Origin of the sequence: Ruminococcus sp. RTP21359st1_H3_RTP21359_211015 (genome assembly GCF_040909065.1) — a bacterium.
Lineage (GTDB): Bacteria > Bacillota > Clostridia > Oscillospirales > Ruminococcaceae > Hominimerdicola > Hominimerdicola aceti.
Genome location: NZ_JBDGDD010000015.1, coordinates 1 through 57,671 on the forward strand (window position 1 = coordinate 1; position 57,671 = coordinate 57,671).

General features: G+C 44.0%; 53 protein-coding genes and 1 other annotated feature (1 of these 54 running past the window's edge). Of the genes, 30 read left to right on the forward strand and 23 right to left on the reverse strand.

Going from position 1 to position 57,671, the window contains the following annotated elements; genetic code table 11:
• Positions 1–90: 90 nt before the first annotated feature.
• On the reverse strand, positions 91–1,761 hold the full coding sequence (locus tag AB5Z01_RS07670) for a 2-isopropylmalate synthase (RefSeq protein WP_368365438.1): 1,671 nt from the start codon (positions 1,759–1,761) through the stop codon (positions 91–93).
• 88 nt (positions 1,762–1,849) lie between these two features.
• Positions 1,850–2,083 (reverse strand) — a binding site (T-box leader).
• Between the two features lie 286 nt (positions 2,084–2,369).
• Between AB5Z01_RS07670 and galT the strand changes: the two genes are divergently transcribed.
• From galT to AB5Z01_RS07685, 3 genes are all read left to right on the forward strand, one after another.
• Positions 2,370–3,875 (forward strand): UDP-glucose--hexose-1-phosphate uridylyltransferase, encoded by a 1,506-nt coding sequence (galT, locus tag AB5Z01_RS07675; protein ID WP_287215825.1) that lies wholly within the window; start codon positions 2,370–2,372, stop codon positions 3,873–3,875.
• A gap of 62 nt (positions 3,876–3,937) precedes the next feature.
• Positions 3,938–4,750 carry a PIG-L family deacetylase gene (locus AB5Z01_RS07680; protein WP_267300294.1) on the forward strand — a complete coding sequence of 271 codons (813 nt, stop codon included), beginning with the start codon at positions 3,938–3,940 and terminating at the stop codon, positions 4,748–4,750.
• Complete coding sequence (locus AB5Z01_RS07685; protein WP_287215821.1) at positions 4,737–7,256, forward strand: YfhO family protein; 2,520 nt, start codon at positions 4,737–4,739, stop codon at positions 7,254–7,256. The genes AB5Z01_RS07680 and AB5Z01_RS07685 overlap by 14 nt, the downstream gene beginning before the upstream one ends.
• 119 nt (positions 7,257–7,375) lie before the next feature.
• Here AB5Z01_RS07685 and AB5Z01_RS07690 read toward each other — a convergent pair whose 3' ends face one another.
• Complete coding sequence (locus tag AB5Z01_RS07690; protein ID WP_022288290.1) at positions 7,376–7,936, reverse strand: TetR/AcrR family transcriptional regulator C-terminal domain-containing protein; 561 nt, start codon at positions 7,934–7,936, stop codon at positions 7,376–7,378.
• Positions 7,937–8,123: 187 nt separating this feature from the next.
• On the opposite strand from AB5Z01_RS07690, the gene glgB reads away from it, so the two are divergent.
• From glgB to AB5Z01_RS07705, 3 genes are all read left to right on the forward strand, one after another.
• Entirely contained in the window at positions 8,124–9,908 is a 1,785-nt protein-coding gene (glgB, locus tag AB5Z01_RS07695) for a 1,4-alpha-glucan branching protein GlgB (RefSeq protein ID WP_287215819.1), read from the forward strand.
• Positions 9,909–10,027: 119 nt separating this feature from the next.
• Positions 10,028–10,720, forward strand: coding sequence for an iron-sulfur cluster assembly scaffold protein (locus AB5Z01_RS07700; protein WP_022288288.1), 693 nt, complete (start codon positions 10,028–10,030; stop codon positions 10,718–10,720).
• Between the two features lie 15 nt (positions 10,721–10,735).
• Positions 10,736–11,734 (forward strand): GGGtGRT protein, encoded by a 999-nt coding sequence (locus AB5Z01_RS07705; RefSeq protein WP_022288287.1) that lies wholly within the window; start codon positions 10,736–10,738, stop codon positions 11,732–11,734.
• A gap of 211 nt (positions 11,735–11,945) precedes the next feature.
• Here AB5Z01_RS07705 and AB5Z01_RS07710 read toward each other — a convergent pair whose 3' ends face one another.
• Positions 11,946–12,482, reverse strand: coding sequence for a nitroreductase family protein (locus AB5Z01_RS07710; protein WP_022288286.1), 537 nt, complete (start codon positions 12,480–12,482; stop codon positions 11,946–11,948).
• A gap of 149 nt (positions 12,483–12,631) precedes the next feature.
• Between AB5Z01_RS07710 and AB5Z01_RS07715 the strand changes: the two genes are divergently transcribed.
• The 10 genes from AB5Z01_RS07715 (at position 12,632) to AB5Z01_RS07760 (ending at position 22,961) form a co-directional block, all read left to right on the forward strand.
• Positions 12,632–13,333, forward strand: coding sequence for an ABC transporter ATP-binding protein (locus AB5Z01_RS07715; protein WP_178086268.1), 702 nt, complete (start codon positions 12,632–12,634; stop codon positions 13,331–13,333).
• 11 nt (positions 13,334–13,344) lie between these two features.
• Positions 13,345–15,597 (forward strand): sialidase family protein, encoded by a 2,253-nt coding sequence (locus AB5Z01_RS07720; RefSeq protein ID WP_287215816.1) that lies wholly within the window; start codon positions 13,345–13,347, stop codon positions 15,595–15,597.
• 45 nt (positions 15,598–15,642) lie between these two features.
• Positions 15,643–16,305: an orotate phosphoribosyltransferase gene (gene pyrE, locus AB5Z01_RS07725; RefSeq protein WP_041337243.1), complete on the forward strand. Its 663-nt coding sequence runs from the start codon at positions 15,643–15,645 to the stop codon at positions 16,303–16,305.
• Positions 16,306–16,729: 424 nt separating this feature from the next.
• Positions 16,730–16,930: a 50S ribosomal protein L31 gene (rpmE, locus tag AB5Z01_RS07730; protein ID WP_022288282.1), complete on the forward strand. Its 201-nt coding sequence runs from the start codon at positions 16,730–16,732 to the stop codon at positions 16,928–16,930.
• Between the two features lie 55 nt (positions 16,931–16,985).
• On the forward strand, positions 16,986–17,606 hold the full coding sequence (locus AB5Z01_RS07735) for a YigZ family protein (protein ID WP_041337241.1): 621 nt from the start codon (positions 16,986–16,988) through the stop codon (positions 17,604–17,606).
• Between the two features lie 119 nt (positions 17,607–17,725).
• Positions 17,726–18,721, forward strand: coding sequence for a deoxyguanosinetriphosphate triphosphohydrolase (locus AB5Z01_RS07740; protein WP_118123596.1), 996 nt, complete (start codon positions 17,726–17,728; stop codon positions 18,719–18,721).
• Between the two features lie 23 nt (positions 18,722–18,744).
• Positions 18,745–20,508: a DNA primase gene (gene dnaG, locus AB5Z01_RS07745; RefSeq protein WP_046440762.1), complete on the forward strand. Its 1,764-nt coding sequence runs from the start codon at positions 18,745–18,747 to the stop codon at positions 20,506–20,508.
• A gap of 42 nt (positions 20,509–20,550) precedes the next feature.
• Entirely contained in the window at positions 20,551–21,651 is a 1,101-nt protein-coding gene (gene rpoD, locus AB5Z01_RS07750) for an RNA polymerase sigma factor RpoD (RefSeq protein WP_287215812.1), read from the forward strand.
• 16 nt (positions 21,652–21,667) lie between these two features.
• Positions 21,668–22,126, forward strand: a complete 459-nt coding sequence (locus tag AB5Z01_RS07755) for an Rrf2 family transcriptional regulator (protein ID WP_287215810.1) — start codon at positions 21,668–21,670, stop codon at positions 22,124–22,126.
• On the forward strand, positions 22,098–22,961 hold the full coding sequence (locus AB5Z01_RS07760; RefSeq protein WP_287215808.1) for a glycoside hydrolase family 25 protein: 864 nt from the start codon (positions 22,098–22,100) through the stop codon (positions 22,959–22,961). Before AB5Z01_RS07755 ends, AB5Z01_RS07760 begins: the two co-directional genes overlap by 29 nt.
• A 113-nt stretch (positions 22,962–23,074) precedes the next feature.
• Here the strand turns inward: AB5Z01_RS07760 and AB5Z01_RS07765 are convergent, their stop codons facing one another.
• Positions 23,075–23,323, reverse strand: a complete 249-nt coding sequence (locus tag AB5Z01_RS07765; protein WP_117856511.1) for an AbrB/MazE/SpoVT family DNA-binding domain-containing protein — start codon at positions 23,321–23,323, stop codon at positions 23,075–23,077.
• Between the two features lie 254 nt (positions 23,324–23,577).
• On the opposite strand from AB5Z01_RS07765, the gene AB5Z01_RS07770 reads away from it, so the two are divergent.
• From AB5Z01_RS07770 to AB5Z01_RS07805, 8 genes are all read left to right on the forward strand, one after another.
• Positions 23,578–24,102, forward strand: a complete 525-nt coding sequence (locus AB5Z01_RS07770) for a nucleoside recognition domain-containing protein (RefSeq protein ID WP_117863266.1) — start codon at positions 23,578–23,580, stop codon at positions 24,100–24,102.
• The gene (locus AB5Z01_RS07775) at positions 24,089–24,607 is read left to right on the forward strand and encodes a spore maturation protein (protein ID WP_117923075.1); all 519 of its coding nucleotides are present in this window, start codon (positions 24,089–24,091) and stop codon (positions 24,605–24,607) included. The genes AB5Z01_RS07770 and AB5Z01_RS07775 overlap by 14 nt, the downstream gene beginning before the upstream one ends.
• A gap of 67 nt (positions 24,608–24,674) precedes the next feature.
• Entirely contained in the window at positions 24,675–26,237 is a 1,563-nt protein-coding gene (gene hcp / locus AB5Z01_RS07780; RefSeq protein ID WP_195220223.1) for a hydroxylamine reductase, read from the forward strand.
• A gap of 136 nt (positions 26,238–26,373) precedes the next feature.
• Positions 26,374–27,843, forward strand: coding sequence for a DUF2130 domain-containing protein (locus tag AB5Z01_RS07785; RefSeq protein WP_022288271.1), 1,470 nt, complete (start codon positions 26,374–26,376; stop codon positions 27,841–27,843).
• 30 nt (positions 27,844–27,873) lie between these two features.
• Positions 27,874–28,734: a YitT family protein gene (locus tag AB5Z01_RS07790; protein WP_117897071.1), complete on the forward strand. Its 861-nt coding sequence runs from the start codon at positions 27,874–27,876 to the stop codon at positions 28,732–28,734.
• A gap of 163 nt (positions 28,735–28,897) precedes the next feature.
• Entirely contained in the window at positions 28,898–29,779 is an 882-nt protein-coding gene (gene cdaA / locus AB5Z01_RS07795) for a diadenylate cyclase CdaA (RefSeq protein ID WP_117876473.1), read from the forward strand.
• Entirely contained in the window at positions 29,767–31,038 is a 1,272-nt protein-coding gene (locus tag AB5Z01_RS07800) for a YbbR-like domain-containing protein (RefSeq protein WP_138338805.1), read from the forward strand. The genes cdaA and AB5Z01_RS07800 overlap by 13 nt, the downstream gene beginning before the upstream one ends.
• 60 nt (positions 31,039–31,098) lie before the next feature.
• A complete protein-coding gene (locus AB5Z01_RS07805; protein ID WP_287215802.1) occupies positions 31,099–32,691 on the forward strand; it encodes an NAD(P)/FAD-dependent oxidoreductase in 1,593 nt (530 codons plus the stop codon).
• Positions 32,692–32,847: 156 nt separating this feature from the next.
• On the opposite strand, the gene AB5Z01_RS07810 is transcribed toward AB5Z01_RS07805, so the two are convergent.
• From AB5Z01_RS07810 to AB5Z01_RS07880, 15 genes are all read right to left on the reverse strand, one after another.
• Complete coding sequence (locus AB5Z01_RS07810) at positions 32,848–34,284, reverse strand: hypothetical protein (RefSeq protein WP_117863261.1); 1,437 nt, start codon at positions 34,282–34,284, stop codon at positions 32,848–32,850.
• Between the two features lie 467 nt (positions 34,285–34,751).
• Positions 34,752–35,633 (reverse strand): peptidylprolyl isomerase, encoded by an 882-nt coding sequence (locus AB5Z01_RS07815; RefSeq protein ID WP_022287052.1) that lies wholly within the window; start codon positions 35,631–35,633, stop codon positions 34,752–34,754.
• Between the two features lie 11 nt (positions 35,634–35,644).
• Complete coding sequence (cysS, locus tag AB5Z01_RS07820) at positions 35,645–37,060, reverse strand: cysteine--tRNA ligase (protein WP_287215405.1); 1,416 nt, start codon at positions 37,058–37,060, stop codon at positions 35,645–35,647.
• A gap of 25 nt (positions 37,061–37,085) precedes the next feature.
• Positions 37,086–37,733 (reverse strand): serine O-acetyltransferase, encoded by a 648-nt coding sequence (gene cysE / locus AB5Z01_RS07825; protein WP_041337681.1) that lies wholly within the window; start codon positions 37,731–37,733, stop codon positions 37,086–37,088.
• Between the two features lie 319 nt (positions 37,734–38,052).
• Positions 38,053–38,631 (reverse strand): CDP-diacylglycerol--glycerol-3-phosphate 3-phosphatidyltransferase, encoded by a 579-nt coding sequence (gene pgsA, locus AB5Z01_RS07830; RefSeq protein WP_117863260.1) that lies wholly within the window; start codon positions 38,629–38,631, stop codon positions 38,053–38,055.
• A 16-nt stretch (positions 38,632–38,647) separates the two neighbouring features.
• A complete protein-coding gene (rimO, locus tag AB5Z01_RS07835) occupies positions 38,648–39,976 on the reverse strand; it encodes a 30S ribosomal protein S12 methylthiotransferase RimO (RefSeq protein WP_117903626.1) in 1,329 nt (442 codons plus the stop codon).
• 486 nt (positions 39,977–40,462) lie between these two features.
• Positions 40,463–41,311 (reverse strand): hypothetical protein, encoded by an 849-nt coding sequence (locus tag AB5Z01_RS07840; RefSeq protein WP_278649267.1) that lies wholly within the window; start codon positions 41,309–41,311, stop codon positions 40,463–40,465.
• A gap of 11 nt (positions 41,312–41,322) precedes the next feature.
• On the reverse strand, positions 41,323–41,943 hold the full coding sequence (locus tag AB5Z01_RS07845) for a regulatory protein RecX (protein ID WP_117863259.1): 621 nt from the start codon (positions 41,941–41,943) through the stop codon (positions 41,323–41,325).
• 3 nt (positions 41,944–41,946) lie between these two features.
• Positions 41,947–43,197, reverse strand: a complete 1,251-nt coding sequence (gene recA / locus AB5Z01_RS07850) for a recombinase RecA (RefSeq protein WP_287215409.1) — start codon at positions 43,195–43,197, stop codon at positions 41,947–41,949.
• Between the two features lie 114 nt (positions 43,198–43,311).
• Entirely contained in the window at positions 43,312–44,133 is an 822-nt protein-coding gene (prmC, locus tag AB5Z01_RS07855; protein WP_287215411.1) for a peptide chain release factor N(5)-glutamine methyltransferase, read from the reverse strand.
• Positions 44,127–45,089 (reverse strand): DUF1385 domain-containing protein, encoded by a 963-nt coding sequence (locus tag AB5Z01_RS07860; RefSeq protein ID WP_265290924.1) that lies wholly within the window; start codon positions 45,087–45,089, stop codon positions 44,127–44,129. The genes prmC and AB5Z01_RS07860 overlap by 7 nt, the downstream gene beginning before the upstream one ends.
• A gap of 29 nt (positions 45,090–45,118) precedes the next feature.
• Entirely contained in the window at positions 45,119–46,624 is a 1,506-nt protein-coding gene (locus AB5Z01_RS07865; RefSeq protein ID WP_117863256.1) for a HAMP domain-containing sensor histidine kinase, read from the reverse strand.
• 34 nt (positions 46,625–46,658) lie between these two features.
• Complete coding sequence (locus AB5Z01_RS07870) at positions 46,659–47,363, reverse strand: response regulator transcription factor (protein WP_022287063.1); 705 nt, start codon at positions 47,361–47,363, stop codon at positions 46,659–46,661.
• A gap of 21 nt (positions 47,364–47,384) precedes the next feature.
• Positions 47,385–48,719, reverse strand: a complete 1,335-nt coding sequence (locus AB5Z01_RS07875) for a hypothetical protein (protein ID WP_022287064.1) — start codon at positions 48,717–48,719, stop codon at positions 47,385–47,387.
• A gap of 126 nt (positions 48,720–48,845) precedes the next feature.
• On the reverse strand, positions 48,846–50,192 hold the full coding sequence (locus AB5Z01_RS07880) for a citrate/2-methylcitrate synthase (protein WP_287215413.1): 1,347 nt from the start codon (positions 50,190–50,192) through the stop codon (positions 48,846–48,848).
• 212 nt (positions 50,193–50,404) lie between these two features.
• On the opposite strand from AB5Z01_RS07880, the gene spoIID reads away from it, so the two are divergent.
• The gene (gene spoIID, locus AB5Z01_RS07885; RefSeq protein WP_287215416.1) at positions 50,405–51,391 is read left to right on the forward strand and encodes a stage II sporulation protein D; all 987 of its coding nucleotides are present in this window, start codon (positions 50,405–50,407) and stop codon (positions 51,389–51,391) included.
• Here spoIID and AB5Z01_RS07890 read toward each other — a convergent pair.
• The 4 genes from AB5Z01_RS07890 to AB5Z01_RS07905 form a co-directional block, all read right to left on the reverse strand.
• A complete protein-coding gene (locus AB5Z01_RS07890; protein WP_195518051.1) occupies positions 51,366–51,695 on the reverse strand; it encodes a cupin domain-containing protein in 330 nt (109 codons plus the stop codon). The two genes, spoIID and AB5Z01_RS07890, sit on opposite strands and share 26 nt — an antisense overlap.
• 124 nt (positions 51,696–51,819) lie before the next feature.
• Positions 51,820–53,031, reverse strand: coding sequence for an NPXTG-anchored protein (locus AB5Z01_RS07895; protein ID WP_287215419.1), 1,212 nt, complete (start codon positions 53,029–53,031; stop codon positions 51,820–51,822).
• 239 nt (positions 53,032–53,270) lie between these two features.
• Positions 53,271–53,918 (reverse strand): epoxyqueuosine reductase QueH, encoded by a 648-nt coding sequence (locus AB5Z01_RS07900; RefSeq protein WP_287215422.1) that lies wholly within the window; start codon positions 53,916–53,918, stop codon positions 53,271–53,273.
• 150 nt (positions 53,919–54,068) lie between these two features.
• Positions 54,069–54,473, reverse strand: a complete 405-nt coding sequence (locus tag AB5Z01_RS07905) for a hypothetical protein (RefSeq protein ID WP_022287070.1) — start codon at positions 54,471–54,473, stop codon at positions 54,069–54,071.
• 196 nt (positions 54,474–54,669) lie between these two features.
• On the opposite strand from AB5Z01_RS07905, the gene AB5Z01_RS07910 reads away from it, so the two are divergent.
• The 5 genes from AB5Z01_RS07910 to AB5Z01_RS07930 all read left to right on the forward strand — a co-directional run.
• Complete coding sequence (locus AB5Z01_RS07910) at positions 54,670–54,894, forward strand: DUF3343 domain-containing protein (RefSeq protein WP_117903650.1); 225 nt, start codon at positions 54,670–54,672, stop codon at positions 54,892–54,894.
• Positions 54,891–56,045 carry an aminotransferase class V-fold PLP-dependent enzyme gene (locus tag AB5Z01_RS07915; protein ID WP_287215424.1) on the forward strand — a complete coding sequence of 385 codons (1,155 nt, stop codon included), beginning with the start codon at positions 54,891–54,893 and terminating at the stop codon, positions 56,043–56,045. The genes AB5Z01_RS07910 and AB5Z01_RS07915 overlap by 4 nt, the downstream gene beginning before the upstream one ends.
• A gap of 120 nt (positions 56,046–56,165) precedes the next feature.
• Positions 56,166–56,579 (forward strand): EamA family transporter, encoded by a 414-nt coding sequence (locus AB5Z01_RS07920; protein ID WP_046440818.1) that lies wholly within the window; start codon positions 56,166–56,168, stop codon positions 56,577–56,579.
• A gap of 10 nt (positions 56,580–56,589) precedes the next feature.
• Positions 56,590–57,177 (forward strand): N-acetyltransferase family protein, encoded by a 588-nt coding sequence (locus tag AB5Z01_RS07925; protein WP_368365440.1) that lies wholly within the window; start codon positions 56,590–56,592, stop codon positions 57,175–57,177.
• Positions 57,178–57,229: 52 nt separating this feature from the next.
• Positions 57,230–57,671, forward strand: the start of a protein-coding gene (locus AB5Z01_RS07930; protein ID WP_368365441.1) for a bifunctional chorismate mutase/prephenate dehydratase. It continues 671 nt past the right edge of the window; only the first 442 of its 1,113 coding nucleotides appear in the window; it begins with the start codon at positions 57,230–57,232; its stop codon lies off the right edge, out of view.

Consider the following 57,671-nt stretch of genomic DNA (forward strand, 5'->3'; position numbering starts at 1 on the left):
TGTGATATATTAAAGCCCGTGGGCTTCCATATCGAGGAAATCCACGGGCTTTGTTGCGCTTTTTTTTACAGCGCCTTAAATTTTTATTCATTACTTCTTATCTGCAAAAGCGTTGTTGATAGCTGAAACAAGACCCTTGATAGAAGATACGATGATATCTGAGTGTCTGCCGACGCCCCAATACATCTTATCACCGCAGGAAATTCCAACATACGAAACAGCCTCAGATGTTGACTTTCTTTCAAGAGCGTGTTCTGTGTATGTTTCTACGGTAAAATCAAAGTTCAAAGCCTGCTTGATAGCATTTGCCACAGCGTCAAGACGTCCGTTGCCCTCTGCTGTATGATCGTTTGTTACGCCGTTTACTGAAGCTGTGATAGCGGCACAGATAGTGCCGTTCTGCTTCTGAACATAGTGTGCTTCAGGAATGTCAACAGGTGCGCACTTGTTGAGGTACTCGTCCTTGAATATCTTGTAGACCTCATCAGGCATAAGCTCTTTGTGCTTGTGGTCTGAAACAGCCTTTACCTTGTAGCCAAAGTCCTCTCTCATCTTCTTTGGAAGATCGTAGCCGAACTGATTTTGGAGGATAAAGCCTATTCCGCCCTTGCCTGATTGCGAGTTTATTCTGATAACGTCACCGTCATACTCTCTGCCAACGTCATGCGGATCAATAGGAAGATAAGGAACTGTCCACTTGTCACAGCTCTTCTCTTTTCTCCAGTTCATGCCCTTTGCGATAGCGTCCTGATGTGAGCCTGAGAATGCAGCGAATACAAGTGCGCCTGAATATGGGCTTCTGTCATAAACCTTCATTCTTGTTACTCTCTCATAAAGCTCTACCAGTGCAGGCATATCTGAGAAGTCCAGCTTAGGGTCAACTCCGTGAGTGTACATATTAAGTGCGATAGTAACGATATCAGCATTGCCTGTTCTCTCACCATTGCCGAAGCAAGTACCCTCTATTCTGTCAGCGCCTGCAAGCAGACCCATTTCACAGTCTGCCACTGCACAGCCTCTGTCATTATGTGGGTGAAGTGAAACTATAACGTTCTCTCTGTTGTGGAGAGTGTCGCACATATACTCTACCTGCTGAGCATAAACATGAGGCATTGACATTTCAACTGTTACAGGCAGATTGATGATGACTTTGTTCTCAGGTGTAGGCTGCCAAATGTCGATAACAGCGTTGCAGATATCTCTTGCAAACTCAGGCTCTGTGCCTGTGAAGCTCTCAGGAGAATACTCGAAAACGATATGACCCTTTGCGTGCTTTTTATACTCGTTGCAGAGCTTTGCGCCGTCCGTAGCTATCTTGATTATCTCTTCCTTAGACTTGCGGAAAACCTGCTCTCTCTGTGCAACAGATGTTGAGTTGTAAAGATGAACAACAGCGTTCTTTGCGCCGTCGATAGCTTCAAATGTTTTCTTTATGATATGCTCTCTTGACTGTGTAAGTACCTGAATTGTAACGTCGTCAGGTATCATGTTCTTCTCGATAAGTGTGCGGCAGAACTCATACTCTGTTTCAGAAGCGGCAGGGAAACCTATCTCTATCTCCTTAAAGCCTATCTCAACAAGCTTTGTGAAAAACTCCAGCTTTTCTTCAAGGCTCATAGGAATGATAAGAGCCTGATTTCCATCTCTCAGGTCAACAGAACACCATGCAGGAGCGTGGTCAACATACTCTTTTTCAGCCCACTTCATGCACTTTACAGGAGGCATATAATAGCCTCTCTCATACTTTTCTACGTTTTTCATGTCAGATCCTCCTTATAAATATAAAGCCGATAATAATTTTGATAGTGATGTGGAAAAGGGCATAAAAAAATCGCCACTCCTACCAAAAAGGAGAGACGAGCTTTGCCGTGTTACCACTCTCATTCATATACGGCTCAAACCGCATATCTCAGCCGCATCTATCAATGCGTATCTCTATAACGGGAGAACCCGTGAGCGGCTAATAAGATTTCACCGTTCAGGCTCGGGGACGAGTTATCACAAATTTCGCATACCGTCTTGCACCCACCGACGGCTCTCTGTAATGTCAGAACTTTGCTTTTGTTCCTGTCAACGCCTTTGTCATATTGTTTTTATTATACCCATACTTCCCGCTTTTGTCAATAGGACAATTGCCAATTTAACAATTTGTTAATATTCGGTGCTAAATCGTTTTCCCTAACTTCAATGTAGGGGCTGGCGTCCCCTGCAAAATAATCTTAAAATATTCTTATTACGCTTTTCAAATGCTTAAAAGTATCTTAATTAGCCTGTCTGTCGGTTGACAAAGAATAAGCAATGGTCTATAATAATAGATGCTGGCTGAGGGGGTTCCTCCTCATACTTTTGTACAAAAGGGGATCTATAACATGATATTTGAAAGCATTAAAAAGCTTGTAACATATGGTCTGGAAAGCGGACTTATTGAGGAGAGCGACAGAGTTTATACCACAAACAGGCTTCTTGAAGCCCTTGACCTTGAGGAATATGACGAACCAGAGGAGGAGTTTTCTAACGTTGATCTTGAAAGCACTCTCAAAGAGCTTCTCGATTACGCTGTGGAAAAGGGCCTTACAGAAAATTCTATTGTATACAGAGATCTTTTCGACACAAAACTCATGGGGCTTCTTACTCCAAGACCGTCAGAGGTAGACACAAAGTTCTGGGGACTTTACAACCACCAGTCTGCAAAGGTCGCAACTGACTATTTCTACAAGCTTTCGCAGGACACGGACTACATAAGAAGATACAGAGTAAAGAAGGATATGCGCTGGATAGCTCCAACAGAGTACGGCGACCTTGATATAACTATCAATCTTTCCAAGCCTGAAAAAGACCCGAAAGCCATTGCGGCGGCAAAGCTTGCAAAGCAGTCGGGATATCCTAAGTGCCTGCTGTGCTATGAGAACGTGGGATATGCAGGACGAGTGAACTCCCCTGCAAGACAGAACCACCGTGTTATATCCCTTAAAATAAACGGCACAGACTGGGGACTTCAGTATTCCCCATATGTTTATTACAACGAGCATTGTATCCTTTTCAATAAGAAGCATACGCCTATGGTAATAGACCGTTCGGCATTTGAGAAGCTTTTCGACTTTGTTAGACAGTTTCCGCACTATTTCATAGGTTCAAACGCTGACCTGCCTATCGTTGGCGGATCTATCCTTTCGCACGAACATTTTCAGGGTGGTCATTATACTTTTGCAATGGCGAAAGCCCCTGTTGAAGAAAAGATAGTTTTCAAGGGCTTTGAGAACGTTGACGCTGGCATCGTTAAATGGCCTATGTCAGTTATCAGAATAAACAGCGAGGACAAAAACGCTCTCGTTGACCTTGCTGACAAGATACTCAAAGCCTGGAGGGGCTACACCGACGAAGAAGCGTTCATTTACGCTGAAACTGAAGGTGAGCCGCACAACACTATCACCCCTATCGCAAGAATGAGAAACGGCAGATATGAGCTTGACCTTGTGCTTAGAAACAACATCACAACCGAGGAATATCCTCTTGGCGTTTATCACCCCCATCAGGAGCTTCATCATATAAAGAAAGAAAATATCGGTCTTATCGAAGTAATGGGTCTTGCAGTGCTTCCGTCAAGACTTAAAGGCGAAATGGAGAAGCTTGCTCAGGTTCTGGTCACAGAGGGAACAGAGGGTGTACGCCGTGACAAGCTGATAGAAAAGCACGCTGATTGGGCTGAGGAGATATCAAAGAAAAACAATATAACAGCCGAGAACGTTCATGAGGTCTTGCAGAAAGAAATAGGCATCGTGTTCGCAAAGGTGCTTGAACATGCAGGCGTTTATAAGAGAAACAAAGACGGAAAAGCTGCATTTGAAAGATTTATAGACTATGTGAACAACAAGTAATAAAGAAAGAGGTGAACGCCCGTATCTCGCAGAAGAGATCCTGCAAGGGTGCGGGCATTTTTATGCTCAGATTTACAAGACGGCATATAAAGGAAACAGCAATAATTCTGGCAATAGTCATTTTTATAGGCACACTGTGGTTTTTAGGCTACAAAAGGCATATAAGAGATACGATCAATCAGGCTTATGACGTTACGCCTATATCCGCTATACAGTTACAGCTTGCTTCATCATCAAAGGCTGATAAGCTTATGATAGTGGCTCACCCTGATGACGAAGTGCTTTGGGGCGGAGGACATCTTTATGATAAAGGCTATCTTGTTGTGTGTGTAACAAACGGAAGAAATAAGGTGCGTTCTCAGGAGTTCAAGGACGTGGTGACTGCCTCGGGCAACGAGTGTATAATGCTTGAATATCCTGATAAAGTCAGGGGTAAGCGTGACGATTGGGCGCTTGTTAAGGACGGTATCGAATCTGACCTTGAAAAGATAATGACCTGCAAGGATTGGAAGCTTATAGCTGTGCATAATCAAAAAGGCGAATATGGTCATATCCACCATGTAAACGTGCATAATTACGTCACTGAGATATACGATAAAAACGATATCCAGTGCGACCTTTACTGCTTTGGCAAGTATTACAAGGCTAGCCGTCTGAAAGTGGTGGGCAACACTTTGCCAAAGATATCAAAAGAGAGATACGAGTTCAAGAAAAAGCTTGCGGATATGTATACCTCTCAGGAGAAAACTGTAGACAAGCTGTGGCATATGGCTTATTATGAGGATTGGACGCTGTATAAACGCTACAGCGAACACCCTGAAATGAAAAAACAAACTGCAACTGCGCTGGGAGTGGCTGTGAATGAAGCTCAGTAAGAAAAATATAATACATCTTTGTGTGCTTACGGGGGTATATCTTCTGTTTGTCCTTGCACTCACAAGGTTTAAATACGCCTATGGCTCTGAGCTTGATTGGGGCGGACAGCACTATGCTATCCCTGATTATTTCAGAAAGCTCTTTTACAAAACAGGGGACTTTTTTCCCTCCTTTGCTCCGAACATAGGTTGTGGTGAGAACATCTATAATCTGTCATATTATGGGCTTTATTCGCCTATAATACTTTTTTCTTATCTTCTGCCCTTTGTGAAAATGTCCACCTATATACAGATAGTATCCATAATAGGCATTATAGCAAGCCTGTGGATATTCTATATATGGATGCGGCAGAAATTCACAGACAACACAGCGTTTGCACTGAGCTTTGTGTTTCTCTTTTCAGCGCCCCTTATCTTCCACAGTCACAGGCACATAATGTTCGTGAATTATATGCCGTTCCTGCTTTTAGGTTTTATGGCTATCGAGGATTATTTTGAGGGCAAGAGAAAATACATGGTGACGCTTTGGGCATTTTTGATGCTCATGACAAGCTATTTCTTTGCTGTGTCGGGTCTTGCGGCAATGGCAGTGTATGGCGTTTACCGCTGGCTGAAAATAAATGAAAAGCCAACTTTCAAGAAGTTCTGCAAAGACGGAACAGCATTCGCTTTCAGGCTTATCCTAGCAGTGATAATGGCGTGCGTGCTTATCCTGCCGACACTGCACTGTATGCTCTCAGGCAGAGAGGCAGGCAACAGCCATGTTGATCTCAAGTCGTTCATACCAGGCGTAAACTTGAAATTCCTGCTCTATTATCACTATTCAATGGGGCTTTGCCTTTTCACAGTGCTTAGCATAATATCGGCGGTGTTCTCAAAACAACGCTATAGAAGATTTCTTGGGATCGTTATGATGGTAATAGCCACCTGCCCTATAATAGTCTATATGTTAAACGGCACACTGTATGTTGACCCGAAAGTTCTTATACCTTTCCTTCCTCTTGGTATGCTCCTTTTCGGACACACCTATTTTGATATAATTAGAGGAAAGCTAAAGCTTAAACCACTTGCAGTGATAACCCTTTTAGTTGCATTGGCAGGAGTTTTCTGGTTCAAGACCACCAAAAAAGTGGAGTTTTATATTATCCTTGACTTTGTTGTGCTTATGTCGAGCCTGTTTGTATACAGACGTTGCAAAAAAGAGTTCATACTTAATATAGGAATGTCCCTTTGCCTCGTGGTATCCACAGTATATGCAAACTTTGCAGACGAGCTTGTGCCTTTAAGAGAGCTTGAATATGATAACAGCAGTGATATGAATACACTTGCAGATTATGTCGGCTCGCAAGAGGAGATATCGAGGACTTCAAACTGCGTTGACGAAGTGAACACAGTGAACATGATATATAATGCAGATTATTACACCATGTCAATATATTCCTCACTGCACAATAAAGATTACAACAAATTTTATTACAGCGAGATATACAACGAAAATTCATACCGCAACACTTCCCTGACCACTCAGACACGAAGCCTTATTGCTGATATGTATTTTTCAAACAGATATCTTATCACTGACGACCCGGTAAAGGCAGTGTCAGGCTACAAGAAGATAAAAGAGAGCGGAAGCCTTTCACTTTATGAAAACAATGACGTTCTGCCTTTCGGATATGCTACCAATGCTCTTATCGGCAGAAAAGAATATAATTCCCTGAATTATCCTTACTCAGTGGAAGCTCTTTTCAATAATATAATAGTTGAGGATAAGACGGAAAAGTCATTTTCATCTGATATCAAAAAGGTACGCTCCATCAACTTTACAGAGTGCGACCAGATAAAGCGTGAATGGGGAAAATACACCATTGACGCTAAAAAGCCTTTCACTCAGGAGATAACGCTTCCCGAAACGCTCACGAACAATGAGATAATGTTTGTATCTTTCAATGTGAACAACGATATAAAGGGTGGCAGAAAGGACGCTTGGGTGTCCATAAACGGCAATAAAAACAAGCTCACTGCACCTGATTGGAAGTATTACAATAATAACAGACGTTTTGAATATGTCATAACCACAGGTCAGGACTATAGCGCAGACAGCGTTAAGGTGAATTTCTCTGACGGCAAGTATGAGATAACCAACGTTCGCTGTTATGTCATCGACAAAGACAGCCTTGTGCGTGACGTTGACCCGTTCATGATAGACAAGAAGACCTCTCACGGAGATGTGATAAACGGCACTATAGACGTTAAAAATGACGGCTATTTCACTATTTCCATTCCGTATACCGACGGTTTCACCGCTGAGATCGACGGCAAAGAGGTGCAGTGTGAAAAGACCGACACTGCATTCCTTGGCTTCAAGATACCAAAGGGCAGCCACAGCATAAAGATAACCTTTACCGCACCGTTGCTCCACGAGGGCATAGTTCTCTCAGGGGCAGGCTTGCTGATATTCATAGCATTCGTTATTATTGACAGAAGAAAATCAAAAGCTTCAAAGTAGGAAAAAAATAAAAGCGACAGAAATCTGGATCTGTCGCTTTTTTTGTCGTATGTTTGGGTTTGTCTATTCACTTATTACATAAAATATGATAAAATAACAAAGTGATTGTGTGACTTTTGTCAAAGGTTCTGTCTGAATCCCTCACCAATGGTAACATTTTCGTATGCAAGCTCACGCATTTTCAGCATTACGTCATGTGGAGTTTCTCTCATTCCGCCCGTTGCCCAATCTATTATTATTCCGCAATAGCCATGAGAATAAAAATCGGCAAAGAACTTCGCCTTATCGGAACGCTTTCTGGTTATAGCAACAGCGTGATAGAAAAATCTGATGAACAGCTTGTGCATACTTCTGAAAAGATAATGCTCGAATATCTTTTCGTTGCTTTTTAGCGTGTTTGAGTAAAAGCGCTTGTCTTTGAGCATATTTACGAGAAATCCTTCAAGACGCTCATACCAGTTGTCGTAGTTTACGCCTTTGGTGATGTCAGCGAAAAGCTCGTGAAGATATATATAGCTCAAAAGCTCATATTTATCCTGAAAATGGTAATAAAAAGACTGGCGGTTAAGACCGCACTCACCTGTTATATCGGATATGGATATTTTATCAAAGGGTTTTTGCTCGCAGAGTTTTTTCAGTGAATCACACAAAGCACTTTTGGTTATCGCAGAGCTTGACATTTAACTACATTCCTTTCAGATTCATAACGACAAAAGGTCTTTTTTGAGGAAAAATCAGACTAAGCTGGATTAATGTCAAAAAAGCAGACAATTCGCGCCAACTTTCATTATATCATAAATTTATGAAATTTCAATAACTTTTTATAAATATTTTATCATTATCATATTTTTCACAGGGGGAAACGGCATGAAAAACAATATCATCACAGAATTTATAAATGGTCAAAGCTGTAGAGCGTATGAAGCCCTGGGGGCAGTAAAAATAGAGAACGGCATAAGATTTTCCACCTATGCGCCCCATGCAAGAAAGGTAGAGCTTTGCCTGAATGGAGATATTATCCCTATGGAATGCGATGAACGTGGGGTATGGAGCGTTGAACACCCTGCAAAAGAGGGTGACATTTATCAGTATGTTATCACAACGCCTACTCTTGAAAAGCACTACCGCTCAGACCCATTTGCGGTGTACAGCGAGGTAAGACCGAAAAATGCGTCTGTGGTGTATGATATCGACAGCTATAACTGGAATGACCAAGAATGGCTCTCAAAGCGTGACAAATGCTATGAAAAGCCTATGAACATATATGAGGTGCATTTCGGCTCGTGGCGCATAAAAGAGGGAAAAGAAGAAACCGACCGCTTTTACACCTATGAAGAAATGATAGACCTGCTCATACCTTATGTAAAGGAAATGGGCTATACCCATATCGAGCTTCTGCCACTGACGGAATATCCTTATGACGGCTCATGGGGCTATCAGGTGTCGGGATATTTCTCCGCAACCAGCCGTTACGGCGACCCCAGAGGGCTTATGAAGTTCATAGACGCTTGTCATGCGGAAAATATCGGCATTATTCTGGACTTTGTACCCGTACATTTTGTCCGTGATTTCTATGCCCTGCACATATATGACGGAAGCTTCCTCTTTGAAAGCGACAATGAGTATGACAGATACTCCGAGTGGGGTACTGCCCTGTTTGACTACACAAAGCCTCATGTGCTTAGCTTTGTAAAATCCTCAGTTAATTTCTGGATAGAAAAATATCATGTTGACGGATTGAGATATGACGCAGTTGCAAACCTTATATATCGTCACGGCCACACTGATGACGCAGTGAACGACAGCGGTATATGGTTCTTGAAGAACACTAATTACACCATTCAGAAAATGCACCCTGACGTTATGCTTTTCGCAGAAGATTCCACAAACTACACAAAGGTAACTGCCCCTGTTGAGTTCGGCGGTCTTGGCTTTGACTATAAATGGGATCTGGGCTTCATGAACGATACCATCAATTATATAAAGACTCCGCCTTTTGAACGCAGAAATCATCACAATAAAATGACTTTCTCCATGAGTTATTTCTATAATGACCTTTTCATTCTTCCTTATTCCCACGACGAGGTAGTTCACGGCAAGAAAACCATGGTGGATAAGGTGTTCGGCAGTCAGCAGGAGCAGTTTGCTACCATAAGGGCACTGTATACTTTCCAGTTCACTCACCCTGGCAAGAAACTCAATTTCATGGGCAACGAGCTTGGCGAATATCTTGAATGGCGTGATGAAAAAGAGCTTGGCTGGAATTTGCTTACATATCCTATACACGATTCATTACACGAGTATGTGAAAGCACTCCACAAGCTTTATCTTGAACAGCCTGCACTGTATAAGTCCGACTATAATTCCACATCTTTCCGCTGGATAGACGCAGACAACAAAAATCAGTGCATTTATGCCTACCGCAGAAGCGACCCTTCCGGCAAAACGCTTTATATGGTGTTCAATTTTTCCGGAAGCTATCAGAACTATAGCCTGAAGGTCGAGCAAAACGGAGCCTACAAAGAGCTTCTCAACTCTGACCGTGATATTTATAGTGGATCAAACTGCATAAACAGCGGTCTTTATACCACAAACTATAAGCTGCCACTCAGACTCGCACCTCTCAGCAGCGTTATAATTACCACAGAATGAGAAAAAAATATTAAAAATCATAAAATACTATTGCAAAATGGCGAAATATGCGTTATAATACGAGTGTATGTAATATACAACATTTACACCAAAATCATTTGAGAGGAGTTATGTAAATAATGGTTTATTCTCACGAAGTTGAAACAATGTGCCCTATCGCTCAGGGCGTTGCTCACGGTGCAGCTCCAATTCCAGAAGAAGCAAAGTGGGTAAAAGCTAAGGAAATCAAGGATATCTCAGGCTTTACACACGGTATCGGCTGGTGTGCTCCACAGCAGGGCTGCTGCAAGCTGACACTTAACGTAAAAGAGGGCGTTATCCAGGAATGTCTCGTTGAAACTATCGGCTGCTCAGGTATGACACATTCTGCTGCTATGGCATCAGAGATCCTTCCAGGCAGAACAGTTCTCGAGGCTCTTAACACAGACCTCGTTTGCGACGCTATCAACACAGCTATGAGAGAGCTTTTCCTCCAGATCGTTTACGGTCGTTCACAGAGTGCATTCTCTGAGGGCGGTCTTGTAGTAGGCGCTGGTCTTGAGGACCTTGGTAAGGGACTTCGTTCACAGGTAGGTACTATGTATGGTACACTTGCAAAGGGTCCTAGATACCTTGAAATGACAGACGGCTATGTTACAGGTCTTGCACTTAACGAAGATGACGAGATCATCGGCTACAAGTTTGTAAACTTCGGCAAGATGATGGACTTCATCAAGGCTGGCGACGATGCTAACACTGCTTTTGAAAAAGCACAGGGTCAGTACGGTAGAGTAGCTGACGCTGTTAAGATCGTTGACCCAAGAAAAGAATAAGGAGGATTTGTTACAATGGCTTTATTTGAATCATATGAGAGAAGAGAAAAGCAGATCCTTGCTGTTATCAATCAGTACGGTATCAACACTATCGAAGAGTGTGCTGACGTATGCAAGGCTAAGGGTCTTGACATTTATAAGCTCGTTGAGGGCATTCAGCCTATCTGCTTTGAGAACGCTAAGTGGGCTTACACAGTAGGCTGCGCTATCGCTATCAAGAAGGGCTGCACAAGAGCTGCTGACGCTGCTGCTGCTATCGGTGAGGGACTTCAGGCTTTCTGTATCCCTGGCTCTGTAGCTGACCAGAGAAAGGTTGGTCTTGGTCACGGTAACCTCGGCAAGATGCTTCTTGAAGAGGATACAGAGTGCTTCGCATTCCTCGCAGGCCACGAATCATTCGCTGCCGCTGAGGGTGCTATCGGTATCGCTGAGAAGGCTAACAAGGTTAGAACAAAGCCTCTGAGAGTTATTCTTAACGGTCTTGGCAAGGACGCTGCACAGATCATCGCTAGAATCAACGGCTTCACATATGTTGAAACAGAAATGGATTACTACACAGGCGAAGTTAAGGAAGTATTCCGTAAGGCATACTCTGATGGTCTGAGAGCTAAGGTAAACTGCTACGGTGCTAACGATGTTACCGAGGGCGTTGCTATCATGTGGAAAGAGAACGTAGACGTTTCTATCACAGGTAACTCAACAAACCCAACAAGATTCCAGCACCCAGTTGCAGGTACATACAAGAAGGAAAGACTTGAGAAGGGCAAGAAATACTTCTCAGTAGCTTCAGGCGGAGGAACAGGTAGAACTCTGCACCCAGATAACATGGCTGCTGGTCCTGCTTCTTATGGTATGACAGATACAATGGGAAGAATGCACAGCGACGCTCAGTTTGCTGGTTCTTCTTCAGTTCCTGCACACGTTGAGATGATGGGTCTTATCGGTATGGGTAACAACCCAATGGTTGGTGCTACAGTTGCTTGCGCAGTTGCAGTTGAAGAGGCTATGAAGTAAGGTTTTAAGCCACTTCACAAGTCTTGTAATGTGAAAAACGATAAGACTTCGTGTTCAAAAGAATATCAATAAGGCGTTAGATTTTGTTCTAACGCCTTATTTTTATGCACAAAAAGGCCTCCCCATGCTGTAAGAAAGGTCTGACGACCAAACTAAAGCGCAGGAAGGTCAATATCACAAATACAAGCTAAAAAACTGCATAACTCCCATATTAAAAGAACTTTGCAATATCCTCAACAGCTCTCCTTTTAGGTCTGGCAGGGGCTTCTGCAGGATAGCCAACGGCTATAACCGATACTACAATCTCGCTTTCAGGTATTTCAAGCACCTCACGAAGCTTTTCTCCGTCCCTGATGCCCATTACAAGCGAGCCTAAGCCAAGCTCAGCCGCTTTGAGAAGAAGTATCTCATTGTGCAGACCAAGATCGTAAAAACCCCAGCCATTGCCGACTTCATTATCAGGATCACCCTCTTTGTCAAAACCTGCTCTTGTATGTACAAAAGTCGTTACAAGAAGCGCCGCATTTTCAGACCTTTCTCTGTTAAATCCAGGCAAGCACTCCTCTCTTACCCTCTTTGTCATCTCGTCGCTTAGAACGCAGTAATACCTTGCAGTTTCAGAGTTTTTCCACGATGGTGCTTCTGTTGCGGCAGCTATGAGCGTTTCTATCTGCTCTTTTGTTACCTTTTTACTGCCGTCATATTTTCTTATGCTTCTTCTGCTTTCAATAAGCTTCTGAAATTCCATTTATATCTCTCCTTGTCAAAATGTGAGGCTCACGCCTATTTCAGATACAATTATAACATATCACTTCCACCATTTCAAGTAGCAAAAGCCCTTGAAATGTTCATATTATTGTGATACAATAACGTAAAGACAATATGGGGGTGCAGACTATGAGCTTTGTAAAATTCGAGAACGTTTATAAAAGATACAAAATGGGCGAGATAACCATAAATGCCGCAGACGGTGTTTCATTTGAGATAGAAAAAGGCGAATTTGCTGTTATAGTAGGCGCAAGCGGTGCAGGAAAAACTACTATACTTAATATGCTCGGCGGCATGGATACCTGCGACGAGGGCAAGATCCTTGTTGACGGCAAGGACATTGCCACTTTTAATAAAAAGCAGCTCACAACATACCGCAGATATGACATAGGCTTTGTTTTTCAATTCTATAACCTTGTGAATAATCTTACTGCTAAGGAAAATGTAGAGCTTGCCACACAGATATGCGCACATGCCTCAAAGCCTGAAGAAGTGCTGAAAAAAGTGGGACTCGAGGACAGAATGAACAACTTCCCCTCCCAGCTTTCAGGCGGCGAGCAGCAGCGTGTTTCTATCGCACGAGCATTGGCGAAAAATCCTAAGCTTCTTCTTTGCGACGAACCAACGGGCGCTCTTGATTACAACACAGGTAAAAATATCCTCAGACTTTTGCAGGATACCTGCCGAAATGACGGTGTGACAGTTATAGTCATCACCCACAACTCCGCAATCGCACCAATGGCTGACAGAGTTATAACCGTAAAAAACAGCAAGGTAGACAAAGTTGAGATAAACAAAGACCCTGTTGACGTCTCTACTATCGAATGGTAACGGAGAAAAATATGAAACTTCTTTCACCTGTCAAATACGAATATGGCAATCTGAAAATAGGCGGAGGCGGCTTTGTGACAGGTATCACTTTCCACCCCACCGACAGCAAAACGCTTTATATACGCACCGACATAGGCGGTATCTACCGCTATGACTTTGACAAAAACACATGGGTCTATCTGGCAGACAAAGTTACCGCAGACGACCCTGCACAGACCTATCCCCTTGCAATAGCCCTTGACGAAAACGACCCAAATAAGCTGTTTTTCACCTGCGGAGATAAACGCTCAAATTATATCTGCATATCTTCTGATAAGGGTGAAAATATCACACAAAAGCCTATCCCATGTAGCGTTCATGGAAACGAAGTTGGCAGAGCCACAGGTGACAGACTTATTTACAAAAACAGCAGGCTGTATTTCGGCTCTCAGACCGCAGGAATTATCTATTCTGAGGATATGGGCGAAAGCTGGCAAAGCATAGACCTGTTTGGTGAGAAAAACATCTCTCTTATATGGACAGACAGTGAGGGCAAACTTTTTATAGCAGGCTGTTCAGGTGAAGCAAACTCCCCTGACGGTGTAACAAGAGGTCACACTCTGTATTGCTCCACAGACGGCTTGAAAAGCTTCGTTCCCCTCACCGCCCCCGACCCTATGAAGTACGAAAACTCCTCCTATTATGGCTTCGTGCCACAGCGTATCACCAGCGACAGCATATATATATACATCACTCTTGCTTCAAGCGGAGAAGTATTCTACGGTGGCATGGGTGCTTATGCCTGCGACACAGGCTCGCTTTCAGGCGGCAAGGTATACAGATACCGCATTGAAAATGGCGTGCCTGTTTTTAACAAAGACATCACCCCCGAGGACCATATCCCATGCGGCTACAGCGCAATATGTTCCAATGGCAAAATGCTTTTGCTATCAACTGTCTGCCGAAAAAATGGCGGAGATATAATCTATACAAGCACCGACAGCGGTGAAAGCTGGAAGATAATAATGAACAGGCTTGAATATAGCCGCTTTGATTGGAATATCCCATACATGAAACCACGATACAACGGCGGCGGAAACTGTGTCCACTGGATAAGCGACATAAAGCTTTCACCTTTTGACAGCGACACAGCCTTGTTCAACACAGGAACAGGTCTGTTCATGATAACAGGTCTTGCAAGCGGAGATGTGCTTGTCAAACCATTCTGCGAGGGCATCGAGGAAACTGTTCACCTTAATGTATACACCACTCCCCATGGCAGAAATCGCATTATAGATATCATTGGCGACCTTGGTGGCTTTGCCTTTGAAGATTATGACAGTGAGTGCGAAAATTCCTTTGCAAACGAAAATGGCGACCGCTACATCACCTGCCTTAATGCTGATCTCACCCTCAGCGACCCCGAATACATCGTCGCAACTCCCCGTGGCAACTGGACGGGCAAAACAAAAGGTGGTCTGATCTTATCCAAAGATTGCGGTTCAACGTGGGAAAGACTTCCCATGCCCCGTGGGCTTTCTGAATTTATAGACAAAAAGCTTGACAACATCGAAAAGCCTAATGTAGACTCAGGTTGGACAGCGATATCTGCCGACGGCAAACGCATAATGTGGGCTGTTGCAGGCGGCAGAGGCTTTTCTAACAAGGCTGTCTGCTATACCGACGATGAGGGCAAAACATGGCAAAAGTCCATTTTTACGGACAGCAGTGGAAACTCAGCAGATGAACACAACGTAAAAATTTTCTCGGACTATTACAACAGCGATTTTTTCTTCGCCATAGCAGAACGAGAAAATCTGGGGCTTTACATCAGCCGTGATAAAGGTGCAACTTTCAGAGAAGTGTCCATAAAAACGGACATAAAGTGTCCACGATACGCTCACTATCAGCTTTCAAGACAGCCAGATAAAAGCGGAGTATTCTGGCTTGCAAACGGCATAAAAGGACTTTACCGCTTCGAGATAAAGAGTGACAGCGTGGGTATAAGTGATATTCTCCCTGAGGACAGGATAAACTGCATAGGCTTTGGAAAAGGGCTTGAAGAAACTCCTGCAATGTATGTCACAGGAAATATCAGTGGCGAATACGGCTTTTATATTTCTGATGATCTGGGCGAAAGTTTCGCACGTATAAACACCGATAGTCAGCAATACGGCGTTATACACTCAATATGCGGTGATATGCGTGAACACGGTGTTTTCTGCCTTGCCACAGGCTCTCACGGACTTATGTTCGGCAGACAAAAAAACCTTGCAAAGCCGTGAAAAATGTGGTATAATCAAAATAACATAATTGAAAGGAAGTTCAATATGACCTACAAGGAAGAATTTATAAAATTTATGGTAGACAGCGGAGTTCTCACATTTGGCGACTTCACTCTTAAAAGTGGAAGAAAAGCTCCGTATTTCATCAACTGCGGAAACTATAAAACAGGCGAACAGCTTGCAAAGCTGGGCGGCTTTTACGCTGATTGCATAGCTGACAACAAAATACCTGTTGAAACACTTTTCGGACCTGCATATAAGGGTATCCCTCTTGCTGTTTCAGCCGTTATCGCGCTTGCAACAAAGTATGGCATTGACGTTTCTTACTGCTTTGACAGAAAGGAAGCTAAGGATCACGGCGAGGGCGGAATGTTCGTTGGAAAGAAGCTTGCAGACGGAGAAAAGGTAATAATCATCGACGATGTTATGACATCAGGAAAGGCTCTCAGAGAGTCAATGCCAAAGCTCAAAAGTGCCGCAGACGTAAACGTAACAGGCATGGTGATAACAGTTGACAGAATGGAAAAGGCTCTTGACACCGACCTTTCAGCTGTTGAACAGGCTTATAAAGACTTTGGCGTAAAGGTATACTCTATCGTAAACATCAACGATATCATCAAGGCTATTCAGGACGGTGTTGTTGAGGGCAAAGAGTATCTTGACAAAATGCTGGAATACCGTGCAGCATACGGAGTTGACCACGAATAATAAGCCTGCTTTGAGGAAAATTTAAGGTTATTTTAAAGTTACAAATTGAAATAATTTGTAACAGTATTGTAGTGAAATGTAACTTGTCTGTTCTTGAAGTTACAGCCCCTAAAGGCTATAATATGTAATGTAGAACAGAGAAAGAAAAAGAATGTAAACACTAAGATCAAACTCTTAGCTCGTTTCATCCTCTCCAAAATTTTTACACAAGCAAAGGGCAGCCGATGGGTTGCCTTTTTGTTTTGTCGAAATAAGCAGGATAAATGTAAAAAAAGTGTTAAGTGCTTGACAAGTGACGTATATAATGGTATAATAATAAAGCTGATTTGTTCAGCATATTGATAAATACTACATAGAACTACTGTCTAAACTGAAATGATGGGCTTCTATGAGTCATAATTTTAGTTTGGAAGGAGGAAGTCAAATGAGAGAAGGAATTCACCCAAAGTATGAGGAAACAACAATTACTTGCGCATGCGGTAATGTTATCCATACTCGTTCTACAAAGAAGGATATCAAGGTTGAAATTTGTTCTAAGTGCCACCCATTCTACACAGGTAAGCAGAAGCTCGTAGATACAGGCGGACGTGTTGACAGATTCAAGAAGAGATTTAATCTTGACTAATTTTCAAAGGGAACGGATAATTCCGTTCCTTTTTTCTTTTATATGAGGAAACCAAATGGGATATACAACAATCTATGAGGAAGCTCAGGCGAGCTTTACGGAGAAAAAGTCTGAATTTATCGGGCATATCGCACCTGTCAGCACAGCTGATGAGGCTGTCGCATTTATAAACAGGATAAAAGCCGAAAACCGCAAGGCTAGGCACAACGTCTATGCCTATGTGTTGAGAGAGGGTAACGTTTCACGATACAGCGACGACGGCGAGCCACAGGGTACAGGCGGAGTGCCTGTGCTTGATGTAATAAACAAATCTGGGCTTACAGACGTTTGTGTGGTGGTGACACGATATTTCGGTGGAATACTTTTGGGGGCAAGCGGTCTTACAAGAGCCTATTCTCAGGGTTGTTCAATGGCGGTGAACGCTGCAAGAAAAATGAAAATGTGTGAGTGTTCAAGAATATCCTTTTCCTGCGACTATACACTTTATGGCAAGGTCAGCTATGCACTGCCTGAATATGGCGTGATAATGGAAAAAGAGGACTTTGCCGATTCTGTAGATCTTGCGTTTCTTGTGAAGTCTGAATTTTCAGACAAGCTGAAAAAACAGCTTACGGATATATCCTGCGGCAAGCTTGAATTGTCAGAAGAAACAAATCTTCTTGCTGATTTTGCATGAAATTTGTGTGATTATACAAAAACATTCAGCCTTTATGTAAAAATAAAGGCTTTTTTGAACTATTATAGTATATATTATATAGAGTTAGTATGTTTTATATACTGTAAGGGGGAATTTTTGTGCTGCCGAGAGAACAAACCGAGTTGTTTGAAAAACAATTTCTGAGCGAAAACGCCTGCTTGTCTGTTGATTCAAAAGGGCGTAAAAAGCCTTGCGAACCTTGTCCGCTGAGGACGTGTTTCCAGCGTGACCGTGACAGGATACTTCACTGCAACTCTTTCAGACGGCTGAAGCATAAAACTCAGGTCTATCTGTCCCCTGCAGGCGACCATTATAGAACACGACTTACTCATACCCTTGAGGTAAGTCAGATCGCACGGACTATCTCACGGGCTTTGCGGCTCAACGAAGATCTCACCGAAGCTATCGCACTGGGTCATGACCTTGGTCATACGCCTTTTGGTCATGCAGGAGAAAGGGCTCTCAACGAGCTTAGCCCTGACGGCTTTCACCACTATGAGCAAAGCCTGCGTGTAGTGGATATTTTGGAAAAAGACGGCAAGGGTCTTGACCTCACAGAAGAAGTCCGTGACGGAATATTAAAGCACACTAACATGATAGCCGACACGAAAGAGGGCTATGTTGTGCGATTTGCAGACGTTATCGCCTATATAAATCACGATATCGACGATTCCGTTCGTGCAGGCATTATGACCGAGGAGGATATCCCGAAAAATATCACCAAGGTGCTTGGCGGATCCAAGTCTGAGAGGATAACCACTCTTGTGACCTCGCTTATCAAGGGCGGAGCCGAAAGCCTGCATATGGACGACGAAGTGAGTGACGCCTACACTGCACTGCATAGATTTATGTTTGACTTTGTGTACACAAATCCAAAGTGCAAATCAGAAGAAGTCAAGGCTAAAGACATGATAGCAAAGCTCTATGACTACTATGTTCATCATATCGAAAAGCTGCCTGCCTTTTATATGAATCTCGCCTATCAGTTCGGAATTGACCGTGCTATCTGCGATTACATATCAGGCATGACAGACGGCTTTGCCATTGAGACCTTTAAAAATCTGTTTATCCCATTGGGGTGGACAAAGTATTAGCGCATACCCAAGGAGGAAGAAATTTGCCGCTGCCTATAGATTTTATAGAAAGACTTAAAGCTGCTAACCCTATCGCAGAGGTCATGAGCAGCTATGTCACCCTCAAAAGAACAGGCAGAGATTATGTTTGCCTCTGCCCTTTTCACAACGAAAAAACCCCGTCCTGCCATATTCACCCTGACAAAGAGTATTTTCACTGCTTTGGCTGCGGAGCAGGCGGAGATGTTATCACTTTTACAATGAAGTACAATAATCTGGACTATTGGGAAGCTGTCAAGCTCCTTGCAGAACGTGGTGGAGTGCCGCTTCCGGAGGATAACGGCTATGACAGCAAGCGCACCGATACCAGAAAGCGCTTCTATGAAATGAATAAAACAGCCGCAAGGTTTTTCTATCATCAGCTAAAGACACCACAGGGCAAGGAATGTCTTGACTATCTTATAAACAAACGTAAGCTCAGTATTGAAACCATAAAGAAATATGGAATGGGCTTTGCTCCAAACAGTTGGTCTGCCTTGAAAAGCTATATGCTCTCTGAGGGCTTCACCGAGGAAGAATTGGAGCAAGGCTCGCTTATCTCACGTTCACAGAAGAATACCCGAAATACGTTCGATTTCTTCGTAAATCGTGCAATGTTCCCTTTTATCGACCTTGCAGGTCATATAGTGGGCTTTGGCGGAAGAGCGCTCACACCTGACGATAAGAGAAAATACCTTAACTCAAAAGATACCCTTGTGTATTCAAAAAACAGATTTCTTTTCTCCATGAACTTCGCCAAAAACGCCGCAGTGAAAGATAAGACCATTCTTCTGTGCGAGGGTAACCTTGACGTTATTTCCCTTAATCAGGCAGGCTTTGAAAATGCCGTAGCTTCCTGCGGAACTGCGCTCACCCCTGAGCAGGCGAAGATAATATCCAACTATGCAGACAACGTTGTCATATGCTATGACGCAGATGGCGCAGGTCAGAAAGCAACAACGAGAGCAATAAAAATTCTAGGTGAAACTGGCCTTAAGACCACAGTTATAAAAATGAACGGTGCAAAAGACCCTGATGAGTACATAAACAAATTCGGAGCAGACCACTTTCGCCATTTGCTGAAAAAATCAGACGGTGCAATAGAGTTTGAGCTAGAAAAATGCAAAGACGGCATTGATATGGACACTGATATAGGCAGGATAGATTATCTCAAAAAAGCCTATAAAGTCCTTGCGGATATAAGCTCCCCTACTGAGCGTGAGATATACGCAAAAAAGGTGGCGGCTGAACAGAATGTGAGCATCACAACTGTCAATGCAGAACTTAATGCTATACTTAAAAACCGTCGCTATCAGTATAGCAAAAAGGAATGGACTCGCACTATAACCTTCGCTGACAAGCGTGACACCATAAACCCCGAAGCCAATGAACACAGACGAGAATCCGCCGCTGAAGCGGGTATCATATATTATCTCTACAATAATCATGACGCCTGCGGAGATGTTCTCAAAAGGCTTCCGCCCGACAAATTCGTTACCAGCTTCAATAGGCGTGTTTACGAAAGCCTGACGAGCAAGATAACCGATCTGCAGGATTGCTCTGTATCATCTTTTAATGGTGAATTTTCACCCGAGGAAGTGGGTAAGATAACGGAGATACTGGAAAAATACAGCGAACTGGGCATTGACGCCAAGGTCGCTGAGGATTATATAAATGTGCTTTTAAACTACAAGCCGAAGGAGAAACAGGAGGATATATCCGACGATGACTTCTTCAAAAAGTTTGAAGAAATGCGCAAAAAGAATTAGCAAAGATCAACCGATGTAAAAATTGAGATTGGAGTGTTTGAAATGACAGACAAGAAACAGATACTTGATAACCTTATGGAACACGGCAAAACTACAGGCAAGCTCACTACAAAAGAGATAACTGACGCTCTTGAAAAGCTCGACTATGACGTCGAGCAAATGGACAGCTTCTATGATAGCTGTGCCGCAAATAATATTGAGATAATTGATGATATCATCACCGACGACAGCCTTGACATGGTAAACCCAGAAGACGATCTGGATCAGGACGGCGTTGATATTTCCATTTCAACTGACGGGATCGCTATCGACGACCCGGTCAAGATCTACCTTAAGGAAATAGGCAGAGTGCCGCTTCTTACCTCAGAGGAGGAGATACAGCTTGCAGAAAAGATGTCCAGCGGCAATGAAAAGGACGCTAAAAAAGCAAGAAAAAGACTTGCAGAAGCAAACCTCAGACTTGTTGTTTCTATCGCAAAGAAATATGTGGGCAGAGGAATGAGCTTCCTTGACCTTATCCAGGAAGGCAACATGGGTCTTATCAAAGCCGTTGAAAAATTCGACTATACAAAGGGCTTCAAATTCTCCACATATGCCACATGGTGGATAAGACAGGCTATAACAAGAGCGATCGCCGATCAGGCAAGAACTATCAGAATACCTGTACACATGGTAGAAACTATCACAAAGGTAAAGAAAGTATCCTCACAGCTTCTCCACAAGAACGGTCATGATCCGTCACCTGAGGAAATAGCAAAAGAGCTTGATATGAGCGTTGAAAGAGTAAGAGAGATAATGCGTATCGCTCAGGACCCTGTTTCTCTTGAAACACCTATCGGCGAGGAGGAGGACTCACATCTTGGCGACTTTATCCCTGATGATGACGCTCCGGCTCCGGCAGAAGCCGCTTCACTTGTGCTTCTTAAAGAGCAGATAAATCAGGTGCTTTCCACTCTTACAGAGAGAGAAGAGAAGGTGCTCAGACTGCGTTTCGGTCTTGAGGACGGACGTTCAAGAACTCTTGAAGAAGTAGGTCAGCAGTTCAACGTTACCCGTGAGAGAATACGTCAGATAGAGGCAAAGGCTCTCAGAAAGCTCCGTCACCCTAACAGGAGCAACAAGGTAAGAGATTATCTTGACTAAGTTTCGGAGGAAATAAATGTTTATAACACTTGAGGCGGATTACGCAGTAAGAATAGTATCCGTTCTATGCCGCGAAAGAGACAAAATGGACGCAAAGACCATTTCCAATGATGCCTGCGTTACACTTCGATTTGCGCTGAAGATATTGAGAAAGCTTGTTGCGGCTGATATAGTGAAGTCATATAAAGGCACGCAGGGGGGCTATATCATAAATAAAGACCCTGCACAGCTTACCTTGAAAGACGTTCTTGAAGCCATAGAGGGTACATATTATTTTTCAAGATGTCTTTCCCCAGACTGCACCTGCAACAGAGGTGCAGACGGTATCTGCTGTTATCAGAAAGCTTTTAACGAGATATCTGAAATGTTAAGGAACAAGCTTGACACATATACCTTTGCGGAGCTTATCGCAAATTCTGAGGAATTTAACCGAGAGGATACTGCTAATGAAACGCAGCAAGAAATTCAAGCTTGACAAGGAAGCTATAAACAAAATAGACAGCGAGTATGACGATCGTGACCTTTCAAACTACACAAACTACGAGGTCTGCGAGGAAGAAAAGCCGCGTCACAGATTTCTGAAAAAGCTCGTAAAACGGCTGATAATACTGTGTGCAGTTGTGCTTGTGATAAACATTGCGGTGCTTTTGTATACAGGCAGACTGTGGTTCAATGAGCCGAAAAAGCGTGACTATCCAATAAGAGGACCTGTTGTAACAGAGTCAATGGGCGAGATACGCTGGAAGAGTTTTGCTAAGCAGAATATCCAGACCGCCTATATAAGAGCCACCAAAGGCACTACCTTTGAGGACGGTGCGTTCCGTGACAACTGGAACGGCTCAAAGGACACTGATATATCAGTGGGAGCATATCATGTGCTTGAATTTGATACTGACGGCACTAAGCAGGCAGAGCATTTCATAAATGCTGTGGGCGAGGATCTAAGCGGCAGGCTTATCCCTGCAGTGGAGGTAAGACTGAGAGGACTTTACAGACTTCTGCCACCTGACTATTACGAAGCCGCAGATAACCTTGCAGACTTCTGCGACAGGATAGAAAAGCAATACGGCGTAAGACCTGTCATATACTGCACAGAACGGACGTACAAAAACATCGTTGCTTCAGACAGCAGATTTAACAAGGACAAGATATGGTATGAGAGCCTGTTTTCAAAGCCTGACGAGGATATGAATTGGACGTTTTGGACTTATACCAACCGTGTAAAATTCTCATTCTATGAAAGCGGCGAATATCTCCACATGACGGTATTTAATGGCAGCGAAGATGATTTCAAAAAACTAATATTGTAAAAAAAGCGTGTATGTTTTTTGCATACACGCTTTTTTTCATACATAAAATTAAGCAGGACAAACACTTTCATGTCCGTCCTGCTATTTTTCACAATATTACTACAAATATGTAATTACTTAGTTTCACCCTTGAGCTCTGCCATACAAGCTGCACAAATTGTCTTGCCCTTGTATTCAACGCACTCTTCACCGCTTCCGCAGAAGATACAAGTTCTCTGGAACTTCTTCAGAATGATCTTGTCATCATCTGTATAGATCTCGATAGCGTCCTTAACAGCAAGGTCGTAGGTTCTTCTGAGCTCGATAGGAAGAACTATTCTTCCAAGCTCGTCAACTTTTCTTACAATTCCTGTAGATTTCATAAAATCAATCCCCTTTAAATTAATTTGAAACACAAAAATAGTATTTCATTTAACATAAATCTTATGATAAACATATTATAACAAACATAATTACATTTGTCAAGCGTTATCACCAAAATTTCACACTTATTGTCAAAGTTTTTTATATATTAACTTGATATGAATACTAGCTGAAAGGAGTGTTAATTATATTAAGCGTAATAATTGTGATATTGTCCCTATCCGCCTTGTTATGCGGTTTTCTTAAAGGCGACATGACAGCAGTATCAGTGGCTTCTCTTGAAGGATGTAACAAAGCGGTGGAGCTTGTCATATACCTGAGTGGCTCGATGTGTCTTTGGGGCGGACTTATGAAGATATGTGAAAAGGCTGGCATAACAGCGGTCATTGCCCGTATGCTATCCCCTGTCACTAGGCTACTATTCAGAGATGCCGCACACTGCCCCGAGGTCATGAATGCCGTGACAATGAACCTGACCGCAAACCTTTTAGGATTAGGCAATGCCGCCACACCCTCAGGCATAGCCACAGTGAAAGCCATGCAGAAGCTTCCGCCTGCGGCACGAAAGAAGTGCATTTCTATGCTTGTGGTGCTTAACACGGCTTCCATTCAGCTTATCCCCTCCACCATTGCGGCAATGCGCCTTGAGCATGGTGCAGTATCCCCCTTTGACGTAACGCCTGCTATCATTTTCTCCTCCCTTATCTCCGTGACCGCAGGCTGTCTTATGGTCTATGCCCTCAACCTCAGAAAGGACGAACGCCATGAATTTCGGTGACATTTTCGTGCCTGCGCTTATGGTTTTTATACTTTGCTATGGGCTTGTAAAAAAGGTGGATATAGTGAATGTGTTCTGCGAGGGTGCGACTGAAAACCTCAAAATCGCCGTGGGGCTGATACCAATGCTCATTCTGCTTATGACAGCAGTGGGAATGTTCACATCATCAGGTGCGGCTGATATTATAGCAAAACTGCTCCGACCTGTGACCACTTTTCTAGGCTTTCCAGAAGAGTGCATACCCCTTGCCATAGTCAGACCCATTTCAGGGAGCGGCGCACTCGCCTGCCTTGAAACCATTCTTTCAAGCGTTTCCCCTGACAGCTACAGCGGACGTGTGGCAAGCGTTTTAATGGGTTCAACGGAAACGACATTCTACACAATAGCAGTATATTTTTCAGCCATAAAACAAAAGACTTATCCCTCGGTATTTGCGGCGGCGTGCCTTTCAGACCTTATGGGATTTGTATTCTCTGCACTGGCTGTAAGGCTGTTTTTCTCATAAAACTCAGGAATAAATTTCACATATCGGTACATAATAGACCTATCACAAATATACGGAGGTCTTACCAGTGAAAGATATGTTTTGTTTCCAGTGTCAGCAGACAGCACACAACACAGGCTGTGACGGAAAAGTAGGCGTATGCGGCAAAAAAGCCGACACAGCAGTTTATCAAGACGAGCTTATCGGCGCACTAATTGCCCTTGCAAACGCCGCAGAAAATGGCTCGTCAACTAAAAAAACAGATATGCTCATACTCAAAGGGCTTTTTACGACTATCACGAACGTGAACTTCAATAATGTCACCATAAAACAGCTCACAGAAGAGATACACATTGAGCGAAACCGCATCAACTCTCAGAAGTTTGATGACTACGACATGAAAAAACTGTGGAACGATCATGAGGATATCCGCTCGCTGAAATCACTTATCCTCTTCGGAATAAAGGGTATGGCGGCGTATGCTTATCACGCACAGGCACTTGGCAAAACTGACAGCGAGGTGACAAACTTTTTCTACAAGGCTCTGCGATCCATAGGCAGTGAGAGCGACCCTGAAAAGCTGTTGGGGCTGGTTCTTGAAACAGGCAATGTGAACCTGAAATGTATGGCACTTCTCGACGCCGCAAACACTGACGCATACGGCGACCCTGTCCCTACAGAAGTTCCACTGACCATTGAAAAAGGGCCTTTTATCGTCGTGAGCGGTCATGACCTGCACGATATGAAACTTCTCCTTGAGCAGACCAAAGATAAAGGAGTGAATATCTACACTCACAGTGAAATGCTCCCTGCCCATGGTTATCCAAAGCTCAAAGCCTATCCGCAGCTAAAGGGCAATTTCGGCACAGGCTGGCAAAATCAGCAGACGGAATTTCACAATATCCCTGCACCGATACTTTTCACAACAAACTGCATAATGCCTGTCCGTCAAAGCTACTGCGACAGAGTTTTCACCACCTCTATCGTGTCATATCCTGAACTTGTGCACATTGGCGACGACAAGGATTTTACGCCTGTTATAGAAAAAGCCATTGAGTGCGGCGGCTATGATGAGGACAAGGAAATGACAGGCATGAACGGCGGTCACACAGTAACAACAGGCTTTGCACACAACGCAGTGCTGTCAAATGCCGAAAAGATAATAAGCCTTGTGAAAGAGGGCAAGATAAAGCACTTCTTCCTCATAGGCGGCTGTGACGGTGCGTCACCGAGCAGAAGTTACTATTCCGACTTCGCAAGGCTCACGCCACCTGACAGCCTTATCCTCACTCTTGCCTGCGGAAAATACCGCATAAACGATATGGATCTTGGCACTATCGACGGCATACCAAGGATACTTGACTGCGGACAGTGTAATGACGCATACTCAGCCATAAAGATAGCCCTTGCACTTGCCGAGGCATTCGACTGCGGCGTGAACGATCTGCCGCTGACGCTTGTGCTTTCATGGTATGAGCAAAAGGCAGTGTGCATACTTCTCACCCTGCTTTCATTGGGCATAAAGAACATCTACCTCGGACCGACCCTCCCTGCATTCGTTTCAAAGGGCGTGCTTGACGTTTTGGTTGATAAGTTCCAGCTTACTCCTATCAGCACCACTGAAGAAGATATAAAGAGAATACTTGGCTGATAAGCCGCAAACGCAGGAGCGTGGTAATACGTTCCTGCGTTTTTGTCGTAAAAAAATCTTCTTCATTTCTTGTATAAGGGAATAAAATATGATATAATCATATTAAAGAAAAAATAAGAAATCGGAGGTACATAAAATGTCTGAAATAAAATGTCCCCACTGCGGAGAAGTTTTCAAGGTAGATGAGCAGGGCTATGCGGCTATCGTGGCACAGGTAAAAACTGCGGAGTTTGACAAAGAGCTTGACAAGCGTGTGGCTGATGAAAAAGACAAGGCTTTGAAACTTGCCAAGCTTGATTTTGACAGCAAGTATACAAAGGCTGTCAATGATAAGGATATGGAGATACAAAAGCTGAAAGCGGCTGCGGCTAACGGTGAGAGCGAAAAGACGCTTGCAGTCACAAAGGCTCAGGAAAGCACAAGAGCCGAGTATGAAAAAACGCTTGAACAGCTAAAGGAGCAGATAAGTCAAAACGAAAAGCTTATCGCACAGCTTACTGCTCAGACCAAATCTATGACCACAGAAAAAGAACTTGCCATATCAATGGCTGTGGAGAAAGCAAGATCGCAATTCAACAGCGAAAAGGATAAGCTCAGGCAGGAGATATCTCAGCGTGATATGCAGATACAGCAGCTGAATTCTGAGCATACTCTGCAAATGCAAAAGTCAGAAAATGAATATAAAGCGGAGATAACACGTCTTGAAACAGATATCAAAAATAAGGATACTGAAAAGGCTTTGGAGCTTACCACTGCACTTTCAAAAGTGGAAAGTGAGAAAAATTCCACTATTGCAGAGCTTAATGCACAGATAAAAAGCAAGGACGAAGCTATCGCATACTACAAAGACCTAAAAAGCCGTCTGTCTACAAAAATGGTGGGCGAGAGCCTTGAACAGCACTGCATGAACGAGTTCAACAAGATAAGAGCTACCGCATTCAGAAACGCTTATTTTGACAAGGATAACGACGCAAGCTCAGGAAGCAAGGGTGACTTTATCTACCGTGAATGTGATGAAAACGGTGTGGAGATAATATCCATAATGTTTGAAATGAAAAACGAGCAGGACACCACCTCCACCAAGAAAAAGAACGAGCATTTCTTCAAAGAGCTTGACAAGGACAGGCGTGAGAAAAAATGTGAATACGCTGTACTTGTTTCACTTTTGGAAAGCGACAGCGAGCTTTATAACGCAGGCATCACAGATGTTTCATATGCTTATGATAAAATGTATGTAGTCAGACCTCAGTGCTTTATACCGATAATCACCATACTGAGAAATGCCGCCATGAATACCCTTTCCTATAAGGAAGAGCTCGAAAAGGTGCGCAACGAGAATATCGACATCACAATGTTTGAGCAAAACATCAACACTTTCAAGGAGGGCTTTGCCCGAAACTATGAACTTGCAAGCAGACGTTTTGGCGAAGCTATCACAGAAATAGACAAGTCTATAGCACATCTCACAAAGATAAAAGAAAATCTTATTTCATCAGAAAACAATCTGCGCCTTGCTAACAAAAAGGCTGACGCTCTCACTATCAAGAGCCTTACCAAAAATAACCCTACCATGCAGAAAAAATTTGCCGAGCTTAAAGGAGAATAATTGCTGACATATGAAAGGAGTGGCAAAGCCATGAAAAAAGATATCAGAAAAGACATTTTCACAATTATCGCCGTGACTGTCGCCGCCTTTCTGATGGCGCTAAACACAAAGACCTTTGTAAACACAGGCGGTCTTTACCCAGGCGGAATGACAGGAATGTCCATACTCATACAGCGTGCAGTGAAACAGCTTGCAGGCATAATGCTTCCGTTCAGCATCATAAACATAACTCTGAACATAATCCCCGTGTATATCGGTTTCAGATTTATCGGCAAAAAGTTCACGGCTTTTTCCTGCGTGATGATACTGCTCAACAGCTTTTTCACCGACCTTATCCCCGACCACATAATCACCCAGGACGTGCTTCTCATAAGCATCTTTGGAGGAATGATAAACGGCGTTGCCATTAGCCTCTGCCTTAATCGTGGTGCAACATCAGGTGGAACGGACTTTATATCCATTTATCTTTCAGAGAAAAGCAATATGGACACCTTCAATGTTATACTTGGCTTCAATGCGGTCATATTATGCGTTGCAGGCTTTATGTTCGGCTGGGACAAGGCACTGTATTCTATCATCTTTCAATATGCTTCAACAACCGTTTTGCATATGCTCTACAAAAAATTCCAGCAAAGCACCTTGCTTATCGTAACAAACAAGCCCAAAGAGATAGCAGACGCTATTTATGCAGTGAGCCAGCATGGTGCGACCATACTTGACGGCGAGGGGTCTTATGAACACTGCGAAAGACAGATCGTCTATTCAGTAGTATCAGCGGCACAGACCAAAAAGGTCATACACGCTGTAAAAGAAGCCGATCCGAAAGCCTTCATAAACGAGGTAAAAACACAAAAACTCTCAGGAAGATTTTATCTTCCAAAAGAGAGCTGATAGAGAAGCGGACTGAAAAAGGTCCGCTTTTTATTAAAAAAAATCTTGTTCAACCCTTGTACTTTGCGAAAAAATATGATATACTATTAATATATATAAAATCGTCTGTATTTGTTTTGTTTTTTTCATTACATTTACAGAAATTATCGAAAGGGTGTGAACTATGCTTGACAGTATCGCTTATGTTATAAACGCTATTTGGGGCGTTTTTACATCAATAGGTCTTAATGACATTGTCGATATTGCTATCCTCTCCTTTCTGATATTCCACGGCATAAAGCTTATTCGTGAAACAAGGGCGCAGCAGCTCACAAAAGGTATCCTTATACTTATAGGTTGCTACCTTCTTGCAGTATTCTTTAATTTGCAAACTATCAGATTTTTGCTGAAGATCTGCTTCCAGTGGGGCTTCCTTGCTCTTATCATAATGTTTCAGCCTGAACTCAGACGTGTTCTTGAAAAGGTTGGACGAACAAGTCTGGGCGGCTTTAATTTCTTTAGCTCAAGTGACTCTGACGACAACACCGAACATTGGAAAAAAGCTATTGACGCTATATGTGATTCTGCCGCAAGTCTTTCTTCCACCAAAACAGGTGCGCTTATAATCTGTGAGAGAAAGACAAAGCTTGGGGAACAGATAGCTACAGGAACGATACTCAACTGCATACCGTCAACAGCGATATTCGGAAACATATTCTTCCCGAATACACCGCTCCATGATGGTGCTGTAATAATCAGAGACGGAATAATACTTGCGGCAGGCTGTTTCTTGCCAAGGCCGCAGAAAGACGAACTTATAAACAAACAACTCGGTTCAAGACACCGTGCAGCTATCGGAATGAGCGAAAACTCTGACGCAATAGTCGTCGTGGTATCTGAGGAAACAGGCAACATCTCAGTTGCCGAAAACGGAGAGCTTACCAGGGGATATTCAAAGGACTCTCTGAAAAGACTTCTGGACAATCGTCTTTTGCCTGAAAAGGACGCTAATTCCATTAGAGAAAATTCTTTTGCAGGAAGGGTGATTTCAAAATGGAAAAAGTAAAAAAGGCTAAAAAAGAAAATCGCCATGGTGCAGACTTTGGTCTGAGAATACTTTCCATAATCATTGCTGTAATAGTATGGTTCGCCCTTTCTATCACTCAGTATCCTACAATAAACAAGACTATAACAAACGTTCCTGTTGTGTTCTCGCTGGACGGAACGCAGGCAAAAGAAAAAGGACTTTCCGCACTCAACTATAAGGATATCTCCGTAGACGTTGAGATAAAGGGCATGAACTATGAGATAGGCAGCTATACTGCCGCAGATCTTGTGGCAACTGTCAATCTTGATGACGTAACAAAAGAGGGTACCTACGACCTTGACATCGACGTCAAGTCATCACATTCCACCGACAAGGTAACTGTAGTTTCTGTCAACCCTGACACTGTTTCTGTGGAGTTTGACAGACTTACCACAAAGACTATCCCACTCACCGCAGAAGCCCCGCTCATAAGCGCTGAGGAGGGCTATATCCTTAAAGAAACTACCACATCGCCAAGCGAGATAACAGTTGAAGGTCCGAAAAATGACCTTGACAACATAAGCAAAGCAGTGGCACAGATCTCAAAATCAAAGAAAATATCCGAGGACACGACTATCAACACACAGGATATCGTATTCTATGACGATGACGACAACGTTGTTGATCCATCTAAAATAGAAGTCAAGGATACAAAGTCTGTCGATGTGAATTTTGTTATCTACAAGAAAAAGACAGCAAAGCTAAAGGTAGATATCTCTAATTGTACCGATAATTTTGATGTCAGCTCACTGCCACTGAAGCTTTCCGAGGAAGAGATATCTGTGGTATCGCCAAATCTTGACGACTCAGATACAGAAACGCTCACTATCGGCTCCATAAAACTTTCAGAGATAAACCTTGCAAAGGTGTTCAGCTTCAAGATTCCTCTTAACTCAGGTGAGATCAATATGAATGGCGATGAAAACGTTCGTGTATCCTTTGACTCAGAGGGATACACCTCGAAGGAGTTCACCATAACATCAGACCATATCATCGCAACGGGCAAGCCGTCAGGCAAGTCCACTGAGATAGAAACAAAAAAGCTCACAAACGTCAAGGTCTACGGTCCTGAAGATGTGATAAACAATCTTAAAGACAGCGACTTATACGCTGAGGTCAATCTCAGCGACATAATTGACTCTGGTTCTTATGCTCGAGAGGCTATAATCTATTCACCGACCTACAACAACGTTTGGGGTTTCGGCAAAAACGAGATACAGATAGTTGTTTCAGACTAATAGAATTTTATCGGGACGATCTATTCGTCCCGATTTTTCGGTAAAAACGCAGGAGGATATATGCCAATAATAGTAAATCAAATAAGTTTCCCCCTTAACGCATCAGAGCAGGAAGTTATCTCCGCCGCTCTGAAAAAGCTAGGCAGTGCCTCAAAGCACGCCATAGACTGCGAGATACACAAAAGCTCTCTTGATGCACGAAAGCGCAACGACATTCACTTTGTCCACTCAGTTTTCGTGACACTTGACAGTGCCGACCTTGAAAAGAAGCTTTGTGAGAAGAACACTTCCCTGACCTATGTTGAGCGCAGTGTTTACAAACCTGTCATATCCACAAAAAAAGCAGAGGGCAAAGTTGTCATTGCAGGTTTTGGACCAGCAGGAATGTTCGCAGGGCTTGCCCTTGCCGAGCAGGGATATAGACCGATTATTTTAGAGCGTGGCAGCTCAATGGAAAAACGTACTGCATCGGTACAGAAATTCTGGCTCACAGGCGAGCTTGACACCAATTGCAACGTGCAATTCGGTGAAGGTGGTGCAGGCACATTTTCTGACGGCAAGCTCACCACACGAATAAAAGACCCTCTTTGCAGATATGTTCTTGAACGTTTCGTGGATTTCGGTGCGCCGAAAGAGATCCTCACAAAAGCTAAGCCGCATATCGGCACTGACAATCTGCGAAATATCGTCACGGCTATCCGAAAAAGGATAATAGAGCTTGGGGGCGAGGTAAGATTTGACACTGCCCTCACTGATCTGGCTATCGCTAACGGAAAAGTGCAGACTATATCAGCAGGTGACAAGAACGAAAAAGTGTCTGCCGTTATACTTGCTATCGGTCATTCCGCAAGGGATACTTTTGAGCTTTTGCAGTGCAAAAACATCTTTCTAGAGCCCAAGCCGTTCTCTGTTGGCGCAAGAATAGAACATAAGCAGGCGGCTGTTGACGAAAGCTTATACGGTGACCATGCAGGCAATCCACTGCTTCCAAAGGGTGAATATCAGCTTTCATGGCGTGATAAAAACGGCAGAGGTGTTTACACTTTTTGTATGTGTCCAGGCGGTACAGTTGTGCCGTCAGCTTCTGAAAGCGGAGGCACTGTCACAAATGGCATGAGCGAGTTTGCCCGTGACGGTGAAAACGCAAACGCTGCAGTTGTCGTGGCCGTTACCCCTGACGACTTTGGTCACTGCCCACTTGACGGAGTGGCTTTCGCACGGTCTATAGAGCAAAAAGCTTATACTCTCACAGGCTCATATAAAGGCGCAGGCACGACAGTTGGCGGATTTCTTGATGGCAAGCCTGAAATAGCAGGCACGGTTTCACCTACCTATGCACTTGGCTGTAAGGCGACAGAGCTTCGTGATGTATTCCCTAAATTCGTGACGGATATGCTGGAGGGCGGCTTGCAGAATTTCTCACGAAAAATGAAATGCTTCGGCGATAAAGGTGCAATGCTCACCGCACCTGAAACCCGTACAAGCTCCCCTGTTCGCATTACACGAAACGCAGATATGGTATCTCTCTCAGTGGAAAATCTTTATCCCTGCGGCGAGGGTGCAGGCTATGCAGGAGGCATAATGTCCGCCGCCGTTGACGGTCTTAAAGCCGCAATGCAGATAATGTCAAGACAAGCACCGTGTGATAAATAACCAAAAAAAGCCGTTTAATGTACGAATTTTTCTACAGTAAACGGCTTTTTATTGTAGGGGCGAACACTGTTCGCCCGTTTACCTACACTCGTTTATATAAGCCGAAATATCACACAAAAAGGGACGGCAAAACCGTCCCTTAAATTATGTCTGAAATTAAAGCTCAACTGGCTCGAATCTGATACGGATATTAGGAAGCTTCTTGATTTCTGTGTAGCTGTTCATAAGTCCGTCCTCAATAGACAGATCATTCTCACCGCTTGCAGGAGGAGCAAAAAGTCTGAGAGTCAGATCAGCCTCACCCTCCAGCGGCTTCTCAAAGAAAGCTGCCATAAGGTCGATCGTCTTTGCCTCAGGTGACTTATAGAACCACTTGCCGTTTATCTCCATCATGATGTTTGAATCATCATCAAATATAACCTCGCAGAAGTGTGGATTCTTTTCAAAGTGGAGAGGGATCTCAAGACCCTCAGCGTCCTCAGAACCGCCCCAACGAAGCGTGCATGGCAGTGTAACCTCGTCGCCTCTTGTCATTGCAGGCTTGAAGAAATCATCGTGGATTATTTCCTTGTATGTCTTCATAACAGGTTGCTCGATACCGCAGTCAGCATAGTTGGGGTCCTGAATCTCAAGACCAAGACGTCCTCTGTCTCTGAACTGATAGAATGTGAAGCCTGAGAACCAGTCCTCGCCGTCAGCCTTGAGCATATCGCAGAATTCCTTTACCATTGCTGCCTGATCATATGGACCTGTAACATCGCCGTCAGCGTTGAACTCGCTCATGACCATTGGCTTTGCAACACCGCCGTTTATCTCCTTGAATCTCTCAAAAGAACGCTTTGTCATATCGTATATGTCCTTGACCTTGCTTCTGCTGTGGCTTGTGCCGCCTCTTTCAGCAACGTCATAAGGCCAACCCCAGTGAAGAGCCATGTACTTGTCAACAGACCAGATGTCTGTCTCCTTGACAGCCTGTGAAAACTCAGCTTCCTTTTCGATCTCCTTCTTATTAGGATCCTCAACTCCGCCGATACAAAGAATAGTAGAAACGTTTGGTGCATATTCCTTAAGTATCTTATTGAAACGGCAGTAGAAATCAGCAACTTCCTGATAAGTGCATCTCTTGTTGAATGAGAACCAGTTGCCTGTAGCTTCATGGTTTATTCTAAGAAGAAGTCTGCCGAAAGGTCTAAGGTCATTTGCAATAGCGATAAGCTGTTCGTCTGAAACGTGTGGGTCAACTGTAAGTGTGAGTGTAACGTCCTGTCCATGACGTCTTACATCTCTCATGAAGGTAAAAGGCTCGCCCTCTGTGTTGCCCTCAAGACCGCCCTTGTATGTGAAATAATCATCATATGGATAATCCCATGCAAAAGAAACATCTTCGTCTTTCATTACCTCAGAAATTCTTCCAGGGAACTCCTTATCCAGCGGATAGTAGCAGTACATAAGGCTTATGCTTCTGTGTGGTCTGCCCATTTTGTTGAGAATATAATCCTGATTCACATACTCTCCACGCTCAGAGCCATCGCCCAAATCAACAGCACATTTTGCCTTACCCATATGCAATGAGTAGATCTTGTATTCGCTCATAAATTTTCCTCCTATTTTAAAGACAGGACCTTCCTGCCTATTCTGTTACTAAAAAAAATTCGTTAATATCGTCCAACACCCTTGAAAGCTTAACCCTCGGCTCAACGCACATATGATCCAGGACTGCCGGAATTTTTTCACACATGGACTTGGTTTTAAGTTTACCACAATAAGCTCATAAAGTCAAGAACTGTGGCTCGGCTAACGTTATTAATGTAATTTACAATATAAGCCGTCATGTCTAATATAATATAATTTTTGTTTCATATTCTTATATTAAGTATAAAATCTTCTGATTTTAAGCCTTGACTCATACAAAAGCAATGTTAAAATCTTTATGTTCTAAAGAGTAGTATAGCAGAGCTTAATACAAATTTATAGTGAAATAAACAAATAAATAATGAATTTTCAGTGAATATAAAAAGCGAACAGGCATCCACCCGTTCGCTTTAATAGATATGATTAAATTACATCTCCGAGCTTGTGTCTGCACTGTCGACCGCACTCTCAGAAACCTCAGAACTATCCGCACTGCCTGCAAAAGCATTGCTGTTTTTATTCTCTCCGTAGGTAGACATATACACCTTTGTGAATTGTATGTCCTCCCTAGGCTTGAGCGTCTCAGAGTCAGCCACATCAGTACCGCATATCTCGTCATAAATATCCAAACCATCATATACCTGACCGAAAACAGTATACTGCTGAGAGAAATTCAGCACACCGCCATATTTCTCAAAAGCATCGGTAATATCTTCAGGGATATTGTTGCTGTCTGCAAGCTTGCTGTCAAGCTCCGCCTGCTCCTCCTCGGTAAGGTCATAGTTATCAACAAAAAGAAGATAGCTGTTTGAAACCTTCTTCTTGCTGAACAAGTGACCTTGCTCCTGCGTGTATGCACAAAGCGCACCTTTTAAAGGCCACAGGTTTTTTGAATACTCCGCCTCGATAGTGGTGGTGTCAGTGTCAGAAGTTGTCTGACCGTCAGCCTGCTTTGTTCCGCCTATAAAATACACACCGTCCTGCACCATGCTCACATAAGTGCCGTCATAATAGCCCTTTTCCACAAGTCCAGTGAAAAACTTGCAATAGTTCGGTGCTTCATCAGGGAAAAGCACAGCCTTGAAAGTTCCCTTGTTTGTTTCAAAAACCACCACAGGGCTGTCATCGGCAGGTTCATCCATCTGTATCACCTTTGCATCAGTATAGTCTATATCGTTCTTGCTGCTGCCAGTACAGGCGTAAAAGAGAACAAAGATTATAACAAAGCAAATTGCTATAAGTGAAAACTGAAAATACGTCTGAAACTGTTTTCTGCGGTATGGACCCAGATCCTGTTTATTTTTGCTCATTTAACGCTCCTTTACTTTTTCTTTATCTTTGTACCCTGTCTTGTTTCCTCAACGATATAGCCAAGCTCGCCTATCTTATCTCTCAGCTCATCAGCCTTAGCAAAGTCCTTTGCCTTTCTTGCAGCCTTGCGCTCCTCAACAAGCACCTTGACCTCCTCAGGGATATCCTCTTCACCGTCAGCACTGAGCTTCTTTGCAGCTTCTATCAGACCAAGTGAAAGCACCTTGTCAAAATCCTCGATAAGGGCAAGCTTTGTTTCATTGTTAGTGTCAGCTTTAAGAACGTCATACAGAACAGTGATAGCATTTGAAGTGTTTATATCGTCATCAAGTGCCGCCTTGAAGCTACCCTTGAACTTCTCAAAATCAGCAAGCTCCACCACCTCGTCAGGCTTCTTGTCAGCCATAAGCTGTGCTATCCTTGCAGTGAGCTTGTTGTATGCTGTCTTTGCATTGTCAAGGTTTTCGTATGTGAAAACAAGTGACTTTCTGTAGTGTGACTGCAAGCAGAAGAATCTGTATACCAGTGGGTCATAGCCCTTTGACTCCAGCAGTGAAACAGTAAGGAACTCGCCCTTAGACTTTGACATCTTTCCGCTGTTTGTGTTAAGGTGCAGGATATGGAACCAGTAGTTGCACCACTTGTGACCAAGATAAGCCTCAGACTGTGCTATCTCGTTTGTGTGGTGTGGGAAAGCGTTGTCGATACCACCGCAGTGAATGTCAAGTCTTTCGCCAAGGTGCTTCATGGAGATACATGAACACTCGATATGCCAGCCAGGGTAGCCCACACCCCAAGGGGAATCCCACTTAAGCTCCTGATCATCGAACTTAGACTTTGTGAACCACAGTACAAAGTCAGCCTTGTTGCGCTTGTTTGTGTCCTCCTCAACGCCCTCACGAACGCCGACCTCAAGATCTTCCTCATTAAAGTTGTGGAAAACATAATACTCTTTCAGCTTTGAAGTATCAAAATAGATGTTTCCACCTGCCTCATAAGCATAGCCCTTGTCCATAAGAGCAGATATCACCTTGATAAAATCACCAATACAGCCCGTTGCAGGCTCAACAACGTCAGGTCTTTTGATATTTAGCTTCTTGCAGTCCTCAAAGAAAGCGTCAGTGTAGAATTTTGCGATCTCCATAACAGTCTTATGCTCACGCTTTGCGCCCTTGAGCATTTTATCATCGCCTGTATCGCCGTCAGAAGTAAGATGACCAACGTCAGTGATGTTCATTACTCTCTTTACGTCATAACCGTCATAGCGGAGATACTTTTCCAAAACGTCCTCCATTATATAGCTTCTCAGATTGCCGATATGGGCATAGTGATAAACTGTAGGACCGCAGGTATACATTGACACCTTGCCCGGCTCGTTTGGTACAAATTTTTCGATCTTGTGAGTAAGCGTGTTATAAATGTTCATTTATCTTTACCTCTTTCCTTATATTTTACTGCTCTTTCTTTCCGATCTTTTCAAGCTCAGCCACTCTCTTTTCCAGCTTAGCTATCTGTATTCTTGTCTGGCAAAGCTCCTGAGCCACAGGATCAGGGATATGCACCTGATCGAGGTCGCAGGTGCGCTTGCCGTTCTGCTTAACTATCCTTGCAGGCACGCCCACAGCCGTTGAGTTTGCAGGCACAGGCTCAAGAACTACAGCATTTGCGGCTATCTTTGCATTGTCCCCCACAGTGAATGGTCCAAGCACCTTTGCACCGCACCCTACCATAACATTGTTTCCAAGGGTCGGGTGTCTTTTACCGTGGTCTTTACCTGTTCCGCCAAGGGTACAGCCCTGATACAGCAGGCAGTAATCGCCAATCTCAGCGGTCTCACCTATAACAACACCCGAGCCGTGGTCGATAAGCAGACCCTTGCCTATCTTAGCACCTGGGTGTATCTCGATACCTGTCAACATTCTTGCAAACTGCGAAATACATCTTGCGATGACCTTGTGCTTGTGAACATAGAACCAGTGCGACACCCTGTAAAAAGCCACAGCGTGAAGCCCCGAATATGTGAGAATTTCCAGCGTGCTAGTTGCCGCAGGATCTCTGTCCTTTATAGTCTGAATATCATGCTTTATGTTTTCCAAAATCGTCATATATATCTCTCCCTTTCTAAGAAAAAACCTCCGGAATGGCGTTTCACCACTCCGGAGGCAGATTATGATCTACGGTCCCACTCCGATTTCCTGTACAAAATTTTGTACAGCTCAATATCTTTAACGCAGACCCTACGGAGAGGAATACTAAGCTTTCGCCGTTGTTCGCTCCCTGCTGTCAGCCGCACTTCACTGAAAGTCCTTGAAGCCTTGCACCAAACGGCTCCTCTCTGAAAATTACCTCACAGCTACTCTTGCTGATACGCATTTATATATTAAGTTATCATATGCCGCAACACATCGGCAGGCCACATTATTTGCCCGAATCTATATACTTCCAGTATCCCTTGAGATAAACTGCGCCGGAAATGACTGTCAGCACAACAGCTATCCAAATGAGTATCTCGTTTACAAGGAATATCGGTGTACCCCAAGTGAAATCAGGGCTTCCTTTTTCCGCTGGATTAACGATCTGCAAAACCATTATAGCAATAAGAGCAACCATAGTGAAAGCCGTTTTGAGTTTACCCCATATTCCTGCAGCGACCACAACGCCCTCGCTTGCCACAACAAGTCTAAGACCCGTTACCATAAACTCTCTTGCAAGTATCAGTACCACCGCAACAGGGTCTATCCAACGTTCAAATGTGAAGCAGATAAGCGCCGTCATAACAAGAAGCTTGTCTGCAAGCGGGTCAAGAAACTTTCCGAAAGTTGTAACAAGATTGTGCTTTCTTGCTATCTTACCGTCAAACCAGTCTGTGATAGACGCAGCTGCGAACACGATAAGCGCAAACACCATATGGTGCGGTATCTTGAAAAGCAGCACGAACAGCAGGAAAAACGGTATCAATATTACTCTAAGCACTGTAAGTTTATTTGGCAGGTTCATATCAAGTTCCTTTCATCTACATTTTTGAGCCGATAAGGTCATAATCCATAGTATCGTCAATTTTTACCTTGACATACTCGCCGACCCTAACTTTATCCTCGCTCAGGAAGAATATCTTTCCGTCTATCTCAGGTGCGTCCGCCTGACTTCTGCCGTAGTAACACTCGGCATATCTGTCAAAGCCCTCGCAAACCACCTCGACTTCGCTGTCGAGAGCAGCCTCATTAAGGCTGTCGGAAATAATCATCTGTTCTTCCATTATTATCTCCGCTCTGCGCTCTCTGTCCTTTAAAGGCACCTGATCTTCAAACTTCTCCGCAGGCGTACCCTCCTCAGGCGAGTAAGCAAAACAACCAAGCCTTTCAAAGCGAATTTCCTTTACAAACTCGCAAAGCTCTTCAAACTGCTCTTCCGTTTCCCCTGGGAAACCTGTGATAAGAGTTGTCCTCAGCGTAACGTTCGGTATCTTTTCTCTTATCTTCTTTATAAGTGCCGTAAGGGTCTCTCTGTCCCCATGGCGATTCATTCTTTTAAGTATGGTCTTGTTGCAGTGCTGTATAGGCATATCAAGATACTTTACAAGCTTGTCCTCTTTAGCGATAACGTCCAGCAATTCGTCCGTTATCCTCTCAGGATAGCAATAAAGCGTTCTTATCCACTTGAAGCCGTCTATCTCACAAAGTGCCGTGAGCAGTTCAGGGAGCATAGACTTGCCGTATATATCCTCGCCATAGCGTGTTGTATCCTGCGCCACAACTACAAGCTCCGTAACGCCGTTCTCAGCCAGCCATCTGGCTTCCTTGACGATATCCTCCATGCGTCTGCTTCTGTATTTTCCTCTTATAGACGGGATAGCGCAGTAAGTGCAGTTGTTGCTGCAACCCTCGGCTATCTTTATATACGCATAGAAAGGCTCAGTAGAAATAATTCTTCCGCCCTCCATGGAAAGTTCAGTTTTTGCGCCATAAGAACAGACTGCCTGCTTATCCAGCAGTATCTCTCTTATGATATCGCAAATTTTTCCGTTAGAGCCTATTCCCACAACAGCGTCAAGCTCAGGGATCTCCTTTTTCATTTCGTCACGGTATCTTTCAGCAAGACAGCCCGTAGCTATTACCGCCTTTATCCTGCCCTCCTGCTTGAGAGTACAGAACTCAAGTATAGTATCAATAGCCTCCTGTTTAGCCGACTCGATAAATCCACAGGTATTTATAATGACCACATCAGAAAGGGCTGCGTCAGAAACTATCTGAAAACCCTCTTTGCGCAGATCATAGAGCATATGCTCAGCGTCCACCTGATTTTTAGGACATCCGAGAGAAACCATTCCCACTCTAGTTGCCATGAAAAAATCTCCAATCCTACACCGCCAACGGACGGCATAAAGTATCACAATAATCTATCTTATTATCTCACTTTTACACAGTTTTGTCAAGCCCTTTTAGTCACTATTGTATGACAAAAATCAAAATATTTATGAAATTTCCACAAAGTCCGCAGCCTACAGTCAACCCGTCCTGATTTAGTAAAAATATGTTGAAGTCAGGCAGAATATGTGATATAATATGCTTGTCGGTCTTCTCCGTCAGGGAGGAGGTGGAAACTGTGATATACATAATCGATCTCGTGCTTTCTGTCGTGGGTAGTGTGGTTGGTAACCTAATTACCAAGTGGTTTGGCAGAAAGAAATAGTACCGACAAGCCCGAAGAGAAACCCCCGAAAGCTGCAACTTTCGGGGGTTTCATTTGTGTGTCACTGTGAACACAATCAATCTCGTGGTTACCTATATTATACACCACGCCATTTATTTTGTCAAGCACTTTTGCGCCGTCAGTTTTTCTTCTCGGGGTAAGTAACAGTTATCTCTGACCCTGCTTCCTGCGACCAAACAACATAATCAAGCTTTCCTTCATCAATAAAAACAGTGAAATATGTATCCTTTAGCTCATCAGGAAGCTGTTTCTTTATCTTTTCTATGAACTTGTCCGTCTCTGTGGAAATGTAGTTCATGTACTCAAACTTGTAGCTCTTGTCTTTTGAAAGCTCCGTGACTGCCTTTTCTGCCGCCTCATATACCGCCTGAGCGTTAGCCTCTGCCTTTTCTGAGTTTTTGTCAGTTATAATTCCGTCTGCATATGCCTGCGCCTTTGAACCTGCAAAGCAAACTTTCCAATCATTGTCCTTGTCAAGCACCATAAGAATATACTGCGATGACGTGACCTCTCCCTCAGAGCTGTCATAAGCTATGGTCACATAAAGCTCCGCCGCCTTTGAATACTCCTCCGAGATGTTCACCTTGTCGATAAAGCCGCACTTATCCTTGTCAAAGCTATATCTTACTCCGCTTATCTGCTCGTCCTCACCGTATTCATTGTCGCCGCCCATGTTCTTTTTCATATATTCATAGTCAGCGGCATAATCGTCTGTCATAAGCTTTACCATTGATTGGTCAAACTCAGCGTTTGCGGCTTTAAGATACATTGCCGCAACGTCCTTTGCCTCTTCAAGCGGGTCAGCGGCTTCTTCGCTTTCCGTATCAGTTCCCTGCGTTGTCACAGCGTTCTCACTGTCCTGAACATTTTCCGCAGGCTGAGAGTTATCTGTGCCGTCAAAGCTAAGCGAACAGCCTGTCATGACCGCCGCACTCAGTATAGCCGCCGCAAAAATGATCTTTTTCATTCTTTGCTCCTTTATTCGTCGCCGTACTCCTGTTTTATGTCAGCAAGCACCTCTTTTATTATGTCGTATGAATACCCCAAACGCACAAGGGCGTTTTTTACCTTTATATCACCCTTTTCTCCGTCAAGATATCTGAGATACTTTCGCTCCACAAGCTCATACAGCCGCTCGTATGTACCCTCGCTGTATTCCTCCAGAGCTTCCTCTATTATAGGCTTCGTAAGCCCTTTCTGTCTCATCTGCTGATAAGCACGGTAATATCCGTATTTACGCACTTCCACATAAGTCCTCGCAAGCCCCTGAGCATACCGCCTGTCATTGACCGTCCCAAGCTCCAGCATCTTATCCATTACAGCGTCGCATATCTCCTCGCTGTAATTCTTTTCAAGCTTCTTGTAAAGCTCCACATAGGAATAGTCCCTGTAATCAAGGAGATACAAAGCTCTTTCCTTAGCCTTTCTGAACTCGTTGTCAAAAACTATCTTCTCCCAAGCAGACTCAGGCATATCAAGCCCTGCTCTCAGACCATAGGCAGACACTATCTCGTAGTTGAGAAAAGCCGTTTCGCCCTCCTCGAACTCTATCATGTATGTGCTGCCCTTGTATTTTGAAACGCCCGTTATTTTAAGCATTTATCAGTCACCAAGCTCGCTTATGTCAACAGGAGCGAACTCCTCGAAGTCCTCCTCAGGCTTTGCCACAACAGACTTGTCGCTTGCCGCCTTGCGTATCTTCTTCTCAGGCTTGTCAGCAGCCATATCCTCATTTGCACTCTGAGCCGCCGCACCTGCGTTAGCCTTTTCTTCAAGCTTCTTGGCCTTTTTATCTTTCTGCGCCGCAAGCACAAGCTCCTCCTGATGTTCCTTTATCTTGGCTTCTATCTCGCCCATGATGTCAGGATTGTTCAGCAGGAACTCCTTAGCGTTGTCACGTCCCTGACCAAGCTTCATATCGTTGTAGCTGAACCAAGCTCCGCCCTTCTTAACGATATCAAGGTCTACCGCCATGTCAAGCACCTCGCCCACACGGGAGATACCCTTGCCGTACATGATATCGAACTCGCACTCCTTGAACGGCGGTGCTACCTTGTTCTTTACCACCTTGCACTTTGTTCTGTTACCAATGACCTCAGAGCCGTTCTTTATCTGCTCTCCACGTCTGACCTCTATTCTTACAGAAGCGTAGAACTTCAAAGCACGTCCGCCTGGAGTAGTTTCAGGGTTTCCATACATAACACCTATCTTCTCACGGACCTGATTGATAAATATAGCCGTTGTATTGGACTTTGCGATAACAGATGTGAGCTTTCTCATAGCCTGAGACATAAGCCTTGCAAGCTGACCAACGTGAGTGTCGCCCATTTCGCCGTCTATCTCAGATTTTGTTACCATTGCCGCAACAGAGTCGATAACGATACAGTCGATAGCACCGGAACGTGCAAGAGCCTCGGCTATCTCCAAAGCCTGCTCACCGCTGTCAGGCTGAGAAACAAGCATATTGTCGATATCAACGCCAAGCTGACCTGCATAAACAGGGTCAAGAGCATGCTCAACGTCGATAAAAGCTACCTCTCCGCCCATTTTCTGCGTTTCTGCGATAACATGAAGTGCGACCGTTGTCTTACCTGATGACTCAGGTCCGTATATCTCAATAATTCTTCCTCTCGGCACTCCTCCAATACCAAGCGCCATATCAAGGGTCATTGAGCCTGTCGGTATAGCCTCGATATCCATAGCCTTAGCCTCGCCAAGCTTCATGATCGCACCCTTGCCGAACTGCTTTTCAATATATGCTATCGCTGTGTCAAGAGCCTTTTTCTTTTCCTCTGCGTCAGTTATTTTTACTACCGCCTTAACGGCATCTTTTTTCTTCTTGTCTATCGCCATTTTATATGACCTCCCTATCTTATCGGTGTTTTATCCGTATCTATATCATATCACACTAACTGTCCGTTTGTCTGTACAGTAACCGCAATTTATCTATCTGTACAAATTTTCGTACTATTTCTCATAAATGCCCGAAACACAGCGGTAAACACCGCACAAGTCTTTCCTGCATCTCACGTTCTTAAAGCCGTGCTGTATCATCAGCCGCATTACTTCGTCCTCCTGACCGATACCGATCTCAAAGAGCATAACACCGCCGCTTTTAAGCTTTTTCTTCCACTTGCGAACTATCTCACGATAGAAGTCCAAGCCGTCCTCACCACCGAAAAGAGCTTCCGCAGGCTCAAAAGTGACCTCACGCTGTAAAGCGTCCATGTCCTCTGTTGTGAGATAAGGGGGATTGCACACTATAAGGTCAGCCTCAGGCATATCCTCCACAAGCTTTTCGTCTGTAACGTCGCCCATGACTATCTCAGCCCCCGAGCCGTTCAAACTTATATTCTCACGGAGATACTCTGCCGCCTTTTCAGACTTCTCTACACACACTGCCCGACCGCAGTCAAGCTTCCTTTCAAGGGTGATACCAATGCACCCCGAGCCTGAACAAAGGTCTATAACAGTGATATCCTTCTTGCCTGCAAACATCTTCAAAGCCGTGTCAACAATAGTTTCCGTGTCCTGACGTGGTATCAGCACGCCCTCGCCCACCTTGAAAGGCAGACCATAAAACTCCCACTGTCCAAGGAGATACTGCAAAGGATAGCCTTCACAGCGACGTGTGACAATGTCGCTTATACGCTTTTCCTGCTCAGGAGTGATATCCTCCCCCCCAGCCACATCTTCAAACACCCATGTGACCTCGCAGACAGCGTTCTCACCAAGACCGCTTTCTTCAAGCAGTCCCACACATTTATCAAACAGTTTCTTTTTTACCATTTGTCATCTTCCTTATTTTCAGGTATACAAGCTTTCAGTGCCGCTATAGCACATTCTATCTGACTTTCATCAGGCTCGCTTGTAGTTATCCTCTGTATCCACAGACCCGGTGCAGAGATTATCTTAGTGAAAATATTGTCATATTTTCCCGCAAGCCTTATAAGCTCGTAAGCAATACCCGTAACGATAGGCAGAAGCGCTATCTTTATAACAACTCTCAGAAAAATGTTTGCCCATGATACTCTGAATATTGTGTTTACAAAAATGCTTATGAACAGCACAAGGAAAATAAAGCTCGTTCCGCAGCGAGGGTGAAAACGTGTGTATTTCTTCACATTCTCAACCGTCAGCTCTTCTTCATGCTCATAGCAAGCGATAGTCTTGTGTTCAGCACCGTGATATTCATATGTACGCCTTATATCCTTAGTAAGAGCAGTCAAAGCCGTGTAGCCTATGAATATAGCTATCTTCAGTATTCCCTCGATAAGATTCTTTCCAAAAGCCGACAGGTCAATGAACTTGCTTATGAATTTAGACACCAGCGACGGCAGATACATAAACAGCAATATCGCCAGACCCACACCCAGCACCATAGATATCGCCGTGATGATAGGACCGAGCTTGTCCCCAAGCTTATCGTCCAGCCACTGTTCAAACTTGGTCTGCTCCTCCTCATCTTCCTCCGTCATCTGCTTCTCAGCCGATCTTGTAAGGCACTTGTAGCCGTCTATAAGAGAAGTAAGAAAGCTGAAAATGCCTCTCACAAAAGGCGTTTTCCTGTACCAAGGCGTATCTTTTCCGCCTTTTATCGCCCACTCCTCCAGGTCTATGGTGCCATCAGGCAGTCGGCAAGCCATAGCCGCCTTGTCAATGCCACGCATCATAACGCCCTCGATAACAGCCTGTCCACCGATCTTTGACTTAAATTTTTCCTTGCTTTGTGCTTTACTGCTCATTTTCTTTCCTTTCAAGGCGGTGTGTGCGTCTACTGCACGTTGTCGTTGTTTTCGATAGGCTCAGAAGAAATAAGCTCCACGTCTACAGTTGCCTGATTGTCAGGCTTTTTCTTCTGCTCGATACAAGGGAGCGTTATCATCACTGTTGTACCTACTCCCTGCTCACTGTTTATCTCCAGCGTACCGCCATGCCGCTGAATGATCTCGTCTGCCACCGCAAGACCTATTCCCGAACCACGTCTTGTGTGGTTTGCCTTGAAGAATTTCGTCTTGACCTTTGGCAGGTCTTCCTTTGATATTCCCATGCCCGTATCGGAAATGGAAATACATACCTCATTGTCCTCCTCATAAGCCTCCACCGATACAGTGTCGCCCTTGTTGGAGTATTTGATAGCGTTGTCCACAATATTTATGAATACCTGACGAAGCCTGTTCTTGTCGCCGTAAACAAACGGCAGCATTTTCGGCTCGTAGTAATTGAGTGTTATACCAAGCGCCTTGGCTCTCTCCTGATAGATAAGCACAGTTTCCCCAAGCTCCGCAAGAATATCTATAGTATCCATAATAAGCGTGAGTCTGTTGTCCTGTATCCTCGAAAAGTCAAGAAGCTCCTCAACCATTTGCGAAAGCCTCTCCGTCTCACTTGTGATGACCCTCATACCCTTCTTGAAGGTTTCCTTGTCCTCATACATACTGGTAACAGTTTCCGTCCAGCCCCTTATAGCGGTAAGCGGAGTTCTCAGCTCATGAGATACAGAGGATATGAACTCGTTCTTCATCTGTTCTGTATTAGAAAGCTCCTGCGCCATGTAGTTGATAGAGTCGCAAAGTTCGCCAAGCTCGTCATTTCGTTTCTTTTCAAGACGTTCGCTGAAATCTCCCGTAGCATACCGCCTTGTTATGCTGTTTATGCTTCTTATAGGCAAAACAATAGATTTGATAAAAAACATTCCCGAGAAAAACATGAGCATTATGACAGCCACAACAATAGCCGTGATTATCATAGACATAATAAAAATCTGATGGTCGATATTTTTCATGGAAGACAACATTCTCAGTGCTTCATATTCGCTTCCCTTCGGGGATATGACCGACGTTATCGCCATGACCTTTTCCCCTGTTGACAGCTCATATATCTGTGTGCCTATTCCCGTGTCGGACTTCTTTGCGTCCTCATAATCGGTCATGTTGTCATTCTCCGAGGGAGAGAAGCCTGATGATGTAACATCGACCTCACCGTCGGTCTTGATAGCCATAAGCTCTATCTTGTCTTTCTCGTCATAGCTTTCCACAAGGGAGCGTATCTGAGAATTATAGTTAGTCTGCTCGTCACCTGAAGCGTTCACTACCGCCGTGGTGACTATCTTCATTTTAGATGTAAGATACTGCCTTGTGGAGCTGTAGTAATAATTCCTAACCACCACGATAAGCAGTATTTCAAGCACCACAAGTATTCCCACGACCACCCCGAGATTATTTCTCAGCCAGTGCTGTGTGATACTGAGTCTGCCGCTTTTTCTTTTTTTTCCGCTCAACTGATAAAAACTCCGTTCATCATGTTTTCACAGCTCAGTTAGAGCCGCCTGCCCACTTGTAGCCAAAGCCCCATATAGTAAGGATATACTTAGGATTAGAAGGCTCGTCCTCTATCTTCATTCTTATTCTTCTGATATTCACGTCCACTATCTTATCGTCGCCGTAATAGCTCTCGCCCCATATGTGATTGAGTATACTTGAACGGTCAAGTGCAGTATTCTGATTTTTGAAGAAATACTCCATTATCTGATACTCCACCTGTGTAAGGTCTATCTGCTCTCCGTTCTTGAAAACAGTTCTGCTCTTAAGATTAAGCGTAAATGGACCTGAAACTATCTGTGAAGCCTCCTCAGGCTTAGAGCCTGAACGATTTACACGCCTGCAAACAGCGTCAACTCTTGCAATAAGCTCAGAAATAGAGAACGGCTTTGTGATATAATCGTCAGCACCGCTCATAAGGCATGATATCTTATCCATTTCCTGTGATTTTGCCGAAAGCATGATAATGCCGATAGTGTTGCTTTTCTCTCTTATCTTCTTGCACACCTGCATTCCGTCGATACCTGGCATCATAATATCAAGCAGAGCAACGTCAAAGCCGCCGTCCTTTTCGTCATAGGCTTTGAGAGCGTCCTCACCGCAGTTTACGTCAACTACCTCGTAACCGCTTCTTACAAGGTTTATGACCACAAATTCTCTAATTGAATCTTCGTCCTCGCAAACCAAAACTCTTTTCATTACATTTACTCCTCTCCAAGATCAGTTTATTATGTAAAAATTATTCTGAATTTCGTCAATAGTCGGTATGAGCTTTTCACGCCTGTCAAGAGGAAGCTTCACAAAATAATCAAGCTGACCCTTGCTGTCGATAAGCTCATATCCGTCAGAGATATAATCCTCCGAATCATTCTTTGAAGACACAGCGATACGCATTATCTCCTCGTTGCTCTCGTTTATATCTCCCGTGTATTTATAGAAAACAAGCTCGTTTGTGTCGCTGTCCTTTTTCACCGTAACAGAACTGTTCCAGCGTTTTGGGAACGTTACAAAATATCCGTCAGATATGGCATAATAGCCTGTGTATTTTGTTTTCAGATCATAAAAATCCTCGTAAACGCTCCATGTAGTCATATAGAGCATTTCGTCTGCCACAGCGTTTTCATAACCCACCATAGGCGAAGTTGACGGTATCTCCACATCACCGTCGCCGTCCATGTCCTCACTGTAGTAGCCCGCTGGTCTTGTGCATAAAGGCAGCAGCTTTTCGCTTCTAAGCTGCATAGGATTTTGAAGTCCCGAATATCTGTAGTATATTATCTCCGTCTGCAATTTTCCGTCAGCAGTCAGTCCGTCAATAAAAATAGCACGCCTGCCGCTGTCAAGCATTCCCGTCTTTGATGACACATAAGAAGTCACATTATCGCACATATCAACGTTCTCGCCGCGGGTTATCTCATTGTTTTTCATGTTGAGCATAGAAGCCTTTGCCGTCACCGCACCTGTATCATTATTGGTGCTTCTCTGAATGGTGATAAGCTCTATATAACCATCATTGTTTATATCCAAAGGCTCCAGCACCGAATAAGTATCAAGCGCCACACGCTTGAAATCTCCGTCGGTATAGCTGTATATCTCCATGGTCTTTTCATCATTAGTAAGATTTTGATATCCCACAAAAACGTCCGTCTGGTTATTGCTTCCCATAGGCGAGATAATGACCTGATCTATGTCCGTGCCTGCGCCTGCAAGCTCTTTCACAGAATACCACTTGCCGTCCTCGTCCTTGTCAAGAATATTCACCCTCAAGCCGTCCTCCTCAGATCCGTTTGAAGTGTACTCATAGAAGACCATAGCCTCGTCCGTAGGCTCATCGTCGATATTTGCGATAACATAAGCCGAGCGGTATTCACCGTTTTTAGGATATTTCAGAGTTATATTACTGCCCACGCTCTCGATAAGCGCCTGATGTATCTCGCTTTGCTCAGAGGTAAGCTTCGGGGCGTTTATAAGTCCCTCAACAGAAAAATTCAGTGCCGAACAGCCTGTCATAGTAAGACAAGAAAGACAAACAGCAGCCAATTTAAGATTTTTCAAGCGATCCCTCCTGATACACCAAATAAAAAAATAGAACCGGGCATATACCCGATTCTATTATATCATATACGCAAAAATATTTCAAGCCTTTTTCCGCCCATTAGGAACAGGTAAAAATTATTTTGCTTATCTTTCGTCCAATGGGATATACTTCTTCTCACCTGAGATAGCCTTGTATGCAGGACGGATTATCCTCTTGCCTGTTACAAGCTCTTCAAATCTGTGTGCGCACCAGCCTGCCATTCTTGAAACAGCAAACATAGGCGTGTAAAGATCCTCAGGAATACCCAGCATACTGTAAACAAAGCCCGAGTACATATCAACGTTAGCGCACATCGCCTTGTCACTGCCCTTGATCTTCTTGAACAGCTCAGGAGTAAGTCTTTCCACCGCTTCAAGAAGCTTGTATTCTCTCTCAAACTCAGTGTTCTCAGCCATTTTCTTGGCATTTTCTCTGAGTATTACAGCTCTAGGGTCAGACAATGTGTAAACAGCGTGACCCATGCCATAAACAAGACCTGTGTGGTCAAAAGCTTCCTTGTTGAGTATCTTTGTAAGGAAATCAGCGATCTCGCCCTCGTCCTCCCAGTTCTGAACGTTGTCCTTTATACACTGGTGCATTGCCGCCACTTTCAGGTTAGCACCGCCATGACGTGGACCTTTCAGTGAACCGATAGCCGCAGAGTATGCAGAATAAGGATCCGTTCCGGAAGATGTAAGCACACGGCAGGCAAAAGTCGAGTTATTTCCTCCGCCATGCTCAGCGTGGAGCATAAGTAACAGATCAAGTATCTTAGCCTCTTCCTCAGTGAACTGTCTGTCCGGACGCAGTGCCGACAGTATCATCTCCGCAGTAGAATGTGTAGGTATCAGAGGGTGCATGAACAAGCTTTCACCGTCATAACAGCGTTTCTTTACCTGATAAGCCGAAACCATGATGTTAGGCAATTTAGAGATTATAGAGATAGCCGTAGCCATTTCATACTCAGGAGAACGGTTCTCAGGATTATCGTCATAAGAGTAAAGAGCCAGAATTGCTCTCGCCATTTTATTCATGATGTTCTTTGACGGAGCTTTAAGTATCATGTCCTCAAAGAAGTTGTCAGGGAGAGGTCTGTTTTCAGCCATCATTCCCTTGAACGCAGTAAGCTCCTCCCTGTTAGGCAGATCGCCCATAAGAAGAAGGTAAACTATCTCCTCATAACCAAAACGGTTCTCCTTCTGAGCGTTGGACACCAGATCATTGATGTTGTATCCACGGAAGATAAGCTGACCTTGAATAGGAGATTTCTCACCCTCGTTTACCACATATCCGTGTACGTTACAGATATTAGTAAGACCAGCCATAACACCTGTACCGTCAGAGTTTCTAAGTCCTCTTTTTACCACATATCTGTCATAAAGCTTAGGGTCAATAGTATTGTTTGCTATAAACTGTTCGCATAAAAGCAACCTTGCTGCATTATTTATCATTGAATAGATCATCTCACTTTCAAGTAGATTATAAATATAAGTTATATTATACACCTTTTTCAGATTTTTGTCAAGTATTAAGATAACCTGTCAAATTAAAACCGCATATCTCCGCCATTTGAAAATTTGCAGTACAAAAATTCACCCTGTATGAATATTTGCTCCACTGCATGAATATAATATAGTACCCCAAAAAAGAAAGGACAAACCATATGAAAGACCTGATACAGATAATGGCAGTATTTGCTGTTATCCTTATAATAATACCGACCATAGTATTTCTTCGCCCAAACGAGTCCGCATCGAAACCTGCATTTTCAGAAAAAGAAAAAATAGCCGTATATTTCACCGAAAGCGGCAAGACCGAAAACTTCACCCTTGAAGAATATATGATAGGCTCAGTGCTTGCACAAATGCCTGCGGACTTTGACGAAGAAGCCCTGAAAGCGCAAGCCGTCCTCGCCCATACCTACATATGCCGCCGACAGCTCTCCGAAGCCCAGTCGCCTACTCCCGCCTTAAAAGGCGCACTCATCAGCGATGACAGCACCCTCTACCAAAGCTTTTTTACCCTGAAAGCCGCCAAAGAATATTACGGCAACGACTATGAAAAGGCATACAAAAAGGTAAAGTCAGCCGTGAAGTCAGTGGAAAACGAAATCCTCACCTATGAAGACGAACCGATAATCGTCGCCTTTCACGCTGCTTCAAACGGTCATACCCAATCCGCCAAAAACGCATGGGGAGAGGATATCCCATATCTTCTGTCAGTAGACAGCTCCGCTGACAAAGACCTTGTCACCACAGAATGTACCCAGACACTCATCGCCAAGGAATTTCAAGACAAGCTTCTTGACCGCTTCCCCCATATTGATTTCACTCCCCTCGCCAATGCTGATAGTTGGCTCAAAACAAAAACAGACGGCATAGGCTATGTAACGAACCTGACCGTCTGTGGCTATGATATCCAGCCCAACACATTCTGCGATATCCTTGATATCTCCTCGCCATGTTTCGAGTTCACATTTGCCAACACAAAATTCACTTTCACCTCTCACGGCTTCGGACACCTCGTAGGAATGAGCCAGTACGGTGCAAACGCCATGGCAGAAAAAGGCTCAGACTACAAAGCCATTTTGACCCACTATTTCACAGATACAAAGCTGCAAAAAACTACTGAGCTGGCACAACTGCAATAAACACAAGGTCGCTGTCGCCGTCATTGATAAAGCTATGCTCATGACCTTCGGGGCAGTAATGGAAATCTCCTGCCGACAGTCTTTCCTCACCGCCGTCATAAAGCATTTTGCCGCTGCCCTCAAGAACATATATCATCTCGCAGTTGCCCTCATGTCTGTGCAGACCGATAGAAGCCCCCGGCACGAGCCTGCCTTTCATCATCTTGTTCTTTCCGTCAGAAAAAGCCCTGCTTGCAAAGCTTTTCTCGCCGCCCTTGAAATTCGGTGCAAGGCTCTCTTTAATATCATCAAAAACTATACGCATAAAAAACACCTCCGCAGTTTATAGATCAATTATACCACCACTTCGATAAAAAAGCAACAAAAAAAGACCCGTCCCGAAAGACAGGTCTTTAATTATTCTAAGTAAGAATTATCTGAATTACAGATTACTTTCTCTTCTTAGTAGCAACTACAGCAGCACCAGCAAGTGCAACACCTACAGCAGCAAGAGCAGCAGCGCCTGTGCTTGGGTTTGTGTTAGATGCGTTGTTAGCAGCCTTAGAAGATGTAGCAGCAGAGTTAGTCTTAGAGTCCGAAGAATCTGTGAGAATAACCTTTGACTCGTCAGAATCTGTTGACTCTGTAGAATCAGCTGTTGACTCAGAAGGAGCTGGAGCGTCCTTAAGTGTAAGAGCCTTTACGCTTGTAACCTTAGCTGCAAAAGGAATATCGTCATCTGTTGCAGCCTCGAATGCAGACTGAAGATCAAGGAAAAGATCGCCGTCTACTGTGAGTGGCTCGTCAAACTTGAGCAGGAATGTGTATGAGCCGTCAGCGTTAACTGTTACAGCCTCTGTTGAGCAACCCTTGTTAGCTGCGTTGCCCTCGCCCCAGTACTGAGGACCATTGTCTGAGAAGATAGCGAAGTTGATAGCGAAATCAACAGGATCTGTGATAGCATCAAATTCAGCTGTTACAGCAATAGCGTCAACGCCCTCGAAATCAGCAGGTGTGATGAGCTTGTCAACGTCTTCGCCCCAAGGATTGTTAACGTTAACTCTTACCTTACCAGTGTCAACCTTAGCCTTACCATTGCCTGCGAGTGTAACTTCTGTAGCATCATATGCGCTGAGGTCAACAGAGTTTCCACCTGGGTTTACGTCAGTGCCCTCGATCTCCTTGCCGTCCTTGTCGAGAAGAACGATCTTAGAGAAGTCGATGTCTCCGCCCCACCACTCGCTGAAAGCGATCTGAGCGTACTCACCCTCTGTATCTGAAACGTCAACGTCTGTCCAGAAAGGAGTCTTCTCAAGTCTTGTGATAGACTTTGTATTTGCATCATACTGAATGTCGTGTGTCTCACTTTCACCGCAACCATTGCACCACTGCTTCTGATTCCAGTTGTTGCTCTTAGAGCTGAAAATAAATCCGCCACCTGCGCCCTGCTCAACAACACCTGCTGCTGAATCAGAGAAGTAAGCTCTAACGCCATAAACGTCGCTGATCTTGATATTGTTTGCCTCAGTAAGAGTCTTAACATCATAGATCATATTTCCGTCCTTATCAGCACCTGTGATAGCTGCGGAAGCACCGATAGTCATCATTGAAGCTGCGAGAGCCATAGCTGACATACCAGCCAAAATCTTAGAGATTTTCATTTGTTTTTCCTCCATTTTTGTTAATAATTTTTTAGATACATATTGAGCGATATCTCCTCAACATACATCTTGCCTTTATTGTAACACACATTTACAAGTATTTCAATAAACGTTTTTCACAAATTAACCACATATCTTTAGCCATTTTTCACAAATCTGTATATTATTTTTGCTATATATAGCCAGATATGTTGCCATAGTATGCACAAGCATTCTACATAACGTTAATATTTTTATATTTATTCAGATTTTGTTGTAATCGTATTCAGTCTTTCACGCTCTCTTTTTGAGAAGATACAGCCGCAGTAATCCTGCCTGTAAAGCCCGTATTCTGCTGAAAGCTGAATGGAACGTTTGTAGCCCTCACGCTTTTTAAAATCCGCAGGAAGTGCCTTTACATCATATATCTCCCCAAGCTCCTCCGATATCTCGTTGAGCTTCTGAGCATTCTTGTATGGTGAAATAGACAGCGTTGTAGTAAAATAGTCCATACCAAGCTCCTTGGCAAGCTGAGCCGTCCGTTCAAGCCTGAGCCTGTAACATCGAAAGCATCTCTCCCCACCCTCAGGTATATCCTCAAAGCCCTTAACAGCCTGAAAAAACTCACCCTCGTCATACCCACGCTCCACGAACGTAACAGGATTTTTCATAGGCATTTGTGCAATAAGCCTTTGAAGCTCCGCCACACGCTTATCGTACTCCTCACGGGGATAAATGTTCGGATTGTAGTAAAACACAGTTATCTTAAAATACTGCGACAGATATTCAAGCACATAAGACGAACACGGCGCACAACAGCTATGCAAAAGCAAAGTCGGCACGTCGCCCTTTTCCTCGTGTTTTTTTATAATGCCCTCCAGCATTTTCTGATAATTTACTTTCTGCATTCCTGCCGCTCCCTTTTCGCAAAAAAATCGTGTCTGACACACTCCCGTAGGGGCTGGCGTCCTAGACAGCCCATTCCCATTGTCCCTGCACCCCTACAGTATCATACTATATTATATAGTATAGCACATTTCCGCAAATTCCGCAACAGGTCAGATCTTCACCTTGAACTTATTTGCACAGTTAGGGCATTTCACAGTATGTTCACCCTTTACCTTTGGAAGCCTTAACGTCTTTTTGCATACACCACACTTTATATAAACATGGGTCTTTCTGTCAGCGAACTTTCTCTTCCAGAATGAAAATTTCCTGCCGATTCCCCCGAAAGCCCTCTCAAACTTCATGTTCTCCTCGTATCGCTTCTGGCAGTTTCTCGACATCGCCCTCACTACCGCCAGCACCAGCACAGCGTATACCATAAGCTGTAAAATAAGCGACCTTACAAACAAATTCGCCGCACTAAGCACCACAGCCACACCGCAAATGCCGTAAAAAAGCTTGTCTATACCATATCTGCCCTGAAAAAATCTCGCTACCTTATACATAAATCCGTTCATAAGCTTTTACCTCTTTTCTTTTTTATATTATAATATAAATAGTACACCCGAAATTTAAACTGACTATTAACTTTTATCAAATTTCACCTACCTTTCACAAAACTTTCAGCGTTCACCCTCAAACAGTGAACGGCATATACTGAAGTGTATTCGTAAAAGCGTATACGGACAAGTACAGCATAAAGGAGCAACAAAAATGAAAAAGAGTCTTATAGCCATGACTTCCATAACCTATGCAATGAAAGCAAAAAACTTGCTGAACAGTTTAAAATACTACTGCGAAATACAGCGCACCCCGAAGGACCTTGGCACAGGCTGCGGCTACTCCATAGCCGTCACCGCACCCACAGAAGAAATAACCGCCATACTTGAAAAAGAGCGCATACCATTCAGAAACGTGATATTCGAGCAAAAGAGGTGAGAAAAATAAACACCCGAAGCATAATAAACTTTGATAACTCAGCCACCACCTACCCCAAGCCCCCTGCCGTAGCAAGAGCCGTTGCTCAGGCAGTAGAACGCTATGGCGGCAACCCGGGCAGAAGCGGTCACAAGCTTTCCATGCGAGTGTCCGAAAAGATATTCACCGTCAGACAGCAGGCAGCAGAAATGTTTGGAGCACAGACCGAGAACGTTGCTTTCACCGCCAACTGTACCCATGCCCTTAACATGGCGATAAAAGGTGTCATGCTGTACGGTGGTCATATGATAATCTCAGACCACGAGCATAACGCAGTAGCAAGACCCGTCTATGCCCTTTCAAAAACAAGAGGTGTGAAATATTCTATTGCCCGAACAGGGGAAACAGACAGCGAAACAGTAGAAAACTTCCGCCGCCTTATAACCACCGAAACTAAGTGTATCTGCTGTACAGTGGCTTCAAACGTCACAGGCAGGCTCATGCCATACCATGAATTAGCCGCCCTCTGCAAAGCCCACGGCATATGCTTTATAGCCGACGGCGCACAAGCCTGCGGGCTTTTGGAGCTTTCTCTCTCAGACGGCTTCAACTTTCTCTGCACCGCAGGTCACAAAGCCCTCTACGGACCAACAGGCACAGGGCTTCTTATCTCAGACGGCGAATATTCTCTGTCTACCATAATCGAGGGCGGCACAGGTGCGACCTCCGCCCTGCTTGAACAGACTCCTTTCCTCCCCGAAAAGCTTGAAAGCGGCACAATTAACACAGTGGGTATAATCGGTCTTGGCGAGGGACTAAAATTCGTACGTCAAAAGACCCCTGCCGTAATAAAAGCCCACGAAGAAAAACTCTGCAAACAGCTCTACGAACAGCTTTCAGACATAGACAAAATAAAGTTCTATGAAGCAGACCAAAAGAAAGTCCCCATACTTTCATTTAACATCGGTGATATCCCTTCCGCTGAGATCGCCTCCTATCTCAGCGAAAAAGGCTTCGCCCTCCGTGGAGGACTTCAGTGTGCCGCCGTCACCCATACCACCCTCGGCACAATAGAGCAAGGCACAGTGCGTTTCTCACCCTCTGCATTCAGTACCCCTCAGCAGGTAACAGCACTTTCACGAACAATAAAAATATTTGCCGCAAATAACTAAGCATAAGTGGCAGGTCTGATGTAAAATATCACGTCCTGCCGCTCATTCTATTGCAAAAAGCACCTTTAGGTGCTATAATAAGGCATGAGCAAACAATTTTTCACGAAAGAAAGTGGTATTATGTGGTTCGTGTTTGCGCTTCTCTCCGCTGTTTTCGCAGCGCTCACCTCTGTCCTTGCAAAGGTCGGCATTGAAGGAGTAAACTCAAATCTTGCCACCGCACTGCGTACCTGCGTTGTGCTTGCTATGGCATGGCTCATGGTGTTCATCACCCACACACAAAGCGGTATAGGCTCTATAGGCAGAAAAAGCTGGGTATTTCTTATCCTTTCAGGACTTGCAACAGGTGCTTCGTGGCTATGCTATTATAAGGCTATCCAAATGGGCAGCGTTTCAAAGGTCGCCCCCATAGACAAGCTCAGCGTTGTCATCACCCTTATCCTTGCAGTGATATTTCTCCATGAGGACTTCACAGTAAGATCAGCCATAGGTGCGGTGCTTATCACTGCAGGCACAGTATTAATGGTACTATAAGGAGAACACCATGATAATAAGAACAGTTACCGAGAAGGACGCTTACGAGCTTCTTGAAATATACCGTCCCTACGTTGAAGACACCGCCATAACATTCGAGTATTACGTCCCCTCTGTGGAGGAGTTTTCCGACCGTATCCGACGCATATCCGCAAATTATCCCTACATAGCCGCAACAGAAAACGGCAAAATAGCAGGCTACGCCTATGCAGGCGTTTTCAAAAACAGAGCCGCCTATGATTGGTCGGTTGAAGTCACAGTTTATGTAAAAAAAGGGCTTCACCGCAAAGGCATAGGTGCAAAACTCTACTCCGCCCTTGAAAAGCTCCTTGCGGCACAGCATATAACAAACCTCTATGCCTGCGTCGCCTATCCCGAAAAAGAAGACGAGTATCTCACCTTTGACAGCGTAAAGTTCCATGAAAAAATGGGCTATGCCATAGTGGGCACTTTCCATAGATGTGCCTTCAAGTTCGATAGGTGCTATCATATGGTCTGGCTCGAAAAAATACTCACCCAGACCGATATCACCCCTCTGCACGTTATCCCATTTTCCAAACTCGATAAAGCCTTAATTAACAAATTAGTTCTTGAATAAAGGCAGAAAATATGGTAAAATAATATTATTCTGTCTGTTAAGGAGCGTAAAAATGGATCTTCAGGAATTAAGGAATGAAATAAACGATATAGACAGCCAAATGCAGGAGCTTTTCAATAAGCGTATGCAGATAAGCTTCAAGGTGGCTGAGTATAAGATAGCAAACAATATGCCTGTTTTTCAGAGCAAGCGTGAAAACGAGATACTTGACCATGTAACAGAAAGCTCACCAAAGGGTTTGGAAAGTGCGTCAAGAGTGTTCTTCCAAAACATCATGGACATTTCAAAGTGCCGTCAGTACCAAGAGTTTTTTGCAGACTCAGATAAGATAGAGTACAAAAAGTTGGACTTGACAGGTCATAAAAAAGTCGCTGTACCGGGTACCACAGGCTCATATTCACATATAGCCTGCAAGCAGATATTCAGCGACTTTGAGCCAATGTTCTTTGAAGATTTTGAGGACGTTTTTTCATCAGTTGAAAACGGCTCAGCGG

Bases quoted from the DNA above. Each gene is read 5' to 3' on its own strand.
- AB5Z01_RS07670 (WP_368365438.1), bottom strand. From the start codon at position 1,761: ATGAAAAACGTAGAAAAGTATGAGAGAGGCTATTATATGCCTCCTGTA.
- galT (WP_287215825.1), top strand. From the start codon at position 2,370: ATGATATTTGAAAGCATTAAAAAGCTTGTAACATATGGTCTGGAAAGC.
- AB5Z01_RS07680 (WP_267300294.1), top strand. From the start codon at position 3,938: ATGCTCAGATTTACAAGACGGCATATAAAGGAAACAGCAATAATTCTG.
- AB5Z01_RS07685 (WP_287215821.1), top strand. From the start codon at position 4,737: ATGAAGCTCAGTAAGAAAAATATAATACATCTTTGTGTGCTTACGGGG.
- AB5Z01_RS07690 (WP_022288290.1), bottom strand. From the start codon at position 7,936: ATGTCAAGCTCTGCGATAACCAAAAGTGCTTTGTGTGATTCACTGAAA.
- glgB (WP_287215819.1), top strand. From the start codon at position 8,124: ATGAAAAACAATATCATCACAGAATTTATAAATGGTCAAAGCTGTAGA.
- AB5Z01_RS07700 (WP_022288288.1), top strand. From the start codon at position 10,028: ATGGTTTATTCTCACGAAGTTGAAACAATGTGCCCTATCGCTCAGGGC.
- AB5Z01_RS07705 (WP_022288287.1), top strand. From the start codon at position 10,736: ATGGCTTTATTTGAATCATATGAGAGAAGAGAAAAGCAGATCCTTGCT.
- AB5Z01_RS07710 (WP_022288286.1), bottom strand. From the start codon at position 12,482: ATGGAATTTCAGAAGCTTATTGAAAGCAGAAGAAGCATAAGAAAATAT.
- AB5Z01_RS07715 (WP_178086268.1), top strand. From the start codon at position 12,632: ATGAGCTTTGTAAAATTCGAGAACGTTTATAAAAGATACAAAATGGGC.
- AB5Z01_RS07720 (WP_287215816.1), top strand. From the start codon at position 13,345: ATGAAACTTCTTTCACCTGTCAAATACGAATATGGCAATCTGAAAATA.
- pyrE (WP_041337243.1), top strand. From the start codon at position 15,643: ATGACCTACAAGGAAGAATTTATAAAATTTATGGTAGACAGCGGAGTT.
- rpmE (WP_022288282.1), top strand. From the start codon at position 16,730: ATGAGAGAAGGAATTCACCCAAAGTATGAGGAAACAACAATTACTTGC.
- AB5Z01_RS07735 (WP_041337241.1), top strand. From the start codon at position 16,986: ATGGGATATACAACAATCTATGAGGAAGCTCAGGCGAGCTTTACGGAG.
- rpoD (WP_287215812.1), top strand. From the start codon at position 20,551: ATGACAGACAAGAAACAGATACTTGATAACCTTATGGAACACGGCAAA.
- AB5Z01_RS07755 (WP_287215810.1), top strand. From the start codon at position 21,668: ATGTTTATAACACTTGAGGCGGATTACGCAGTAAGAATAGTATCCGTT.
- AB5Z01_RS07760 (WP_287215808.1), top strand. From the start codon at position 22,098: ATGAAACGCAGCAAGAAATTCAAGCTTGACAAGGAAGCTATAAACAAA.
- AB5Z01_RS07765 (WP_117856511.1), bottom strand. From the start codon at position 23,323: ATGAAATCTACAGGAATTGTAAGAAAAGTTGACGAGCTTGGAAGAATA.
- AB5Z01_RS07770 (WP_117863266.1), top strand. From the start codon at position 23,578: ATGACAGCAGTATCAGTGGCTTCTCTTGAAGGATGTAACAAAGCGGTG.
- AB5Z01_RS07775 (WP_117923075.1), top strand. From the start codon at position 24,089: ATGAATTTCGGTGACATTTTCGTGCCTGCGCTTATGGTTTTTATACTT.
- AB5Z01_RS07785 (WP_022288271.1), top strand. From the start codon at position 26,374: ATGTCTGAAATAAAATGTCCCCACTGCGGAGAAGTTTTCAAGGTAGAT.
- AB5Z01_RS07790 (WP_117897071.1), top strand. From the start codon at position 27,874: ATGAAAAAAGATATCAGAAAAGACATTTTCACAATTATCGCCGTGACT.
- cdaA (WP_117876473.1), top strand. From the start codon at position 28,898: ATGCTTGACAGTATCGCTTATGTTATAAACGCTATTTGGGGCGTTTTT.
- AB5Z01_RS07800 (WP_138338805.1), top strand. From the start codon at position 29,767: ATGGAAAAAGTAAAAAAGGCTAAAAAAGAAAATCGCCATGGTGCAGAC.
- AB5Z01_RS07805 (WP_287215802.1), top strand. From the start codon at position 31,099: ATGCCAATAATAGTAAATCAAATAAGTTTCCCCCTTAACGCATCAGAG.
- AB5Z01_RS07810 (WP_117863261.1), bottom strand. From the start codon at position 34,284: ATGAGCGAATACAAGATCTACTCATTGCATATGGGTAAGGCAAAATGT.
- AB5Z01_RS07815 (WP_022287052.1), bottom strand. From the start codon at position 35,633: ATGAGCAAAAATAAACAGGATCTGGGTCCATACCGCAGAAAACAGTTT.
- cysS (WP_287215405.1), bottom strand. From the start codon at position 37,060: ATGAACATTTATAACACGCTTACTCACAAGATCGAAAAATTTGTACCA.
- pgsA (WP_117863260.1), bottom strand. From the start codon at position 38,631: ATGAACCTGCCAAATAAACTTACAGTGCTTAGAGTAATATTGATACCG.
- rimO (WP_117903626.1), bottom strand. From the start codon at position 39,976: ATGGCAACTAGAGTGGGAATGGTTTCTCTCGGATGTCCTAAAAATCAG.
- AB5Z01_RS07840 (WP_278649267.1), bottom strand. From the start codon at position 41,311: ATGAAAAAGATCATTTTTGCGGCGGCTATACTGAGTGCGGCGGTCATG.
- AB5Z01_RS07845 (WP_117863259.1), bottom strand. From the start codon at position 41,943: ATGCTTAAAATAACGGGCGTTTCAAAATACAAGGGCAGCACATACATG.
- recA (WP_287215409.1), bottom strand. From the start codon at position 43,197: ATGGCGATAGACAAGAAGAAAAAAGATGCCGTTAAGGCGGTAGTAAAA.
- prmC (WP_287215411.1), bottom strand. From the start codon at position 44,133: ATGGTAAAAAAGAAACTGTTTGATAAATGTGTGGGACTGCTTGAAGAA.
- AB5Z01_RS07860 (WP_265290924.1), bottom strand. From the start codon at position 45,089: ATGAGCAGTAAAGCACAAAGCAAGGAAAAATTTAAGTCAAAGATCGGT.
- AB5Z01_RS07870 (WP_022287063.1), bottom strand. From the start codon at position 47,363: ATGAAAAGAGTTTTGGTTTGCGAGGACGAAGATTCAATTAGAGAATTT.
- AB5Z01_RS07880 (WP_287215413.1), bottom strand. From the start codon at position 50,192: ATGATAAATAATGCAGCAAGGTTGCTTTTATGCGAACAGTTTATAGCA.
- spoIID (WP_287215416.1), top strand. From the start codon at position 50,405: ATGAAAGACCTGATACAGATAATGGCAGTATTTGCTGTTATCCTTATA.
- AB5Z01_RS07890 (WP_195518051.1), bottom strand. From the start codon at position 51,695: ATGCGTATAGTTTTTGATGATATTAAAGAGAGCCTTGCACCGAATTTC.
- AB5Z01_RS07895 (WP_287215419.1), bottom strand. From the start codon at position 53,031: ATGAAAATCTCTAAGATTTTGGCTGGTATGTCAGCTATGGCTCTCGCA.
- AB5Z01_RS07900 (WP_287215422.1), bottom strand. From the start codon at position 53,918: ATGCAGAAAGTAAATTATCAGAAAATGCTGGAGGGCATTATAAAAAAA.
- AB5Z01_RS07905 (WP_022287070.1), bottom strand. From the start codon at position 54,473: ATGAACGGATTTATGTATAAGGTAGCGAGATTTTTTCAGGGCAGATAT.
- AB5Z01_RS07910 (WP_117903650.1), top strand. From the start codon at position 54,670: ATGAAAAAGAGTCTTATAGCCATGACTTCCATAACCTATGCAATGAAA.
- AB5Z01_RS07920 (WP_046440818.1), top strand. From the start codon at position 56,166: ATGTGGTTCGTGTTTGCGCTTCTCTCCGCTGTTTTCGCAGCGCTCACC.
- AB5Z01_RS07925 (WP_368365440.1), top strand. From the start codon at position 56,590: ATGATAATAAGAACAGTTACCGAGAAGGACGCTTACGAGCTTCTTGAA.